The following is a 57,671-nucleotide window of genomic DNA, read 5'->3' on the forward strand; positions in this document are numbered from 1 at the left end:
CTGCGTAATAGTACTGAACTTGCACAGGCATCGGTGGTGGAGCCACAGGAGATGTTTGTTGTGGTTGTGCTTGTTGTTGGTTGCCCATTGGGTTCATCATACCGCCCATTTGTTGAGCAAGCACAAATCCCATTCCCATTCCCATTCCTGCACCAGCAGTACCACCTTCATTGGCAGCGGCAGCTTCTATAGCTTTTGCAGTTTTGAATTTAGCTAATTTATCAAGATCCAGCTTGTCAATTCTACTATACTCGAAGATTTCTTTTTTAAGATCTTCAGGCATGGAAACATTCTCAATAAAGAATTTTTCTAATGAGATCCCTACTGAGTTAAACTCAGGTTGCATCACATCTTTACATGTTTCCGATAATTCTGTAGTATTTGCAGCATATAATTCTATTGGAAAATTAGCTTCTCCTACAGTATCTGTAAAACGGGTTGAAATCAGACTTTTTAGATGTTCATTTATCTCAAAACTAGTAAAGTTAGCATCTGTACCTACAATATCAACAATAAACTTACCTGGATCATTGATTTTAAAAGCATACGTTCCGAAAGCTCTAATCTCTACTAAACCAAAACGATCATCATTTAAAGTGATAGGATTTTTAGTTCCCCATTTTTCATCCGTAAAAAGTCTGGTGTTTACGAAATATACCTCTGCTTTAAACGGGCTATTAAAACCATATTTCCAACCTTTTAATGTAGTAAGAATAGGAAGATTTTGAGTGTTTAAGGTATACGTTCCTGGCTCAAATACATCTGCGAGTTGACCTTCATTTACAAAAACTGCAGTTTGCCCTTCTCTTACAATAAGTTGAGCACCATTTTTTATTTCGTTTTGATATCTTTCGAAGCGATGAACAATCGTGTCCTGTGTATTGTCTAACCATTCTACGATATCTATAAATTCATTACTTAGCTTTTTCTTTATTTCGTCAAAAATTCCCATCGGTGAGTTGATTTAAAATTCGTGTTCTAAAACTACGAAATAGGATGGTTGTGTAAAAATTAATTTTCATTTAATTCCTGTTTAAAAACCCCAATATCATGGATATATCAGGGTTTTAATGCACAATTAAGGGGTAGTCGGATAATCAGATGGTAAAAATTCTGATGTTACCTAATTACTTATAAAGGAACTACTTCTGTATTTTGATTGTCAATATAAATATTCAAAGATTTGGTAATTGTATTAGCAGAGCTATCCAATCCTCCATAATCGCGAACTAAAAAAGAGAAAGATATACTTACAGCATTTCCATTGGTTACTAGTTTTCCAGCTACTATATTTCCTGTTAATGGATTCGTTTCATTTCCATCCCAATAAACTAGACTACTAAGAAAAGAGATAGATGTAGTTTCCCAAGGTGATGGGATTTCTGTAGAAAACTCTATATAGTCATGTGGGTATTGCCATGAAATTCGCTCTACACCACCGCTATCGGCTCCAGAAAAGATAAAATCATAGGTAGTATCAGATCGTAAATTTAGTTGTAAGCTTGTAAAATCGTCATCTTGTGTAAAGGTGCGATTAAAGCCATCTCCAGAAATATTAAAGGAAAATGTTGGAGCAGTGTTATCTGTTTCAGGAATTTCCGTTTCACAAGAAATCAGAACGGACATAATGACTATTGAAATTATTCTTTGGGTATTTTTTAAAAAGTCTGTTTTCATCACATTAAGTTTTGCTATTTAAACTTAGTGTAGATAAAAGTGTTTAGGTAAACATCGAGTTGAAATGTTGATATTCAGTTTTTTATAACCCCTTAGGAATTGCATCGATCAGTTTTTGAGTATATGATTTCTGAGGATTTTCATAAATGAAATCGGCATCTCCTTTTTCTTCAATTTTACCATTATTCATTACTAATAACTGATCCGACATATATTTAACTACGGCAAGATCATGGGAAATGAAGATATAAGTAAATCCAAATTTTTCTTTTAGTTCGTTTAACAAGTTTAATACTTGCGCCTGAACCGAAATATCTAAAGCACTCACAGATTCATCACAAATGATTAGTTTAGGTTGGAGTGCTATTGTTCTTGCAATTCCAATTCTCTGTCGTTGACCTCCACTAAATTCATGAGGGTATCTATTAAAATAAGATGGGTTCAATCCTACTCGTTCTAAAAGGCTCAGTACTTTTTCTTTTCGCTCCGTATCGTTATCGTACAGTTTATGAGCTTTCATAGGCTCCAGAATAGCTTTGCCAACGGTTAATCTAGGGTTTAGGGAAGCAAAAGGATCCTGAAATATTAATTGTATTTCCTTTCGTAAATTTCGAATTTGAGAAGATGAAACTTTAGTTAAATCCTGACCGCGATATAGAATTTCTCCTTGGTTAGCCTTTTGTAATTGTAATATTGTATTTCCCAAGGTAGATTTTCCACAGCCAGATTCTCCAACAAGTCCCAAGGTTTCTCCTTCGAATAACTGAAAGCTAACATCATCAACAGCTTTGAATTCTTTCTTACCAAATAACCCTATTTTGGTGAAAAAAGATTTTTCTACATTTTTTACTTCTAATAAAGGAGGTTTACTATATAGTTTTTTGTGTAGTTGTTCGCGATCTTCTTTACTAATTAACCGTATTTCCTTCTTCTCTTTACTAAGATAATCGCTTATGGTAGGTAATTCTTTAAATCGTACATCTAGCGACGGTCTGGCCGAAATCAAAGCTTTGGTATAGTCTTGTTGAGGATTCTTAAATATTTCTTGAGTTGCACCATATTCTACCATTTTTCCTTGGTATACAACTAATACGTTATCTGCTATTTCGGAAACTAATGACAAATCATGAGAAATAAACAGAATGCTCATTTCAAATTCCTTTTGGAGTTCTTTGAGTAACGCAATGATTTCTTTTTGTACAGTTACATCTAAAGCTGTAGTTGGTTCGTCTGCAATTAGTAATTTGGGCTTGCAGGCAATAGCCATGGCAATCATGATACGCTGTTTCTGACCGCCACTAAGTTCATGAGGATATGAATTATAGGCTCTGGAAATATCAGGAAGTTTTACTTTTTCGAATAAAGAAAGCACTTCGTTTTTTGCCTCAGATTTTGATATTTTGGTATGCTGTAAAAGAATTTCAATTACCTGTTTCCCACATTTCATAGAAGGATTTAAAGAACTCATAGGTTCTTGAAAAATCATAGCAATTTCATTACCACGAAGAGATCGAAGTTTTGATGGATCTAAATCTAGTAAGGATTCATTCTTGTATAAAATAGTGCCAGAAACAGAAGCAATTTTAGCAGGAAGTAAAGCCATAATGGCTAATGAGGTAACTGATTTTCCGCTTCCAGATTCCCCTACAACTCCTAAAATCTCATTAGGTTTGATATCAAACGAAAGATCATATAATACCTGAGTTTCATTTTTTTGATTAGAAAAAGAAACATTTAGATTTTTAATAGAGAGTATTGAGGAAGTATCCATAAATTCAAAGCTAAGTAAATTTAGTTAATTCTTAGAATTAAAAGCAAGTTGTTATGAAAGCAAACCAATACTGAAGCTGCAGTTTTTGGTGTGATATTTGCTATCTTTACGATTCAAAGAATACTATGAAGCTTACCAAACTATCCCTTAGAACAAGGATTTTTATTTCAATGACAGTGCTAGTTCTGTTGGCTTCGGTTTTGGTAGCCGCGATTACAGTATATCAATACAAAGAAGAGGCAGAAGAATACCATCGCGAACGACTAGAAAGAAAGGAAGAGCGGATAAAAATAGCTATCAATAATGCGTTGCTTAGTACTACATACCCTGTTCTTGAAGAGAATATTGCTTTAATTTTTAGAGAGAAAAAGAAGATAAACCAAATCTCATATGAACATGCATTACCAATAAATATTTATGATTTATCTGGTAAGTTATTAGTGAAATCAGAAGAAACTTTCGTTAATGATACCGTAGATCGAGTTTTAGACAAGCGTATTATCGATACTTTGGGAAACGGATATGAAAGAAGGTATTTAGGTGTTTCTGAAAAAAATGGAGAACATTTTCTATCCTCATATACATACATCAAAGACAATAAATCAAAACCTTTAGCCATACTTAATTTACCGTATTTGGAAGATGACAATTTCTTTTCTAGAGAATTATGGGAATCTTTAAAAAGACTTGGACAGGTATATTTATTGATGTTGTTGATTGCTATTATTTTAGCATACTTTCTCTCCAAATACATTACACGTTCTCTAAAAACAATTTCTGATACTATTGATCAAACACGATTGGATAAACGAAACAAACGAATACGTATTGGTGATTCAAGTGATGAGATTTATTCATTGGTAAATGCCTACAACAGTATGATTGATGAGTTAGAGGAAAGTGCTGCAATGTTGGCAAAGAGCGAGCGAGAGGCTGCTTGGAGAGAGATGGCAAAGCAAGTAGCGCACGAAATTAAAAACCCACTAACACCCATGCGTTTAACTGTACAGAGTTTTGAGCGAAAATTTAATCCAAGTGATCCTAATATTGAGCAAAAAGTAAAGGAATATAGTGATACGTTGATTCAACAGATAGATACTATGAGTTCTATAGCTTCTGCCTTTTCTAACTTTGCGCAAATGCCAGCACAGAAGAGTGAGACATTGAACGTGGTAAAGATTGTGGGGCTTGCGTTGGATATATTCAATGAAGGGTATATAGTTTTTCCTTCAGAAAAAGAAGAGATTATTGCGAAGTTTGATAGAACACAACTAATTCGAGTGGTTACAAACTTGGTAAAAAACGCCATTCAGGCAATATCCGAAGATCAAACACCTAAAATTATTGTAAATGTCTTTACAGAAAAAGACGATGTAGTAATTACAGTGGCGGATAATGGAGTTGGTATTTCTGAGGAACATAAAAAGAAAATCTTTGAGCCAAAATTTACTACTAAAAATAGTGGTATGGGATTGGGGCTAGGAATGGTAAAAAATATTGTGGAAACCTATAACGGAAGTATTACCTTTACCTCACAAGAAGGAAAAGGAACTGTTTTTAAGGTGAAGTTTCCAAAAATAAAGTCAGATCTATAAAAAACTAAACCTGTGAAAGAGTATAAGCTAGAATCATTGATTTATTATTCTAAACTAACTAGAGATAAAGAGCATATCCTAAAAGCATCTTCAAAGGATATTCAAGAAAAATTAGATGAGTATTCTAAAGATGGATGGAGATTGGTGTCTACTGATGTAGAAGATTTTGGGATAGGAATGTATTTTTACTTATACTTCGAGAGAGATCGAAAAAACTAAACAAACAATAGAAATATAATGTATACTAACATTCTCACATCTTATAATGAAGGTGTAACTACAATTACAATCAATCGACCATCAAAACTTAATGCATTAAACAAAGAGACCATTCAGGAATTGCACGATGCTTTTGATACTGCAAATAAAGATGCCAAAACCAAAGTAATTATTGTTACTGGAAGCGGTGAAAAAGCTTTTGTAGCTGGTGCTGATATTAGTGAATTCGCTAATTTTTCGGTAGAACAAGGAGGTCAATTGGCAGCTAAGGGACAAGAATTATTATTTGATTTTGTAGCTAATCTTTCTACACCTGTAATTGCCGCTGTTAATGGATTTGCTCTTGGTGGTGGATTAGAATTAGCAATGGCAGCACATTTTAGAGTTGCTAGTGATAATGCCAAAATGGGATTGCCAGAAGTATCACTTGGCGTGATACCAGGATATGGGGGGACTCAAAGATTACCACAATTAATTGGTAAAGGAAGAGCTATGGAAATGATTATGACAGCAGGGATGGTGGATGCGAATCAAGCATTAAATTATGGTTTAGTGAATCATGTAGTTTCTCAGGAAGAATTAATTCCTCTTGCCGAAAAACTAGCCAGTAAAATTATGAGAAATTCTTCGGTAGCGATAGGAGCAGCAATACATGCTGTAAATGCTGCTTATGAAGATGGTGTAAATGGTTTTACAACAGAAATTCAAGAGTTTGGAAAATGTTTTGGAACCTTGGACTTTAAAGAAGGAACAACGGCATTCTTGGAAAAGAGAAAAGCTGATTTTCCAGGTAAATAAAAGAGGTGATACATCATACCTTGTATTTCGTTTTCTCCGTTTTGTTTTTGGTTTTACCCAGTTATGGACAAGATGAAAATAATATACCTACAAATCCTCAAGATTCGATATCGAATCTTGAGGGTGTTAAAGCTAGAGGATATTCCAGTACTTACAAAAGATTCTCGATTAGAGCAGGAGCTGGTTTTCAAGACTCTTTTTATTCAGAAATAGGGATAGCGCGACATACATGTACCTATAGTGATGTTGGGTTTTTTGCGAATGATTATTACCTTTCTTTCGCTTGGAATTTATCTTCAAACGATGATATTTTTAGTTTAAAAACAGGTTATCAAATCAATATTATACCGTTGTTGGCTTTGGGACTAGAAACTAAATATCAAACAAATTTTAGTGAAAATGATCTTGTAATTACTCCAAAAATCGGTTTAGGTATTTTTGGTGACATCTATCTTTTTTATGGATATAATGTATCTACTAATAATTATCCTTTTCTGGATATTGGGAAGCATCAATTCTCTTTTGTTTTAAATATACACAAGAACTTTCTACGTTATTTATAAAAGTTCATTTCATCAATATATTCCCATACCTCTTTTGGTAGTAATGGTCTTATATTTTTAGCTTCTGGAATTGCTTTACGTATAAAAGTGGAAGATATCTCCATAATAGGAGCATTGATTCTATGAATTTTTGGGTGATCTTCGAATTGATGTTCTGTCACTCCTTCAGAAATTCGAGGGTACACATATAGATGATGATCCTCTAGAATCACCTCGTAATTTTTCCACTTATGAAAGCTTTTAAGATTATCCTCTCCCATAATCAAATGAAATATATCATTGGGATACTTTTCCTGAAGATGTGCAAGGGTATGAACCGTATAATTAGGCTGAGGTAATTTAAACTCAATATCACTGGGACGTAATTTTGGATACGATTCGGTGGCGCGATAGACCATCTCTAAACGATGATTATTATCTAATAGTGAGTTTTTCTTTTTAAATGGATTATGAGGAGTAACTACCATCCAAATTTCATCCAAATCAGAATATTCAGCCATATGATTAGCAATTGCTAAATGACCAATATGGATAGGATTAAATGTTCCGAAGTATAAACCTATTTGTTTCATGAAAAATGATAATTTTTCATTCCCTTGAAGAAGGGAATATATTCATTATAAGTTTTATCCTAAAATAAATTTTTTAACCAAATGCAGCACTTCTTCCTTGGCTTTTTCTAAATCATCATTAGTTACGATAGCGTCAAATTGAGGAGCAGTAGCCATTTCTGTAGAGGCTTTGGCCACACGCATATTGATTTTATCTTCTGATTCTGTTTTACGTTTTTTTAAACGAATTTTTAATTCTTCAATACTCGGAGGTTTTATAAAAATAGCCAATGTGCGATCCGGATAAATTCTTTTGATATCTAATCCACCAACAACATCAATATCAAAAATTACATGTTTTCCTTTGTCCCAAATTCGTTGTACTTCCGTTTTTAGTGTTCCGTAAAAATTGTCTCGATATACTTCTTCCCACTCTAAAAACTCATCTGCTTTAATCTTGTCTTTAAACTCTCTTAGCGATAAAAAATAATAATCTTTTCCATGTATTTCTCCTCCACGAGGTTCTCGAGAAGCGGCAGATATAGAGAAATCAAGATTTAATTCCTCTTTATGAAGTAAATATTTAACTAATGTAGTTTTACCACTACCAGAAGGAGCGGATAGTACGATAAGTTTTCCTTGTTTCATTTATATAAATTTTACCAATAGGGTAAAGAATTCGTTTATTTATCGATTTGTTGATTAGAATATGATAAACAAATACTTATAAAATATTGAGCAATTGTTCTTTAATCTTCTCTAATTCGTCTTTCATCTGTACCACCAATTGTTGCATTGGTGCATAATTAGATTTACTACCAATTGTATTGATTTCTCTTCCGATTTCTTGAGTTATGAAACCTAATTTCTTACCATTAGAATCTTTTGTATTTATGGTAGTTGTAAAATATTCCAGATGATTTGCTAGTCTTACCTTTTCTTCGGTGATATCAAATTTTTCTAAATAATATACAAGCTCTTGCTCAAATCGATTTTCATCTACTTGTTCCTTTAACTCGGATACCGCTTTATGTAATCGTTCTCTAACAGATTCCATGCGTTCAGGATCTATTTTGATTACTTTTTGTAATAGCTCTCCAATATTTTCGATCCTAATCTTGAAGTCTTTTTCTAGTGCTTTCCCTTCATCATTTCGATAACTCTCTATAGCATCTAGTGCATCGTTTAGACCTTTTGTTATAGCAACAAATTCTTCTTCATCAATCTCAGCACGTTCTGTTTTTAAAGCATCAGGCATGCGTACAGCCATTTTTATGATTTCTAGCCTATCACCTGGGTTATGAATAGATTCTAATTGCTTAACATAATCCATTAAAATATCTTTGTTGATTTTAGTGGAATTTTCTTCACCGGTTACCTCTACGTATAAGCTAAAATCTACTTTTCCTCTTACCAATGTTTTGGCGATGGTCTTGCGCATTTCTAACTCTTTTTCTCGGTATTGAGAAGGTATCCTAGCATTTAAATCTAGATTTTTACTGTTAAGAGATTTTACTTCTATTGTGATTTTCTTTGTGGGTAGTTGAAGGATCGACTTCCCAAAACCTGTCATGGATTTAATCATATGCTTATATCGGTACTCGGTTAAAAAATTACACGAAGATACGAACTAATTGTGAATGAAGAATTAGGAATATAAATAGATAAGTGTAAACACTATAAAATCTTATATTTTATGTAAAGAATCTTCGGAAACTTCCTTGTTCATGATGATTTTGTCAATATATTTTCCCTTTTCTAGGAAAAAATTAGGCATTCGTCCAACTTCTGTAAATCCTATTTTAGTATATAAAACTATTCCAGAAATATTAGAAGCGTATACTTCTAACCAAATCAAACGTAGGACTGGATTTTTGATAGCCCAATCCAAAACATTCTGCAAGAGTAATGTCCCAATTCCTTGATTTTGCCATTTAGTATGAATTCCCATACCAATCATAGCAGTATGTTCCATTTTTTTTCTCCAACTACCAGTAAGATCAATATTGCCTACCATATTATTATTTATCATTGCTACAAGAATAATGCTATTCTTTTCTGATAGATACTTTTTGATCATTTCTTTCTCCTGATCGGTGTCATTAGGATATTCGTTTTCGAATAACGGCAGGGTCTCTGTGTTTTTTAAATATTGTAGTTTGAGATGTAATAGTTCTTGAGCATCATCAGGTGTGGCTTGCCTAATGGTAATTTGATGATTGCTTTTAGTGGTATATGTTTTTGAAACGAAATTCAATTAAGCATTCGGATTTTTATCTCTAACTCTTTTGTAAAATTTGATCCCTAACATTAAAAGAACAGCTAATAATAATATTCCGATAACCCCATAAATCCAATTAACGGCATCTCTTACAATAACCAAAAATATTACTGCAAAAAGAATAATAGTCGCACCTTCATTCCATAATCTCATCTGGTTAGAGGACCATTTTACGATTCCATTTTGTAGTTGTTTAAAAATCTGATGACTTTTTAGGTGGTATAACCAAAGTAAAACAACGAACCCTAGTTTTACGTGCATCCAAGGATTATGTAAAATTCCGGGGCGTAATAGTAATAGCCAGATAGCAAAGACGGTTGCCAAAATAGCCGAAGGCCATGTAATAATGAACCAAAGGCGCTTGGCCATTAGTTTTAGTTGGTTGCCTAATATTTCTTTATCTGGAGAAGGTTTTTCGGACGCCTCGATTTGATAAATAAAGATTCGTGGAATATAAAAGAGCCCTGCGAACCAGGTAATCACAAAGATTAAGTGCAGGGCTTTTATGTAGTCATAGTATTCTTGCATGTATTACTCTACAAATAGATAATTAAGCTGCAAGGTATTGAATTCTGTATTAAAGCTTTTTATTTCTTCAGAAATTAATTTGTCAAATAGTGTCAATTGAGTTTCTATCTGTTTAGTTAATTCATTTTTTACAGCAATATCTTGTGCGGTCGGTCCAAAATCTCCCATTCCTACCAGAGAGTTTAGATGACCAAGTTTGTTAGTTAATTTTATTGGGAAATTTAATGGATCTTGACCACTTCTATTTTTAGTTTGGTATAGTGCTTTTTCAATTTCTCCAAATTGTTTTTGTAGATCTTTAGCTTTAGTTACCAAATCTTTTGTTTTCTCATCATCTTTATATTGTTTGGAGAATGATTTAAGCTGAGTGTTGATCTTTCTAATCTTTTTAATAGATTGATGTGCTTTATCCACGGTTTTATTTACATCTGTAATAAAATCAAACTGTTGTTGCATTTGCTGTGGTGTAGCTTCTGCTCTAGGATCTGCTAAAATGGTAAAGGGTTGCGAAGTCTCTTTTCCATTAACATTTAGGCTTACCTTATAGGTTCCGGGGACAGCTTTTGGACCGTCTAGACTTGCCCACCATAAGATCATCCCTTTCAACTTTTCTGCTCCTTTACCGCGCATATTCCAGTTAAATTGATTAGCTCCTTTTTCTAAATCTTTTAACTGGTGCTTTTTCTCTTTGGCACTAGTACTAAACGAAGCGATAGTATCTCCTTTGGTATTAAAATAAGTTAATGAAACCGTGTCTTTCTTCTTATCAAACTTTTTAAGGTTGAAATAAGTGATAACTCCACTAGGATGATTGGTTCCTTCGGTTTTAGAATCTTTGAAACTACCACCACGCATTCTATAGGTGTCTTTTGGTTTAAAAAGAGTGTAGTTTTCCGTTGCTATAGTGTTATTTAATTGATGAAGAACTGTTAAATCATCAATAATCCAAAGGCTTCTTCCTTGGGTAGCTACTACTAAGTTGTTTTCTTTTATAGCTAAATCAGTTATAGGAACAATAGGAAGGTTTAGTTGAAAAGATTTCCAGTTAGCGCCGTCATTGAATGAAATGTACATTCCAGTCTCTGTACCTGCATATAATAATCCTTTTCTTTTCGGATCTGCTCTTAGAACTCTGGTAAAATGTTCACTAGGAATTCCTGTTGTGATTTTTGTCCATGATTGTCCATAATTTGTTGTCTTATATAAATAAGGAGTAAAGTCACCAGATTTATATCGTGTACCTGCAATGTAGCAAGTGCCTTCATCAAAAGCACTAGGTTCAATACTATTGATCATCATCCATTCTGGCATTCCTTTCGGAGTTACGTTACTCCAATTCTTTCCTCCATCTTTACTTACATGAACTAATCCGTCATCACTACCTGTCCATAGCAACCCTTCTTTTAAAGGACTTTCTGCGGCAGCAAAAATAGTACAGTAGTATTCCACCGAAGTATTATCTTGTGTAATAGGACCTCCAGAAGACTTTAGTTTACTAGGGTCATTTCTTGTAAGGTCTGGACTGATAACTTCCCAGCTTTGCCCTTCGTTTTCAGTGACATGAACCTGATTAGAGAAGGTATACAATCTATTTGGATTGTGTTTTGAGAACATAATAGGGAAATTCCATTGAAAACGATATTTCATATCTTCTGCTCCATGTCCCATAGGGTTATCCGGCCATACACTGATGGATCGTACAGTTTCGGTTTTGTGATTTACTCTGGTAAGGAATCCATCATAGCTACCGCCATAAACGATATCATTATTCTTTGGATCTACAGCAATATGCGCGGATTCTCCACCAGCAGTGGACTCCCAATCATCTTCTGAAATGGACCATCCTGTACTTCTGTGATTAATTCGTATAGTGGAATTGTCTTGTTGTGCAGCGTATATTCGATATGGGAAACTATTATCTGTAGTTACTCTATAGAATTGTGAAGTTGGTTGATTATGATAAGTACTCCAGGTTTCTCCACCATCATAAGTAATCTGGGCACCACCATCATCACCTATGACCATTCGTTTAGGGTTTTCTGGGGCTATCCAAAGATCATGATGATCTCCATGAGGTGCTCTAAAACTACTGAAGTTTTTACCGCCATCTTTACTTTTATGATAAGAAACATTTACCACATATACTACATCTTTATCTTTAGGATCTGCATAAATCCTAGTGTAATACCAAGCACGCTGACGAAGACTACGATCGCTATTTAAAAGGTACCAGGTTTCACCACCGTCATCACTTCTATACACTCCACCCTTTTCTTTATTTTCTACAATGGCCCAAACTCTTTCGCTGTTCACTGGAGAAACAGTAACACCAATAATACCAAGAGTGTCTTTAGCAAAACCTTTATTTTTCGAAATTTCCTTCCATGTTTTACCGCTATCTGTACTTTTCCATAAGGCAGATCCATCTCCACCAGAACTTAAACTGTAAGGTGTTCTTCTGGCGTTCCAAGTAGAAGCATATAAGATTCTAGGGTTGTTAGGGTCTAAAGTTAAATCAACCGCACCAGCATTTTGATTCGAAAAAAGTACTTTGTTCCATGTTTTACCACCATCTATACTTTTGTAAACACCTCGATTTTGTGTTGGTTTGTAGATGTTTCCTAAAACACCCGCGTATACGATATCTGGATTGGTTGGATGAATAGCAATTCTAGGAATATGTCTACTTTTTGGCAAACCTGATTGAGTCCATGTTTTACCAGCATCAACACTTTTCCATACACCATATCCTGAAGACACATTTCCTCTAAGTGTTTTTTCGCCACCACCGACGTAGATTACATTTGGGTCACTTTTAGATACTGAAATAGAACCAACAGAACCTCCAAAAAAGCCATCAGATATATTTTCCCAGGTTCTTCCACCATCGGTAGTTTTCCAAACACCACCTCCAGTGGCGCCAAAATAAAATAAATTAGGTTTTCCAGGAACTCCTGTTACTGCAGCACTTCTACCTCCTCGAAAAGGTCCTACTAATCGATATTCTAAGGCGTTATAAAGTTCTTCTTTATACGTTTGTGCATTTACCAATGAAAAATTGCCTATTACAAAAAATGTAATAAGAGTGAGTTTGATGATTCTTGAGTACATTCAGTTGAGTTTATAGTTTACGCCTAGGTGTTGATTAACCACAGTGTAGATTTGATGGTCTACTAAAATCAGGAATAAAAGCGTATTGAAAAAGATTTTCACGTAACTTTAACCTTAGTCTACTGGTTAAGATGAAATCGTGTTACAAGAATAATAGACTATACGCCTTTTGGGAGAACTAGTGTTTTTCTAACTTCTCTGTTTAGATAATAACCGGTGAGTATAGTGGATAATACATCTGCGATTGGAAAAGCAATCCATACACCTAGAACACCAAGAAAAGGAGGTAGCATTAAGATAAGTGGGATTAGAAAAAAACCTTGTTTTGTTAAGCTCAACAATAAAGCAGGAACTACTTTTCCAATAGATTGGAAATAAGCGGAACCGATTAATTGTACGATGATTACAGGAGTAGCTAAAAACACAATTCTTAGGGCTGACGGCGTTCGCTGAAGAATTTCCTTGTTATTAGCAAGTGTTTCAGGATCCAAAGAAGTTTTAGTACTTACGAAAATAGAAATGAATTGGTGTGGAAACACCATTATTATTAGAAATATTACGATAGCTAATATTCCTCCATACGTAATAGATGTATTAATAGATTCTCGAACTCTCTGAAACTTTTCTGCACCATAATTGTATCCAGCAATAGGCATAAAACCCTGATTTACCCCGATAACTGGAAAAAGTGCAAACATCAATACTGTTCTTATGATACCGTAAGAAGCAATGTCTAATTCATCTCCATAATTTCCTAAAACGTTATTAAGTAAAATCCCTAATACCGCAATAGTACCTTGTCTGGCGAGGGTAACAAAACTAAGTCCACTAATTTCGTTTACAATAGATTTTTTTAGCTTAATACATTCTGCATTAAGAGGCAATTCACTTTTTACGATAAAAAACCACAAAATGAAACCAAAGCAAATCGCATAGCTTATAAAAGTAGCCCAAGCTGCACCTTCCATTCCGTATCCCATAATATTAATGAGAATGTAGTCTAGAAAAATATTACCAATAGCGGGTAATATCATTGCAACCATTGCAAATGTAGGTTTTCCTTCTGCTCGGATCACATTATTACCCATCATCGACATAGAAAGCATTACAATGCCATAGAGTACTATTCTGTAATAAATAAGTGCATAATCTTTAAAAGATTCTTCTGCGCCCAAAAAACCTATAAAAAAATCTTGAAAAATTAAACCAATTAAAGCTAATGAACCAGATATTAAAAAAGTTAAGGTGGTTTGATTTCCAAAGACACGTAGCGCTTTATCTCTGTCTCCAGACCCTAATGCTCTTGATAAGACTGAACTCCCCCCAATTCCAATAGCTAATCCAATAGCACCAATAAAAAAGGTAAAAGGAATAACCACTTGAACAGCAGAAATTGCAAGACCACCAATCCAGTTACCTAAAAAAGCAGTGTCTACAATCATATTTAAAGACATTACCAGTATTCCAATAGAGGCTGGTACTGCCTGCTGAATAAGAAGTTTTCCGATGGGTTTAGTTCCTAAAGCTTCAGAGCTTATTCTCGCCATTCTTTATACAGGAATTTTTTCTCCAATCCATTCGTTCACCCAGTTTCCAAGTACATCTGCCCAATCGTCTCGATCATTTAAACAAGGAATTGTGGTAAATTCTTTTCCGCCAACTTCATGGAAAATTTCTTCTCCTTCCATGGCGATTTCTTCTAATGTTTCCAGACAATCCGATACGAAAGCAGGAGTAACAATAGCCATTTTTTTAAGACCTTCTTTCCCCATTCTTTCTATGGTTCTATCTGTATACGGTTGTAACCAGGGATCAAAACCTAATCTGGATTGAAATGTAGTAGAGTAGGTGCCATTTTTTAATCCTAATTTTTTAGCAACCTGAACCGTAGTCATTTCACATTGATGACGATAACAGAATTCATGTTGTACAGACCCCTTCTTAAAACAACATTTGCCATCCATTTTACAATTTCCGTTGCTAATATCGCTTTTTCGGATATGTCTTTCTGGAACACCATGATAACTAAATAAAAGGTGGTCATATTCAACACCTTCTAAATGTTCTGAAATACTGTTTGATAGTACATCTATATATTCCTTTTTGTCATAAAAAGCAGGAATATCAGATATTTTCATATGAGGGAAATGTTCTTTTCTTAATTCTTCGGCAAGTACCAAAATTGTTTCTGTAGTCGCCATTGCAAATTGAGGATATAGTGGTACAATTAATACTTCATCGACACCTTTATCATGCAATTCTTGTAATCCTTTATGGATGCTCATGGAACCATATCGCATTGCCAATCCAACGGGGACATTGGTTCTTTCTGCTACTTTTTTCTGTAATCTTTCAGAAAGGACTATTAGAGGAGAACCCTCTTCCCACCATATTTTTTTGTAAGCAGCTGCGGATTTTTTAGGACGTGTATTTAGAATAATACCTTTTACCAATAATGTTCTAGCCCATAAATGAACGTCAATAACTCTAGGATCCATCAAAAATTCTCCAAGATATTTCTTTACATCCTTGGGATCTGTACTGTCAGGAGATCCTAAATTAACAAGAAGTACACCTTTGCTCATAGTTTATCTTTTTCGAAACGTAAAAATACAAACTATTCAATGGATAGATCATAAAATTATAATAAGACTTAATGATCTAATAATTGATAATAACAATTTTCTTAATAATTCTTGGAATTCGTTTTGGATTAGTTCTTAAAACAATGGAGAGACAAGTTAAAATGTTTTAAACTAAAAGTTCTCAGATAATATTTTCTTATTTTTATAAGATCAAAAAAGCATTGAAATGAAACGTATTATTGTAGACGTAGAAAATGAAAAGTTACCTTTTATTATAGAATTGTTAGAACATTTTGAATTTGTTTCTGTCTTAGCAGATCCAGATGTTGATGATAGAGGAATGTATGACTCTATTGTTTCTCTACAGAAAGGGGAAGGAATTCCAATGAAAGAATCTTAAAATTCTATATTTAGCTTAGATTCATCACGTACTTTTTGGGAGTGGTGCCAAATTTCTTTTTAAAAGCAGCTATAAAATGGCTTGCTGTGCTATATCCTACCTTTAGGCCAACTTCATTTACATTATGACTTCCAGTTGCTAATAACTGGCGAGCTACCTCCATTTTATAATCGAAAAGAAAGGTATATACTGGTTCACCATAGATTTGCTTAAAACCATCTTTGAGCTTACCCAATGGTAGCCCAATTTCTTTGGATAATTCTTGGAGAGTTGGCGGCTCAGCCATTCTGGAAATAATTATTTCTTTAGCCTGTTTTATTTTGAGCACATTTTCTTCATCCACTAGAAAAGGACACTGATCAATATCTGCATCTTCAGGTTTGTTGAAATAAAGGCTCAGTAATTCATACGATTTTCCTTTAAAATATAGGAGTTTAATAGAACGGTGTAGATTGTAATTTAGAATTTGATTTAAAATAACGGTCATAGAAGGAGAAATATCGGCATCCGTGTAGTATTTTTTATCACGATTACCTTCTCCTAAAAATGGAATATAATCTGCTTCTTTAGAGAAAAGAGAATGAAATTTTTTGATGGAAATTAATAGTGAAATGAGAGATGATTCTTTTTCCATTTCCAAGTTCATAGGTAAGTCTCTCTGAGGATTATATAATAAAAGAGATTTTTTATCTGGTAAGGGTATCGAATAGCTCCCGTTATTAAAGTTAAACTTGGTGTTACCTTTTACACAGAAGTGAAATTGAATGTAGCTGCTATTAATGTCTCGTATAATCCTTTGACTATCATTCGTTTCGTTTTGGAACTTAAGTATAAAGAAACCGTCCTCGATCATGGTTTCTTCCATTATGCCTGGAGCGTTATTTTTTAACTGTATTTCCATCTTCTATGTGGTATTTATTTAGAATAAATCTAAATTGATATTTTTGAAATCTATGGTAGCCATACAAAAATAAGTGTTTTTAAGTGATTTTGACTATTTAAAGAGATAAACAACGCATTTCGATACTTTAAAACCTTTAAGCGTTATTTTTTAAACTAGATGTAGGATATTTTTGCTACGGAAAAATTGAGACGGCCCAATGGAACCTCACCTACGTACAAAAGGATCACATTTTTATGCAATTGGTCTCAGCTATAAAAAGGCTGATGCTGAGGTGCGCGGTCATTTTAGTCTTAATGATGAGGCAAAGAGTCTAGTTCTTCAGGAAGCAAAGGAAGACGGTATCGAAGGTCTTTTGGTAATGTCTACTTGTAATCGTACAGAGCTGTATGGTTTTGCGCAACATCCTTTTCAGTTAATAAAGCTTTTATGTAAACATACTGTTGGAACTGTAGAAGAGTTTGAACAGGTTGCTTATGTTCATAAAAATAGCAAAGCTGTACATCATCTTTTTAGAGTAGGAACAGGTTTGGATAGCCAGATTTTAGGTGATTTTGAAATTATCGGACAATTAAAATCCGGATTTCGAACATCTAAAAAGATACAGATGATTAATCCTTTTTTGGAGCGTTTAACCAATGCGGTAATTCAGGCAAGTAAAAGGATTAAAAATGAAACTGAAATATCCAGTGGCGCTACTTCTGTGAGTTTTGCAGCAGTACAATATATTTTAGCTAGAGTTCCTTATGTCTCTGACAAAAACATATTACTTTTTGGAACAGGAAAAATAGGAAGAAACACTTGTGAAAATTTAGTAAAACATACTAAAAATGATCACATTGTATTGATAAATAGAACAAGGGACAAAGCCGAAAGAGTAGCAGGAAAATTTAATCTTATTGTAAAAGATTATGAAACACTCAAAGATGAGGTGAACAAAGCGGATGTTCTAATTGTGGCTACTGGAGCTCAGCAACCAACGATTACGAAGGAAATTATTAATACCAATAAGTCTTTATTGATTTTAGACTTATCAGTTCCAAAAAATGTTCATTCTAATGTGTCAGAATTCCCAAATGTTACTTTAGTGCATATGGATGATTTATCGAAAATCACAGATGATACCTTACAGCGAAGAAGAGTTCATATACCGAAAGCAGAGGTTATTATAGAAGAAGTAAAGTCTGAATTTGATAGTTGGTTAGAAACTAGAAAATTTGCTCCTACCATTAAAGCCTTAAGAAATAAACTAGCCTCATTTAAGGATGCTGAAATCAATTTACAGCGTAAAAAAATGGCAGATTTTAACGAAGAGCAAGCTACGATTATTAGTGATCGCATTATACAAAAAATAACGAATCATTTTGCTAGTCATCTCAAAGATGAAAACACTGCTTCTGAGGAAAGTATTGAATTGATTCAGAAAGTATTCCAAATACAAAATAAATAGTGACACATAAGAAAATCCGCATTGGAACAAGAGACAGTGAATTAGCACTTTGGCAAGCAAAAACAGTTCAGAATAAATTAGAAAAGCTTGGACACGAGACGATCTTGATTCCTGTGAAGTCTACTGGAGATATTATTTTGGATAAACCTTTATATGAATTAGGGATCACTGGCATTTTTACCAAAACATTGGATGTCGCTATGATTAATAACGATATTGATATTGCCGTACATTCTATGAAAGATGTTCCCACGGCCTTACCCAAAGGTATTGTAGAGGCTGCGATTTTGGAACGTGCAAATTCAAATGATATTTTAGTACATAAAGGTGTTGATTTTTTAAATACCAATGGAACAATTGCTACAGGAAGTTTGCGTAGAAAAGCACAATGGTTACATAAATATCCTAAACATTCTGTTGTAGATCTTAGAGGAAATGTAAATACCAGAATGCAAAAGCTACAAGATAATGACTGGAATGGAGCTATTTTTGCGGCAGCGGGATTAGAAAGAATTGACTTAAAACCTAAGGAATATATCGATCTAGATTGGATGATTCCCGCTCCTGCCCAAGGAGCTATGTTGGTAGTAGCCAAAGAAGATGATACTTATTGTCTAGAAGCGCTTGAAAAATTGGATCATGAGCATTCTAAAATATGTGTTCATGTAGAAAGAGAGTTCCTAAGAAAATTAGAAGGCGGTTGTACAGCACCAATTGGAGCTTTGGCAACTATAGAAGAAGATGAACTTCATTTTACTGGAGCATTATTTAGCTTAGATGGTAAGGAGAAGATTGAAGTTGCAGAGACTATTAAATTAGAGTATGTAAATGAATTTGGAATCCGTTGTGCCGAAAGGGTATTAGATAATGGAGGTAAGGAGTTAATGCAAAAAATTAAAGCAGTGTTACAATAATTGAAAGTAGAGCCTACCATATTATCCACAAAAAAATTATCCTATTCGCAAAAAGAATTGTTGTTAAACTCGGGAATCGGATTTGTGGAATATGATGCGATCGAGATTGAATTTTTGAATGTAACCATTGATCAACTCATACAAAATGCAATATTTACCAGCAAGAACGCGGTAAAAGTAATGCTAAATTCTGGAGTTACGATCCAACGATGCTTTTGTGTTGGAGATAATACGAAAAAGCTATTGCAGCAAGGAGGTATCGAGGTGATTGAAGCAGCCCAGAATGCGAAAGATCTTGCCGAAATTATTGTTAGGAATTATCAGCAAGAGAAATTTCACTTTTTTTGCGGAAACCTTAGAAGGGATGAACTACCATCTATTCTTTCTCAGAATAAAATAAGTTTAGAAGAAATAGTAGTCTATAAAACGCTAAAGAAGTCTACAAAAATTGATAGAGTTTTTGATGGAATACTTTTCTTTAGCCCTTCGGGAGTAGAAAGTTATACTTCTACGAATGAGATTAAAGAGAGTATGGTTTTTTGTATCGGAAGTACAACCGCCTCTGAGGCAAAAGCGCATACAGATAATATTATTATTGCCAATAAACCAACCGTAGAGAACGTGATTGTTCAGGCGGTCAAATACTTTGATAAAAGGATATGATAAAAAATGATTTATTTCTTAAAGCTTTAAAAGGAGAAACTGTGGAACGTCCACCTGTTTGGATGATGCGTCAGGCAGGAAGATATTTACCAGAGTTTATGGCTTTGAAGAAAAAATATGACTTCTTTACACGATGTAGAACACCAGAATTGGCTTCTGAAATTACTGTACAGCCTATTGATATTATTGGTCCTGATGCAGCAATACTATTTAGTGATATCTTGGTGATTCCACAAGCTATGAATATCGAAGTACAGATGAAAGATGGAATTGGTCCTTGGTTACCAAATCCCATTCGAACTCAGGCGGATGTTGATCAAGTGGTAGTTCCAGATGTCGATGAAGAGTTAGGATATGTAATGGACGCTATTACGCTTACGAAAGAGAAATTAGATAATAGAGTGCCCCTTATTGGTTTTGCGGGTTCTCCTTGGACGATACTATGTTATGCAGTGCAAGGACAAGGTTCTAAGAATTTTGACAAGGCGAAAGGATTTTGTTTTACTCAACCCGAAGCTGCTCATCAGTTACTGCAGAAAATTACAGATACTACGATTGCTTATTTGAAGAAAAAAGTGGCTACTGGGGTCAATGCAGTGCAAGTTTTTGATAGTTGGGGAGGTATGCTTTCACCTGTAGATTATCAGGAGTTTTCCTGGAAATATATTCAGCAGATAGTAGACGCTTTAAAAGATGAAACGGAAGTAATCGTTTTTGGAAAAGGTTGTTGGTTTGCTTTGGGTGAGATGGCAAAATCAGGTGCATCAGCATTGGGTGTAGATTGGACTTGTTCTGCAAGAAATGCAAGATATCTTACAGGAGGAAATATAACATTACAAGGTAATTTTGACCCTTCTAGACTGTTATCACCGCCGTCGGATATTAAGAAGATGGTCAAACAAATGATCGATGAGTTTGGTAAAGATAAATATGTTGTGAATCTAGGACATGGAATTTTACCAAATATTCCAGTGGATAATGCGAAGGCATTTGTAGACGCAGTAAAAGAGTACAAAGGGTAATAATGACAATAGTAAGCCTAATCAAACGTCTTAATATTAGGCAATTGTTTAAGGTAATAGGCTTGGGTTTACAAAAACCGTTGTATATTATTCCGACATTTATTGCTACAAAAAGAACCTTAGCTATCTGTGATTCTTTATACGAAGGTGAACATCATTTTCATGGAAAAGCAAATGCGTTTAGGCATTGCTTATGGAATGTACTTATATGCCAAAGAGTGTTGAAAGTTTCGGGAGATGCTACTAAATCTGAATATTGGGCAAAAAGAATAACTGATTTGCATGAAAAGTTAGCTCCAAATGAACCTTTGGAGCAAGCTATGGATTTACATAACAACGAGCTTGGCAGGATATATTTCAAAAAATTAAAGGATGCTACAGAAGGAGAAATTATTAGTTTTTTAGAATTAAAAATTAAAAATGCCAAAAAAGTGTTAGAGGTATCTAAATTGCATAACTATTCGAACGATTTGGTTTATATTGAGGAGGATTAAGGTATTATTATGAAAGTATAGTAGTCTACAGATGATGAAGAATAAACTTAAACTTTTTTACAAGAACTACTTGAGTCTCAAGAAAAGCTGGTCTCCACAACAAAATTTACTATACGGCTTTTTTACTTATGTTCTGGTTGGTTTTTGTTTGCTTTGTTTTCCGTTATTTCAAAAAGTATCTATACCTGTTCTTGATAACCTTTTCATGGCTACATCTGCAGTTTCTACAACAGGTTTAATTACAGTTGGTATTGCTGATAGTTATAATTTTTTTGGTCAATTCATTATATTGATTCTTTTTCAATTAGGAGGTATTGGTTATTTAACTTTTACAACATTTATGATTCTTTCAACTACCAGAAAGATAACGCATTGGCATAAAACACTATTAACTTCCGAGTTTACCTTACCTCAAACAATAAGGGTAAAAGACTTCTTAAAATCTGTTATTTTCTTTACTTTTTTTATGGAGATTTTGGGAAGTATTCTGTTTTTTATTGCTTTTAAAATAGAAGGAATGTCTACAGGAATAGCATTGTGGAATGCAGTTTTTCATAGTGTAAGTGCTTTTTGTACAGCTGGGTTTAGTCTGTTTAATACTGGATTTACGGAATATGTTGATAATACTTTTATGAATGCTATTATTGCTTTTTTAGCTATTTCGGGATCTTTGGGTTTTATTGTGGCCACAGATTTTACTCTTAGACTAAAAAAAAAGTCACATAGAATTAGTTTTACTACTAAAATAGTATTGATAGGTTTCATTATCTTATTAAGTTTTGGTTTTGTGTTTTTCTATTTTTTTGAGCCAGAGATATATGGACTTCCAATAAAAGAGAGAGTATTAGCATCTTTCTTTCAAGTTATGAGTGCTATGACTACAGTTGGTTTTAATACAGTTGATTTTGGGGCTTTTGTCTTACCAATGTTGTTGGTTACTACGATATTGATGTATATTGGAGCTTCTCCTTCAGGAACAGCCGGAGGAATGAAAATAACTACATTAACAGCGGTTTTTTCAATAATGAAAAGTAGACTGAAAGGAAGAAAAAGGATCACCTTTTTAGGACGAACAATTCCTTTTGAAAGATTGTACATAGCAACTTCATCCTTTATTTTTTATACAACCTTAATATTTCTCGGAACATTTATTTTATCTTTTACAGAATCTTTTAGTTTTGAACAAATATTGTTTGAAGTTGCATCAGCGCTTGGAACAGTCGGATTAAGTACTGGGATTACCTCAGAACTAAGTGAAATAGGGAAATTGATCATTATAATTTTAATGTTTATAGGTCGATTGGGAGTTCTTACTTTTGGATTAGCAATATGGTCTAAAAGTGTTGTAAATGGAGAAGATCAGGTGCCAGAGGAAGATATTGCTGTGTAAATTTTGAAACAAATTTGTTTAAAACACTACTTATAAGGAGTTAACCAATTTGTAGTATCATGATTAAAAATATAATAAACGGTATTAAAGCGTATTTCGGCAGTTTTGGATTGATTTCTAAATTAGGCTTATGGAAGTATTTTGCGATCCCGATTTTGATCAGTTTTCTAACAGGAATCTTGTTTTTTGCGCTTTCGTGGTTTTTGTCTGATCCGCTAGGAGGATTTATTGCAAAAGCATGGGTATGGGATTGGGGTTCTGAAACTTTTGCAGTTATTAGTAAATATTTTGGCATTTTGTTGATATTAGCTTTAGGACTGGTCTTATACAAACATATTGTAATGGCATTATCAGCACCTTTTATGAGTCCTGTTTCTGAAAAGGTGGAAGCACATATTTTAGGAGATCAGCATAAACATCATGCGCACCGTAATACTTCGTTTAGAGAACAGTTGATACGAGGTATACGTATTAATGTTAGAAATTTATTTAGAGAACTATTGTTTATTATTCCACTGCTTATTCTTAGTTTAATTCCAGTGGTAGGAATAATAGCAACGATTTTAATATTTGCAGTTCAGGCTTATTATATTGGTTTTGGCAATATGGATTACACAATGGAGCGTCATTTTAAATACAAAGATAGTATTGAATTTGTTCGTAAAAACAGAGGCACTGCTATTGGAAATGGAATTGTATTTATGTTAATGTTGTTCATCCCAATAGTAGGATTTATCATCACATTACCTATATCTGTAGTGGCTGCTTCTACAGAAACAGTGACAATATTAGATAAAAAAGGTTTGATTCTTAAGGAATCTTTTGAAGAAGTTTCAAAAATTGAAGCATAAAAAAATAAATGAAACAAGTTATAACAGATTTGATATACATCAGAATTAGTAATGATGAGTTTCATTTGGCTTTTAGAATAATATAAAAATACATGAAAGAAAAATTTTATCAGTATATCCAGGATTTACAAGATACTATTACTACAACACTTGAGAAAATAGATGGAGAGGCAACTTTTAAAGAGGATATCTGGAAAAGAGAAGAAGGTGGTGGTGGAAGAACTCGAGTGATTGAGAATGGAGCGGTCTTTGCAAAAGGAGGAGTAAATATTTCGGGAGTTCATGGTAAACTGCCAAAAGCAATGCAAAGTTACTTTAATGTAGGAGATGTCGATTTTTTTGCTTGTGGTTTATCACTGGTTTTACATCCAAATAGCCCAATGGTACCTACAGTTCATGCAAATTGGAGATATTTTGAAATGTATGATGAAGAAGGTACCATAGTAGATAGTTGGTTTGGTGGGGGACAAGATCTTACTCCGTATTATTTGTTTGATGAAGATGCCAAACATTTTCATCAGGTTTGTAAATCAGCATGCGATAAACATGATTTAGATTTTTACCCATTATATAAAAAGAAGTGCGATGAATACTTCTACAATGCGCACAGAGGTGAAGGAAGAGGAGTGGGAGGCTTGTTTTTTGATTATTGTAAAAAAACGGATAATATAAATATGTCTCAATGGTATGAGTTTGTAACTGAGGTTGGAAACAGTTTTCTAGAGGCTTATGTTCCTATTGTAGAGAAAAGAAAGGAAATATCCTACACAACTGACCAAAAAGATTGGCAAGAGATTCGCAGAGGAAGATACGTAGAGTTTAATTTGGTGCATGATAAGGGAACATTATTTGGATTAAAAACAAATGGAAGAATAGAAAGTATATTAATGAGCTTACCACCTCAGGTACAGTGGAAATATGATCATCATCCTGCTAAAGGAAGCGAAGAGGCGCGTTTACTGGAAGTGTTAAAAAATCCTATTGAGTGGGTGTAATCTTACGAAAAAGGAGGTGAAAAACGGTAATTATTAAAAATTCACTCGTTAAAGTGCTTAAAAATTAGGATAAAGTGTTGATTATAAGGATTTTTTTATTACCTTGCGTCAACTAATGTGGCTTAATGTATAATTATTAACCGATTAATACCCAAATTTGTATGAAAAAAATTCTACTATTGTTATTAACTGTCATCTGTATTACGGGATGTGAATATTTTTCCGGCGGTGGTAGTTCGAAACCCAAATTTGCTAAATTTTCAAAAAATACCATAACGTTTCGTAAGAATACTATTATGCTTACGAAAGGGTACGAGAAAACAACTCCTGAGGAATTTAAAGTAAGACTAGATTCACTACAAGATAGTCCTAAGTTTAAAAAGATTGCTTTAGAAGAATTAAAGAAGATCGAAGATAAAAATGTTGATTTCCAATTATTCGTTGATGAAAGAAATGTAGAAAATTACGTTTTTATCTACGCTTGCGATTATTATCAATTAGATGAGCACAGAGCGGCTACAGTAGTAGAAGCTTTAAGCAGACAACTAAAAGATGAGGCTCAGAGTCAAGACGTACGCTACAAAAGAATACACGGAAGATTTTTCTTTACCCCAACTTCAAAAATCGTGAAGTTAAAGTATCTGAAAGGATATAAAATGGAAAAGAAATATCAAGCAGAATATATTGTTGCTTCCAGATCAGGAGGAATTGGATTACTTATTAGTAACCTTGAAAACGTAGATTTTGAAAGTTCTATTAAACGACTTGCTTCAAAATAAGAAGAAGAAGAATTTAATTGGGTTTTAATACAACTTATAAAAAAGGTATTGATTTTTATCAGTACCTTTTTTAATTATTAGAGAATTACTAAAATTCAAACATGTGAAAAGATTTATTTTATTAATGATATGTATTGGTTTTATGAGTTGTGCTAAAGAAGTAGAACCAACTCCTGATAATATCAATAAAATATTTGCTTCGCAGGATTTTACATTTGAGTTCCATCAATCTGGTGAGTCCAAAAAATCTATAAGTTTTAGAAATGACTATCTGGTTTATAAAAGTGATGCACCCACATTTAGGAGAGAGATTACCTATGATGAGGTACTACTAATAAATGATTTTATACAGAATATTGTAAATCTGCACCAAAATGATGTAGACGAAGCATCTTCATTCTACGTAGTTAAAAATACTGCTTATACCACTACCATTTTTCCTAAACAGGAGGATTTATATTTCGAAGCACTATTAAAAACACTAAAACTAGTTAAGTAATAACTTTCTGCATTACTTTGTTTTCATAGCTATGCATTTCCATATCAAAGAATGCATTACCAATGACAACGAACTGTTGTTTTTCGTAAAAGGAAATAGCTCTATTATTTTTTATATACACCCAAAGCCAGTACTCATTCTGGCCTTTGTTCTTCAGTTCTGTTTCAACAGACGCAATCAATCCGTTGCCTATTCCTTTTCCGAAGAACCAATCTAGAACATATAACTTCCCTAATTCTGGAGGAACGATATTTCTTATTGGGCATGTACTATCATATACAATTTCTGCTACTCCCACTGGATTATCTTTATAAGTAGCAACGATCATTGAGTTCTCTTTTTCAATAGTATTTTTAATTGCTTCCACAGAGAATTTTTGTGATACAAAATTGGCAAACTCGTGGGTGATTCCTTCTACAGCATAGGTTTTCATATATACTTGCTTAAAAAGAATAGAAAGTTGTAATGCATCTTCTTTTTTAGCTTTTCTGAAAAGTATTTCAGACTTCATATTAGGATAAGATTTTATGAATTGGAGTATTATTCTTCGATTTCATCATCGATAGCCTTAAACTGCTTTATAGCTGTATTAGGTTCGATAATGTTGTATCCTTTCCAGAAATCAGGATTGTATTTGGATAAATAGGTAGATTGTACGTTTTTATTTTCTTTACTGCTTTTATATTCGCTTTCGGTAATTGTTTTAGCATCAAATACAATAACTTCATATTTGTTTTTCGCGTAGCTAATTACATCTAGATCTAACGATACCTGATTTTGCTTGTTTCTCCCTTTTACATACTTATTTTTTTCGATAATACTTAAAGGCCTATCAACTCCGAATTTGTTTTCTGTTACTTTTTCGATAAACTGTACATCATACTTGCCATCACTTCCTTTTTTAAAGATGGTGGTACCACTGTATCCATTTTCCTGAAAACTAAGTCCAAGTAGGTTAAAGCTTCTTAATCGTTTTACGTTTTGATAATCAATTCGGATTATTGCAAAATCTTCGGTATTTACATATAAAGTACCTTTAAAATCACCTCTTCTTTTGGGAGTAAACTTAATAACATATACTCCAACATCATCCAAGATGGTATAATCCACGCGTTCGAACTCGTATCGCCCCGAATTTTTAATCACATTTAGCTTGGTATCAGATTGATAAAAAGTCTGATTAAAAAGGTTTTTAAGGTTCATTTTTCTGGATTTGAAAAACAAATTTTCCTTTGGATTGTCAATGCCATCAGCAATATCCTTTGCGTCTTGATTGTTTTTTAAAATAGAATCTACCTGAACCTTTTGGCTAAACAATCCAGATCTAATTTTGATATATGAATTGGGTTTTACATTGTCTTTAAAAATTTTCTCCATCTTTTTGAAAATCCCCTCTATAGAACCATTATTATTTTTGTCATACAAGCGGGCTCCTTTAATTACTCTTAGTTTTTGTTTGTCTTCATTTCCATAAAAATCACATAATGCTTCCGCATAAAAAACAGAGTTCTTTGGAATCACTTTGGAGATACTATCTATCAATTTTTCATCAATTTCTTCAATCGTAGATTTTTTGAACTCAAGATCCATTTTTTTGATGAAGTTGGTATTGGTTTCTCTAAAGAAGAGTCGTTTTTTAGATAAGTCAGAGCGATAATTGTCTTCCATATTATCGTCTACATTATCAATGATATCATCAATATCCAGGTTTTTGTTGGATATAAATACACTTTTAAGCTCTATAGCTTTTGGTTCTATATAAATGATACTATCAGTGATGCTTTGCACAGATACACCTACAGTTGCATATCCCATGGAAGAAATGTAAATAGAGTCTATTTTTTTAGATTGAATATCATCCAGCGTAATATTGAAGCTTCCTTCTTCATTGGTAACCACACCTTCATTTTTTCCAATCTGTATGGTTGCATAAGGGATTGGTTGATTGGTTTTTTTATCGACTACTTTAGAGCGTATCGTTTGCCCAGTTGCGGTAAAAAAAATGAACCCTAAACCAATAAGTAATAATGTAATCTTATTCTTTTTCATAAATCAGTAGATTCGTAAAATTACAGGATAAAAGTCTAACTTCTATTGTATCTATTACATAGTTACAACTAAAAACTATACCAATATGGTAATTTATTCTTAAAATAAGACGAATATCTTATTGGTTCAAAGGTCTGGATAGTATAGAAAGCAACTAAAGTTGATTTACTTCTAGGACTCTCCTTCGATAGCCGTAAATTGTTTGATCGCTGTATTGGGTTCTATGATATTATAACCTTTCCAAAATTCTGGATCATATTTAGACATATATTGCGGTTTAATGCTTTTATTTTCTTTACTGTTTTGATATTCAGCTTCTGTAATAGGTTTGGTGTCGAAAACAACTACTTCGTATTTGCTAATCTCACCAGCACCAATATCTAAACCTAAGGATAGTTCGTTTTGTTTGCGTCTTCCTTTTACAAACTTATTTTTTTCGATGATCTTTAGTGGTCGATCGATTCCGAATACATTTCCTCTCGTTTTTTCTATATAACGCACACCATATTTACCATCTTCACCTTTTGTAAAAATTGTTTTTCCTTTATACATAGTATCGTGAAAACTGATTCCCAATAACCCAAAATTTCTTAAGTTTTTTACATTTTCATAATCCACTCTCATGATCGCAAAATCTTCGGTGTTTACGTACATGGTGCCTTTAAAATCAGCTCCTCGTTTTGGTTCAAAATTGATAATATATACGCTGCTGTCATCCATGGTAGTATAATCGATTAACTCGAATCGATATCTTCCGGATTTATCAATAAAATTCAGCTGAGAGTCTTCCTGAAAGAACATGCTAGATAATAAACTTTTTAAGGAAGATTTTCTGTAGTTTAAGAAGTAATTTTCTTCATTTTTATTAGGTTTTTCGATCTCTTCTTTAACTTCTGCAGCTTCTTCGTTAGCATCAAAAATAGAATCCATTTGTACTTTTGTACCTAGAATCCAACCTGATTTAATCTTTAGGTAGGAATTAGGCTTTACATTTTTTTTCAGGATATCTTCGAGTTTATCCGAGAGCGCTTCCATAGAACCATCATTACTCTTGTCATATAACTCTGCTCCTTTAATGATATTCAGTTTTTGTTTATCATAATCACCATATAAGTCACATAATGCTTCCGTATAATACGCAGATTTTCTAGGAATGATAGAGATAACGCTATCGATAAATTTCTTATTAAATTCTTTAATCGTAGATTTTTTAAATTTCACATTGATTTTATGTAAATCACTAAAATCGGATTGTCGGTAGAATAGTTTTTTATGAGATAAATCAGTGCTGTAGTTTTGTGCTAGATTATCTTTTACATTATCGATAATCTCATCGATAGTTAGGTTTTTATTAGAGATAAAAACACCGCTAAGTTCAATAGCTTTAGGTTCTATATATATAATGCTATCAGAAATTGCATTTAATGCAATTCCAACTTTTTGATATCCCATAGAAGAGATATAGATAGAATCTATTTGAGCAAGTTTTTCATCTAACGTGATGCTGAATTTTCCTTCTTCGTTTGTAATGACACCTCTATTTTTTGCTAATTCTATAGTAGCGTATGGAATGGGCTCATTAGTCTTTTTATCAACTACGGTAGAACTTATGGTTTGTGCCGATAGCATAAAACCTGATAATAAGGAAATAGAAAATACTGTAAGTTTTTTGATATTCATGATTTGATGATTTCGTTTTTTGATCTATATGTATAGACGCTGAAATGTCTATAAGGGTTGCTTGGTTTATTACTATATGAAGAAGACGAATGGTAGAATTAATTGTTACAGAATGCGATATAAAAAGAAAATCACAATAGAAACAGAAGTTTCATATCGTGATTTTCAGCATTTAACTAACTAAAATCTTATAAGATCTATTCTTCTACTCCTAATAGATTATCATTAGAGTTTCGATCTATTAATTTATTATATGGATCAATCCCTGCTTTTTCTGGTTTTTGATCTGTTGTAATCGTAAAGGTATTTTCGCCAGGTTGTAACCACTTTCTTTCTAGATAGTATGGGTTTTTAAGAGGAACGTCTTGTTCATCGATAATATCCTCTCCAAACAGACCAATTTCGATATAATTGGTTTTATCATCGGTACGTTCTTCTTTTCCTTCATCATCGTAGTAGATTTTTTTAGAATCCACAGTAAAGGTAGTTTCGTATTTTCCGTTATCTAGTTTTTTTGTCTGCGCTTTTTTAACACGGTTTTCATACAACACAATCTTTTTAAAACCATCTTCTACAGAATATTTAAGAGAATCTGGTGCTACTTTATAGATCGCATCATATAAATTTTTTGAGGTAGGATAAACTCCTTTTTCATAATTTTTATATTCATTTAAGAACCCTTTTAAGGCGGTATTGATTTTTTCTTCACCAATGATATCTTGCAACTCATACATCACCATAGATCCTTTTCGATACCAGATATAACCTCCCGTTTCCACATTGATTAAAGATCTTTCAGGTTTAAAACTAAAGGCACGACTTCGTAAGTACGTATCCAAAGAGTACTTAAGAAAGTTTTTTATACCGTTTTCTCCATATTCCTTTTTCATGGTCATTAAAGAAGAATATTCTGCTAAGGTTTCTGAAATAATATTAGCTCCAGAAGTTTTACTAGGAGTAACAATATGTCCCCACCATTGATGTGCAACCTCATGAGCTGTAACACGAAATGCATAGTTAAAATCTTCTGCTTTTTCGAAATCTGCTACAAATCCAAAATCTTCAGAATATGGAATCGTAGTTACAAATGATTGTGCAAACGTAGAATGTGCTGGAAACTCTACAACTCTAATAACAGAATTCGGATATTCATAAAAGTTTCTAGAACAATATTCTAAAGCTACTTTAGTTCCATCTATAAAATGTTGTAGATTCTTTTTGTGTTTTGGAGAATGATAAATCTCTATATCCACCTTTTTACCGCTAGGAGCCGTCCACGTAGATTTTTCTACATCGTATCTTGCAGAGACTACATTAAAGAAAAGATCTGTTTGGGATTCTAGTTTATAATGAAAGTAAGCTCTTTCGCCTTCTTTCCATTCTTTTACTAATTTACCAGGCGCAATAGCAATCTGATCAGAAGAAGTACTTACGATAGCTTCAAAATTGATATAATTCGCATCTTCGTTAAATAAATTCTTCTTAAGCGCTGTAGAATCAGTTCTCGGTGGAAATAAGTAATCTAATTTTTCTAAGTCATATTTTTTACGAACTCCATTATCCGAAAGAGTTCGATCATAATGAAAACTAGGAAAAATAGAATTGTTTAAAAATGTACCATTGTTTAGCACCTGCGTTTCCATACTATTAGAGAATCCCTTGGTTTCTGCAGACATAGCAATAGATAACTCTGCTGTTCCTTTGGGTTGCAGTGTATTAGGTAATTTATAGAAATACATTCTATTAACAGTATCAGAAATAACAGGCTTGATGTTTTCGCCATTATAGGTGATTTCCTCAAGTTGTGTATGTAATGCAGGATATTGTACATTTAATAACAGGGTGTCAATAGGAGTGCTATAGTTGTTGATTAAGCTAAACTCTCCGATTGCTTTTAATCCTCTTTCATTAGGATATACATCTATATAAGCTTTTAGATCTGTTACTTGTGGATGTGCCTGATTGATCAATCGACCATATTTTTTCTCCGCATTGGCAGCAATTTCATTAAAATAATCACCATCTTCGATACGATTCAGTACCTTCAGGTTATAGTAGCTGTAACCCGCCACCGATGAGAATGAAATTATTACTAAAAGGAAAGCACCTACCAGTTTAAAGTTAAGCCTTCTTTTAGCGAGTATAAATCGCTCTTTTGCCGAAGAGAAAAACCCTCGATTCCAGAATAAGGTTCCTACTACTAATAGAATACCCATCATTAAAATCCAGTACATGCTAAGTGTAAAAGCACCATGCATATAATGACCAAATCCATTAAGGTCACTTAAGAAGAAGGGTGTGGTTCCCGAAAATATAAGTAAAGGATTACTACTTTTAAACGCTAATGCCACTAAAAGAGGAAGTCCGATATATATTAGAATAATGATAAAATGACCTAAAAACTTATTGTTTACCAAAACATGCACAAAAAAGCACAAGAAAATGGTAGCAATAAAATTCGGAAGGATTAATGCAAAATTGTACAAGGCAGCCATTCCTAATTCATACCCAAAATAACCATTAAAAGTTTGGAATAAAATACCAATGATAATATTTACCAACGCCAATACTACAGCTACTCCCACTAAAGATAGCACTTTAGAAAAGTATAAACTGGTATTGTTTATTGGCAGCGCATCATAAAATACAAAGGTTTTGTTTTTTCTAGTTCTATGAACAGCTTCACCGGAATAGATAATTAAAATTACTACAGATAAAAGAGAGATTCCTCCAGAGATAAAGGTCACTATAAATCTCGTTAACGGAGAGTTGGGTGTACCGTAGGTTTCATTGGCATTAAAAATGGTAATCAAGGATATGATAATACCAATAATGATTAATATGATAAAAACGGGGTCTCTTACGATCGATAAAAACTCAATTTTACTAAGTGATAAAAGATTTCCTCGTTCTGTTTTTTTATCAAATATCTGAGAAATACCACCGACAAAAGATGGTGCTTCCTGATCATTTTTACTTTTCTTTTCTTTCTTACCAGAAATTAAGAACTTTTTATAGTCGAATTTGAATAAGGTCAACAGGAAAAATAATAATCCAAGACCAAGCCACATCATCCTATTAAGTAGAAACTTACCATAGATTGGTAATTGGTTTGTATTTAGTTCATTGATAGACCAATATTTTTTCACATAAGAAAATACTCTACCACCAAAAGGGTCTAAATAAACCGTTAACCACTGATTATCTAAATTGGATAATAAATTTCCAGAGATACTATAAAGCAAGAATAAAAAGATACCTCCTAGATAAATGATTGGCATTTTTTTGAAAAAAGCCATTAAACAGAAGAATAGAGATCCAATTAAAAATGCATTTATTTCTAAAATAAATATAAATGGTAGTATGTAGGACGCCAAGTTAAAAGAGTCGTAGCTACCATAATCTGGTCGATCCAAATACATTCCTGTTGTAAAGCCGATAATGGCTCCAATAACAATAAATAAGTTTAGGAAAGTTACTATGGCAAAACTTCCAAAAAACCTTCCTAAAACGTACGATTTTTGAGTAATCGGAAAGGTAAAATACGTTTGTGCAGTTTTATGATCCTGATCTCTAAAAATAGGAACTCCCATAATTGCCGCATAAAAGAAAATGGAAATAACAGAAATAGGAGCAATAACATCGATAATATTATTAGGACTATTAACAAACTGAGCAGTAATTGATTTCTGAAATACCGCTACTAAAAGTGCCATAGCTAAACCTAAACCAGCATAAATCCAAGTAGCTGGTCTACGAAAGCGATATTGTAATTCGAATAAAAATATTTCTTTCATAATTATACAGGTTGCTTTTGATTTTTATTGATACTAAAGAAGTAAAATTCTTCTAAGCCATTTTCCATTTGCTCAAAACCTTCTTCAGGAGTTGTTTCACTATAGATATTGATAAAAAACTGACCACCTCTTAGGTAATTCGAGAGTACAGTATAGTTGTTTTGGTAATGCTCTAATTGAGATTTTTCAATTTGTTTTTTAAATATTTTACCGTTAAGTGTAGCAGACAATTCTTGAGGGTTTCCTTGCGCAAGGATGGTTCCTTCATTAAACACTGCCATATGCTTACATAGATTGGTAACATCGTCTACAATATGAGTGGACAGAATTACAACCGCATTTTCTCCTAGTTCACTTAATAAATTATGAAAACGATTACGTTCTAAAGGGTCTAAGCCAGCAGTAGGTTCATCAACGATGATAAGTTTTGGATTTCCCAGTAATGCCTGTGCAATACCAAAACGTTGTCGCATTCCACCAGAGAAATCGCCAAGATTACGATCTCTAAACTTATATAGATTTACTTTGTTTAATAGATCAGCAACATATCCTTTTCGTTCAGCACTGTTGGTAATTCCTTTTACTTTTGCTATATGATTAAGCATCATTTCTGCAGAAACCTTTGGATATACACCAAAATCCTGTGGTAAATATCCTAATATCTTTCTTAATTCTTCTGGCTGTTTAAATACATCAATTCCATCGAAATTAATAGATCCAGTATCTGCCAATTGCAACGTAGCAATGGTTCTCATTAATGTTGATTTACCAGCACCGTTAGGTCCTAATAAGCCAAACATTCCTTTTTCTAAGGTAAGATTTACATCATTAAGAGCTTTGGTTCCATTTGGATATGTTTTGCTTAAATTTTTTATCGTGAGCATAAGTAATTATCGTTTATTAAGTTTAATAATTCGTACAAATTTCTGTACTGTATTATTGTATAAGTTATTGTTTGTAATTATTTATTATTTAATGTCTTAGCAAGTTTATCACGGAATTCTTTATCCGTTAAAATCTTGAGTTCAAATTGATTCATGCTTGCTCGAAGCTTTTTGCTTTCCATAATCCCTAAATCATTTAGAAAATACGCTAACTCTGTAGTATTACCTTTTTTGTCAGTAGCGTATAGCGCTTTGGTAAGAACAAATGCTGTAGATCCTCCTTTCATACCAGCATGGGTAAACCATTTTTGATTTCCTGCACTTTCCATTAGCCCTTCCATCACTTCATCCAAATACTCATAAGTTTTTGAATCAAAATATGACTTAGAATTTAACTTTTGCATTAATTGAGCGTATTCATTTACTGTGGATGCAGGTAAATTATCAGACCAGATTCTTTGAATATTCAATCCCCGATCTTCTCTATCAGCTTTATAAATAGTATCTTTTACTAGTTTTGAATGGATAGTATTGGTAATTTCTCTGTACTCTTCGATGCTTAGGTCTCTAAGTTTGTTTTCTAAATCTTTTCCCTTGCTATTAGGAAACTTTTCTTTCCCAACAAATAAGGAAGATGCGAGATAGTATATGTCTGTATGATCAGTTATACCTAAGCTATCTATTCTTTGATTAATTTTTTCCAAGCCTAACTTTCTACTTAACCATTCGGTATTAGCATTCGAGCTATATCGAATCATTCCTTTCGCAATTTCTCTAATGGATATACCGTTATCAGTAATTTTTGATTTCACGGATGTTAACCATTGTGGGTGTGCACCACCATCGGTATTAGGGATGTAAAACTTATCTAGTTCTTCGATTGCAATAGCTTCGTCTGGATTTAATGTTCCACTTGCGGATTGGATGGCATATTCGATAGCGAGAATTATTTTAACAGTACTTGCCAAAGGCATCTCCTTATCAACATTTTTTTCAGCGATTATAGAATCATTACGTATAAGTTTTATTGCAGCTTTATCCGGATTTTTCTTTATAAAGTCCAAAACGAAATGTTCATTCGGTTGAGTATAGTATATACCCGCTGCACCAAGTAATGTGACAATACCAATGATAATTCCTACAACAATTATGATTTTCTTTATCATTTTTCTTTTTTTAAAATGGACTTCAATGAAATTAGTAGGGAATGTGAATAGATTGTTACAAATTAGGTTCAATTTTATGAAAATCTTGAGTGAGGAATTAAGGGATAAGTTGGTATATTTACCATTCTTATTAATTACTAGCACATTGTAATGCATCAACTACGCAGAAATAGAAGATTACGAACTACAGAAGCTATTAGATCTTTAGTTCGAGAACATACTATAACACCCAATGATTTTTTAGTGCCACTATTTGTGGTTGAAGGAACGAATGTAAAACAAGAGATACTTTCGATGCCTGGATATTATCGATATAGCTTGGATTTATTAAAGAATGAAGTCAAAGAGTTATGGGTAATGGGACTAAAAGCGGTTTTACTCTTTGTAAAAGTACCCGATAATTTAAAAGATAATCAAGGAACCGAAGCAATCAATGCAGATGGTCTTATGCAGCGTGCTATAAAAACAGTAAAAGAAGTAGCTCCCGAAATGTTGGTAATGACCGATGTAGCTTTGGATCCGTACTCTTCTTACGGACACGATGGTATTGTAGAAGATGGGTATATTGTAAATGACCCTACTTGCGAAGTCTTAGCCAAAATGTCTTTATCTCATGCACAAGCAGGTGCGGATTTTGTGGCACCCAGTGATATGATGGATGGAAGAATACTAGCTATCCGAGAATTGCTAGAATCCGAAGGTTATAAAAATACAGGCATCATGAGTTATAGTGCTAAATATGCCTCAGCTTTTTACGGTCCATTTAGAGACGCATTAGATTCGGCACCAGGTTTTGGAGATAAAAAAACATACCAAATGGATTTTGCTAATCGAGATGAGGCAATAAAAGAAACATTGATGGATATCGATGAAGGTGCCGATATTGTGATGGTAAAACCCGGATTAGCTTATCTGGATATTTTGCGAGATGTAAGTGATGCTGTGGATGTGCCAGTAGCCGTGTATCAAGTTAGCGGAGAGTATGCCATGCTAAAAGCCGCAGCAGAAAAAGGATGGTTGGATCACGATGCTATTATGATGGAACAATTAATAGCATTTAAAAGAGCAGGAGCTAATATCATTGCTAGTTATTTTGCAAAAGATGTAGTTCGACTTTTAGGATAGTTTTAAAGAAAAATTTTATGGTAAGCAGAGATCGATTGTATCAGACTTTTGGAGAACTTTTGTATGTAATTGCAATGAGTGATGGTGTCATTCAAAAAGAAGAAGTCAATGTATTAGAAGAAATTTTAAAAGCGCATCCAAAAGGACAAGATATAAAATGGTCTTTTGATTATGAAAACAGGAATGATAGTGATATCGAAACCTTATATAAAAAAATAATTGAAGTTTTTTCGGATAACGGTCCGGATGAAGAGTACGATTTTATGATCTATGCCTTAACCAGAATTGCTGAAGCTAAAGATGGAATAGAAGCTAACGAACAAAAAGTAATCACTAATTTCTCTAAAGACCTTTTAGAGAGATTTAAAAAAGATATAGATAATTTATTTAACACCTAAGATCACACAAATGAAAAACATTGTTATTGCACTCTTAAGCGTTGTATGTATCGCTACAAGTTGTCAGTCAGAAAAAAAGCAGGAAAAAGAAAAAATTGTAATCGGAGGGAAGAAAGAAACAGCGTCTCCTGAGTTTGAATTAGGTGAGAAATTATTCAAAGGAAAAGGAAATTGTTACTCTTGCCATAGAATGGATAAAAAATCTGTTGGTCCAAGTGTAACTGCTATTATGAAGATTTACAAAGAACAGAACGGAGATGTAGTTGGATTTTTGAGACAAAAGAAAGATCCTATTGTAGATCCTGAGAATTATGCTGTAATGAAAACCAATTTCACTAGACTGGAAAAGTTTACCGATGAGGAATTAGAAGCAATTGCTTTGTATATGAATGAAGTGAGTTCTAAGTAATGAAGCATGTATTTTTTGTTTTAGTTTTTATAACATTTCCTGGCATGGCACAACAGCTTACTCCTAAATCTGCATTTTTAGAAAAATGGGAGAACTCTAAAGCATATCTCGTAGCAATGGCAGAATCAATGCCTGATGATAAGTATGCCTTTAGACCTTCAGAGAGAGAAATGGACTTTAAATCTCAGTTACTACATATCTGTGGTAATATGACATGGTTAAGCACAACCTATTTTTCTGAAGAGGAATTTGATAGACAAAAATTTAACGAAAGTGCACCAGATACCAAAAATGAATTGATACAGTTTGTAAAAGATTCTTTCGATAAGGCACATGCTCGGATAGAACAGACATCAGAGGAGACTTTAGCAGATAAAGTTGATTTTTTTGCAGGACCTAAATCAAAGCTTCAAATATTAAATTTGTTACAGGATCATGTTACCCATCATAGAGGGCAGCTTATCGTATATCTTAATCTAAATGAAATCAAACCTCCTAAATATGTGGGTTGGTAGCAATAAGTATTCTTACTTTTTATTTTTACAAATGAATACCAAATCCGTACTTTAGCAAAACCAACTAATAAATAATTATGGCATTACTAATCGTATACGGAGTTGTATCTATTTTCTTTTCTTTCTTGTGTTCTATTTTAGAGGCAGTATTATTAAGTATTACTCCAACCTTTATAAACGTTAAGAAAAAGGAAGGTAAAGCATATGCAACCGCTTTAGAAAAATTAAAAAAAGACGTTGATCGACCGTTGATCGCTATTTTAACACTTAATACCATTGCGCATACGGTTGGTGCAATTCTAGTAGGTGTTCAGGCAAAAGTAGCATATGCAGAAATTTATGGATCAAAGACCACAACAATTTTGGGCATGGAAATGACTGAAGATCTTATGGTAGGAGTGGTATCATCGATCATGACCATATTAATTTTAGTGGCTTCGGAGATTATACCAAAGACTATTGGAGCTACCTATTGGAAACAACTTGCTAATTTTACTGCGAAAGCCTTAAACATACTAATTTGGCCATTAAAATGGACAGGTATTCTGTGGATTTTACAATTAACCACAAAATTAATAGGTGGTAAAGGACATCATGGATCTGTATTAAGTAGAGAAGATTTTACAGCAATGGCTGATATTGCAGAAGAAGAAGGTGTTTTTGAAGAGTCTGAATCTAGAGTCATTAAAAACTTGCTAACGTTTAAAGAAGTATTGACCAAAGATGTAATGACGCCTAGAACGGTTATTAAAACTGCTTCAGAAAACACAACGGTGGAACAATTTTTTAATGAAAATCAAAATCTACGATTTTCTAGAATTCCTGTATATAAGGATAAAGCTGATAATATAACAGGTCAGGTACTTAAAGACGAAATTTTCAAAGAAATGGCTAATCAAAATGGTCATAAGCTTTTAGGAGAGATAAAAAGACCTATAATCTTTACAACCAGAAATCTACCTATTCCTGATTTGTTTAACGAATTGATTCAAACCAAAAATCATATTGCTTTGGTAGTAGATGAGTATGGTTCTGTGAGTGGATTGGTAACCATGGAAGATGTTATCGAAACACTATTAGGTCTAGAGATTGTAGATGAAAGTGATAATGAGACTGATATGCAGATTTTAGCACGTAAAAACTGGGAAATCAGAGCAAGAAAATTGGGTATTTTAACTGAAAAACAAGGAGAGTGATTGCCACTGCCTTCATAGAAACTCCGTTAGGCATTGCTTCTATTACAGGCGATGAAAAGGGGGTTTCTGAAATTTCAATTACAAATAATACCGAAGAAGAACATTCTAATACTATTCCAGAAACACTTAAGGAAGCTGTGACACAGCTGCAGGATTATTTTGAAGGGAAAAGAGATCACTTTGATATAAAACTTAATCCATCAGGAACTGATTTTCAGAAAAAAGTATGGAAAGAGCTAACCAAAATTCCGTTTGGTAAAACGGTTACTTATTTAGATATCGCCAAAAATTTAGGAGATCCAAAATGCATTAGAGCTGCTGCTTCTGCAAATGGAAAAAACCCACTTTGGATAGTGATTCCTTGTCACCGTGTAATTGGCAGTGATGGCTCTCTTACAGGTTATGCTGGTGGATTATGGCGTAAAAAATGGTTGTTAGATCATGAAAGTCCCATAAAACAACAAACTCTTTTTTAATGTTAAGCTTCAAATACTATTTTTTCTTTTTCTTATTAGGAGTAAGTTTCCAAATGGTAGGCCAAGATGGTTTAGACAAGGAATTAAAAAAAACATACGATCTAGAGAAGAAATCTATAGAAAAGTTAATAAAAGAAGGAGATAGTCTCTTTAACGCTGAACAAATCCAAGCGTCTAAAGATTCCTACGACAGAGCTTTTACTTTGATTCAGAATAGTTATGAAGTAGATAGTTTACAACTGTCCATTAAACGAGTTGAATACTTTTTTACCACCAAGACCAGAGAATATATAAGGTCATTACAAGTTCTGGATTTTTTAGAGAAGAATTGCAAAGAAACCAATGATGTAGATTGTCTGATATATATAAAGAGTAGGTTAGGGACTATTCATAATCGAATAGGTGAATACATAAAGGCTTTAGAGTATTTTGGAGAAGGTTTGGAACTTTCGCATAAGGAAAATAATACGAGATTCTTGTGGGAGCTTTCTTTAAATAGAGGAGTGCTATTTCTGGATATCGGAGATCAGGAGCAGGCTAAAATGGATTTTAAAAAAGCATTATCCTATGTTGATTCGGCAGATACGAAGAAAAGAAAACCCACTACCTATCTAAATTTATCAGCTTCATATCCAGATCATCAGGTAGATTCGATTTTATATTATTCTAGAATGGCATCATTAGGTTGTGAAAAGGAAAAAGTAAACTCACGACATTGTATCATGGTGTATAATAATATCGCTTGGTCGTATTATTTGAAGAACATGCCCAAAGAAGCTTTAGAAGTAATTAGAACCAATATATCATGGGATAATGATAATCTTACTTATAAAGATGGAGATGATTTATATCCTGGATTAATGCACACTATGGGTGCTATTCAAACAGGCCTAGGAAATTATGAAAAGGCTTTGGAGTACTTTCTAATTTCACAAAAATATTTTGAAAGAAAAAAGGATGTTTCGGATCTTATTACAGTAAAAGAAGATCTTTCCAAGCTATATGAAAAAAGAGGAAATATTAAAGCTAGTCTTAAGACATTGCGAGAGATTAGAGATTTAGAATCTCTCCAGCTAAAGGTAAAAGTGAGTAAAGAGGTAGCAAAAAATGAAAGCAAGAATTTACTTCTCGAAAAAGAAGAGGTTATTTCAGGTTTAGAGGAGAAAAACTCTGAGATTGAAAAAGAAGTAAGTAAATCAAAATGGTTGAGTTATTTATTAGGAATACTTTTATGCATCACTGTTTTGGTCTTTATGTTTAGGGCATACCGAAGTAAAATAAAGTATTATCAGATCAATGAAAAATTAGCATTAACAAGACTTACTTCGTTGAGATCTTCTATGAATCCGCATTTCTTGTTTAATACCTTTAGTACACTACAGAATTATATTTTGAAAAAAGACAATCTAAAGGCGAATGAATATATGACGGAGCTTTCTGGATTGATTAGAAATGTACTAAACAGCTCAGATAGTGTCTATATTAATTTTAATAAGGAAGTTGAGGTAATTAGGTCATATGTTAGTTTGCAACGAGGTCGATTTCAAGAAGGTTTTGATGCAGTATTTGATGTGGATCCTATTTTAGAAGCTCAGGATCCTAAAATTCCTTCAATGGTGATCCAGCCATATATAGAAAATGCAATTATTCATGGGTTTTCTCACTCTCCTTTTAAAGGGAAATTAAATATAAAACTTAAAAAGGAAAACAATACGGTAGTATGTAACGTTAGAGATAATGGTATTGGTAGAGAAGCCTCAGAAAAGCTGAAAAATAAAAAAAATGAAACGTCTCATTTGTCAATTGCTACCGAGAATACTTATGAGAGGCTTGAAATCTTAAACGAAATAGTAGCTGCCAAAGCGAATATAATCATAAATGATCTGAAAAATGATGAAGGGTTGCCAGCAGGAACCGAAGTGATTATTACATTGCCAATTATTAAAGAAAGTTAGCAGATGGAAAATGTTTTGAAATGTTTTATAATTGATGATGAAAAAAAGGATAGAGAAAATATAAGTCTACTACTAAAAAACTACTGTCCACAAGTAGAAATAATAGGCGAAGCTTGGGATAAGAATTCTATTATTGAAGGACTATCGAATGAAAATCCAGATTTGGTATTCCTCGATGTGCAATTAGGCTCGATTACCATTTTTGATATTTTGGAAGAGCTGGAAACTATTGATTTCAAAATTATTTTTGTGTCTGCCTATAATCAATACGCCGTAGAAGGGTATAAGTATAATGCTATAGGATATTTGCTAAAACCTATAGAACCAAGACTTTTAGTAGAAAACATTAATAAGACAATTCAGTTACAGGAAAAAGTAGAGAGTAAGGAAGAAGTAATTGCCAATTTTAAAGAATTATATTCTAAAATTCATGAAGTTCCAAAAATCTCTATTACTGATTCAAGAGGAACGCATGTAATTAAGATTCCCAGCGTTTTATATTGTATAAGTAATGGAAACTATACAACCTTGATCCGAAAGAACGAAAAAGAAATTGTTATTTCTAAAAATTTAAAATACATAGAATCCAAGCTAGAACCTTTTGGTTTTTTTAGAATTCATAGATCCTATTTGATCAATTTAGATCAGGTTAATACTTTGGTTAAGGATCAGGGCGGATATGTAGTAATGTCGGATGAAAAATCACTACCTATAGCAAGAGACTCCAAAAAAGAACTTTATCAAAGGCTAAATGTGATTTAATTTAGTGTTAGACAGTCTCTTTTTCCTTAATTTGATAAGTAGAATTATAGCTTTTTTCCCACAATAAATGTTATGAATGCATAATATTTTTGGTAGTCCATGTGCAACTTATACATTCAAACATACACTTTATACACTCAGAACTACCAAAAAAATAGTATCGATTTTTATTAGAGAATTATCTTCTAACTTTGATAAGAACAACGTCGGTATATAGCTTTGATGAGAATAATATTGTAAACACACTATGGTTACGTCTGCCGAAACCCCAATTTTCGGTTTGTAGTAAAGTTACAACTTAAGATTGTTATAAATAGAAATATTAAACTGATGTTTCTTTTTGCTTACATATATTGCACAAACTCAACGCTGGTATCTAACAAAGTTAAGTGTAACAGCAATATAGCTTAATCGAATTAAACTAACGTTGAAATAAATGCCTGGATATCTTTCAGGCATTTTTTTATACCTACTTTATTTTCATCTGATTATATTTATTGTTTTTAGGGACCTGATAAAATAGCTGTAGAATCTTTTTAATTAGTATCAATGCGTTGATAATGGGTTATTTCATACCTTAGACATTCAAATAACGATCTGCATGAAAATTATTAAAATATTATTCAAAGGTTTAGTTGCAATTATTTTACTGTGCGTCATACTACTTTACATATTTGATTATGATTATATTCTTAAAGGAGTTAGAGTTGTGTACATGACAGGACACACAACTGCTTATATCGACGACTACACATATTTTGATAACCATGTTATAAAAAAATCCGATACACCTATTCCCTGGAAATTACATCCCGATTATAACAAAGCTACTCCAACAGAAACATTAAATAGAGTAAATAAAGAAATGGGGACCGTAGCTTTTATGATCATCAAGAATGATGAAATATGGTACGAAAACTATGCGGATGGCTATGGTACAACCTCTAAGACCAATTCATTTTCGATGGCCAAGAGTATTACAACAGCTCTCTTAGGAAAGGCTATTATGGATGGATATATTAAAAGTATAGATCAACCCATAGGCGATTTTTTGCCTGCTTTTTCAGAAGGATTAGCAGCTAACGTAACCGTTGGTGATCTTTCTTCTATGTCTTCTGGATTAAATTGGACAGAGCATTATACGAGTCCTTTCTCAATTACAGCCAGAGCGTATTATGATCCAGAACTAAGAGAAGTTATGAATGGCCTAGAAATTATTGATGAACCCGGAAAAGAGTTTGTGTATTTAAGCGGTAATACTCAATTATTGGGGATGGTCATTGAAAAGGCTACACAAAAAACGCTGTCCGATTATCTGAGTGAAAGTTTTTGGAAACCTATGGGTATGGAAGAAGATGCACTTTGGCAAGTAGATAGTGAAGAGAGTGGAATGGAAAAATCATATTGTTGTATTGCAAGTAATGCAAGAGATTTTGCGCGTTTTGGGGTTCTTTTTAAGAATGATGGAAACTTTGATGGTAAGGAAATATTACCTAAAGAATTTGTGAAGTTGGCTACTCAAAAGCGGTTTGAAAATGATGATATGTACGGTTATGGATTTTGGTTGTCAGATCATTTAGATAAAGAGATTTTTGTAATGCGCGGTATTTTAGGTCAATATGTAATTACTATTCCAGAGGATGATGTTATTATTGTAAGATTAGGTCATCATCGTGGATTACCAGAAGGTTCTTTTAGTGAAGATTTTTTTATCTACATAGAAGAAGCTTATCAAATGTTAGAAAATGCTTCATAAGATTAATTTAGAACATATATTGTTTCTGGATATAGAAACAGTTCCCGAGCAAAAAAACTTTGATCAGTTGACAGATGAAATGAAGTATCTGTGGGCTGATAAAACAAAATATCAACGAAAAGAAGAATTCTCTCCAGAAGAGTTTTATGATCGAGCAGGTATTTGGGCAGAGTTTGGAAAAATTGTTTGTATTTCTGTAGGGTATTTTAAGTTTAAAGGCGAAACAAGATCCTTTAGAACAACTTCTTTTTATGGAGAAGAAAAACAGCTACTAGTTGATTTTAAAAACTTGATAGAATCTCACTTTAATACTCCACATCACTTGTTATGTGCGCATAATGGAAAAGAATTCGATTTTCCATACATTACCAGAAGGATGATTATCCATAATATAAGTTTGCCTTATAAGCTTAATTTATTTGGTAAAAAACCATGGGAAGTTCCTCATTTAGACACCATGGATTTATGGAAATTTGGAGATTATAAACATTATACTTCTCTTAAGTTGCTAACAAATATATTAGGCATTCCTTCTCCAAAAGATGATATCGATGGCAGTCAGGTAAGAAATGTGTATTACGAAGAAAATGATATCGATCGTATACTAATTTATTGTGAAAAAGATACTGTGGCGGTAGCTCAGATATTACTTCGACTTCGACAAGAAGAACTTCTCGAGGATAGCGAAATTATATCTGTTTAATGTAATATTTTAAGTCCAATACTTGTGCTAATTTAAGGCTGCTAAAACAGATTTGCTTACCAATTTCCCATTAGGTTTGGAGGTTTCTTGTTGCACCAAACCAACATTTTTAGAAATCCATTGTTTTACTATAAATGTCCGTTTCATTCCCATGCTCATAGTAACTTCGTTGGTATAGCTAATCAGATAACATTCAAAGGATCCTGCTGAGGTTGTAATGATTTCTTTTGATTGCACTTCTCTATTTAGTAAGTTCACTTTCATGTCAATACTCATAACACCTGCATCGATCGACATAGATACATATCCATCTTCTAGCTGTTGACCAACAGTTAATGAATTAGGAATATCAATACCTTTTCCTTCAATCGTATAATCCATATTCTGATATTGTTTGTATAGCTGAGGGGAAATAATAGTTTCAGGATCAATAGAAGTAACACCATCTTTACATTCAATAGAAAATTGAGTATCGGTTATTGTTTTTTTCTTTTTTGCATCGATCATAGACATTTGAATGCTAATGGTTGATCCTGAACTTGTAGAATTTATATCTACTATTTTATAATTTGTTTTAGAAGTTAGCTTGTCTTTGTGATTAAAATGATGCAAAGTAATTTCTGTTCCTTTTTTTGAAGGATAGTAAGGACTACAATTGTTTTGAGCGATACAGTTTGTTAAAGCCAAAAAAGCAATGATGAATGATAAAGTTTTCATATGTAGGGAATATATTTGTTAATCTTTTATTTATCATTAGTGTACTTATATGGGATTTGGTAAACATATTGCAAAAAAAATCGCTCTTTAGAGCGATGATTACGTAGTAGATTACTATAAAGAGGTATTAATTTCTCCCATTTTCATCAGGGTATAATGTATACACAGGATCACTTTGCCAATATTCTTTAGTATCGATATCCATAGCTGTTAAGGAACCTTTAAAAGCTGCTCCAGTATCGATATTCCATATACAAGTAGCGTTTACAGGAGTTGTTTTGTTTATTCTTGTCACGGGTGTGTGACCAATATAGATCTCATCAAAAAGCAGCAGTCTTTTTGGGTAATTTAAATCTGTTTTTTTTAGTTTAGGATCTATGGCAAGAGCGGTTTCCCAAAGCGTTCGATCCCAATAAAATAATTTGTCAAAATATTCATGATGAGGACCATGCAAATTTGTAAATCCTGCATGCAAAAATAATCGATTGTGATTATCAATATGATAATTCAATAGCCTTTCATAAAATCTAAGGTGTGCTGTTTTCTCTTCTTTAGGTAATTGGCTATAGGAATCAATAGTCGCCTGACCTCCATGTTGCATCCATTTTGGATTATAGGTGTTCTTAGTTAACCAAGTATAGCAGAGTTCATCATGATTGCCTTTAATAAAAATGCAATTATGAGTTTCCTGTAAATTCATAAGAAAAGATATTAATTGAGCGCTGTCACTCCATCCATCTACATAATCTCCTAGAAAGATTATGGTGTCATCTTTGGTGATGTTAGCTTTTTCAATTAGTTGTTGAAGCGCTTTTAAAGCTCCATGAATATCTCCAATAACAATAGTCCTACTCATGTTTAATATTTAAAAAGCCAAGATACTGTTTTACATTTTTTTGAGAGGTAAGAACAGGTTTATATAAGAATGTTTTTACGAAAATCGAAAGAATATAGCCTAGTGATTGGATTGTTTTAATTATATCTTACTTTTCTCAAAATCCGCATACTTTCTTTGTACATAGAATATACATCAGAATTGTATGCTTTAAGATATGGTTTTGCTTCTTCCAATTTGTCTTTGGCTTCAGAGAATTTATTTAAATAACAAATAAGATAGGTAGCAGGAAGATTTATCATATCCGCTTTATCATTCTTGTTAAGAGGTATTTTATTTCTTAATTTTTCAATCAAGGCATTATTACTGTTGTACAAATGATAAAGTGTTTTTTTGTCAAATTGTGGAGGTTTAAAGAGTAGCTTATTATCAATATCGTAACTTCCATTCGCTTTAAAGGTAATGACTACTTCTTCCAGAGGATAATATTCATAAGTATCTTGTAGTCCCATATATACATACTCCACAATTTTAAACTGATCTTCTGATAAAGTTATAGATACTTCATCTAATTCTGAATAAAAGAGTTTTACATGTTCATTAATAAGCTCTATATCTACTCGAGAATAATAGGTTTTACCATTTTTGCGTTTTTCTTTCGCTGCCCAGCATACCACAAAATACTCTTTAAAAACTTTATAAGCAGGGCTATAGTCTTTACGGGAGTTCATAAAATCAAAAACACCGTCAAGAGTCAGTTCGATATTATTTTGAGCATGACTTTCAATAGCACTAACAATTTCAGAGTTTACATCTTTGATTTCGATATCAAAAACTTTGGGCATACTAATGCTTCCATCTCTAAAAAAGACGCTACCACCATAGTATTTCCATATGTTTTTTCGAAGCGCACATAATTTTCCTCCTTGCGGTCTTATGGTTACCAAACCTACGACTTTGTCAGATGGTAAATGAGGAAAAGGAATATTCTCATAAGAAACTATGGGAGGGTTCTGTAAATATGCATTAACCAAATTTTGGATTTTACTATCATCAAAGAAATCTACACCTTCAATTTCATTATCCTCATCTTCTACGCCAATAACGATATAAGAATTGTTTTTAGGATTGGAATTGGATAAGGCACAAATATGTTTTAAAAACTTTGCTTTGCCTTCTTTTTCACCAATATTAAGTTTACGTTTTTTGTCATAAAAACTGTTTTCGTCATTATGAGCAAGTAGGTTTTTGATAAGAAGGCGTTTATTAATCATTCCATTCACAAATAGCAGTCCACACGTTTCCCTGTTAAACTTAGTTATTTTTATTGGGTCTGCAATAGGATGATAATAAACAAATTATCAATTTTTGTTCACAATAACACTATTAGCTTGTGCTGTTGGGAGTACAACGAGATCCGAAATATTCACATGATAAGGTCTAGTTACCACAAAGGCAATAATATCGGCAATATCCTCTGGTCTTAGAGGATCAAAACCTTTATATACTCCATCTGCTCTGGTATCATCTCCTTTAAATCTAACATTGCTAAATTCTGTTTCTACTAATCCAGGATGTATTGCGCCAACTCTAATTCCGTGAACATTGAGATCGATTAGCATTCCTTTGTTGATAGCATCAACAGCGTGTTTACTTGCGCAATATACATTTCCGTTAGGGTATACTTCTTTACCAGCAATGGATCCAATGTTAATGATATGACCAGACTTTTTAGCAATCATTTTTGGGATTATTGCTTTAGAAACATACAATAATCCTTTTACATTAATGTCTAGCATAGCATCCCAATCTTCTATATCTCCCGTTTGTACAGGGTCTAGTCCATGAGCATTTCCAGCATTATTGATTAAAATATCAATAGATTCAAATTCTTTGGGAAGTTCTGAAATGTTTTTAAATACGTTTTCTTTTTCTCTTACATCGAAACACAGCGTATGTACCTTTACTACAGTTTCTAATTCACTTTTTAACTGATCCAAACGCTCTTGTCTTCTTCCGCATAATATTAAATTTATTTGATGTTTAGCAAGTTCAAAAGCGGTTGATCTTCCTATACCACTAGTTGCTCCTGTTATCAATGCCGTTTTCATATATCGAATTATTTTGTTTAATTTCTTTTTTTGCAACATCCATCTTCCTCCTTCGTCTTTTTAGAACATCATCGCGAAAGCCGATGAAAACTGTTACGTCCGTTTTTCAGTAAAAGATCTAAATATACTGTAAAATTTGGGCGTAAGCGTATTTTAGGAGGATACATTTAACCTATAATTAACAAGAACAAGAAAAATATTTTAACAATTTGCATTGCTGAAACATGAATGTTAAATTCACGCCTTTAAAAAAAAGAATAGATGGAAGAAAATAGTTCTATTGATATTGCTTCAATCAATGAGAAGATACAAAGAGAATCTGCCTTTGTCGATCTACTTACTTTAGAAATGAATAAAGTAATTGTAGGTCAAAAACATATGGTGGAACGATTACTTATAGGATTACTAGGACAAGGACATATTTTGTTAGAAGGGGTTCCCGGATTAGCAAAAACACTAGCTATTAATACCTTGTCTAAAGCGGTACAAGGAAGCTTTAGTCGTATACAGTTTACTCCAGACTTATTACCCGCAGATGTGGTAGGAACCCTTATTTATAATATGAAAGAGAATGATTTCTCTATAAAGAAAGGACCTATTTTTGCAAATTTTGTTTTGGCAGATGAGATCAACCGTGCTCCAGCAAAAGTTCAAAGTGCGCTGCTAGAAGCGATGCAGGAGAAACAGGTTACAATCGGAGATGAAACCTTTGTACTGGATAAACCATTTTTAGTAATGGCAACACAAAACCCTGTAGAACAAGAGGGTACTTATCCATTACCAGAAGCACAGGTAGACCGTTTTATGCTAAAAACAGTTATTGATTATCCTAAGTTAGAAGAAGAGCAATTAATAGTTAGGGCCAATCTAAAAGGTAGTTTCGAAAAAGTAAATCCTGTGGTGTCCATAGATCAAATTCTTAGTGCGCAGAAAGCAGTAAGAGAAGTTTATATGGATGAAAAAATAGAAAAATATATACTCGATATTATTTTTGCTACTCGTTATCCTGAAAAATATGGTTTAGAAGATCTAAAGCCTCTTATCAACTTTGGAGCTTCTCCAAGGGGAAGTATCAATTTAGCAACGGCTGCAAAATGTTTCGCTTTTATAAAAAGAAGAGGATATGTAATTCCTGAAGATGTTAGAGCGGTAGTACACGATGTATTACGTCATCGTATTGGAATAACTTACGAAGCAGAAGCAGAAAATGTTACTTCGGAAGATATTATCAATAAAATTGTAAACGAGATCGAAGTACCATAGGATTGTCATTCCTGCGAAGGCAGGAATCTCATAATTATTAGATAAGAAGTATGATTTGATAGATTCCGCATTTGGTGCGGAATGACAAAATAAAAAATGGATACTAAAGAGTTACTAAAAAAAGTTCGGAAAATTGAGATCAAGACAAGACGCTTGAGCGATCACATTTTTGGAGGAGAATACCATTCTACCTTCAAGGGGCGAGGTATGACTTTTAGCGAAGTGCGTCAGTATCAATTTGGAGATGACGTTCGAAATATTGATTGGAATGTAACTGCAAGATATAATGAGCCTTACATCAAAGTCTTCGAAGAAGAACGAGAGTTGACCATGATGTTGATGGTAGATGTTTCTGGGTCTCAATTATTTGGTACAAAACAGCAATTCAAAAAAGAAATTATTACCGAAATAGCGGCTACCTTAGCCTTTTCTGCTACTCAGAATAATGATAAAATTGGATTGATTCTTTTTACCGATGAAATAGAACTTTTTATTCCACCAAAGAAAGGTAGATCTCATGTACTGCGAATTATTAGAGAGCTATTAGAATACGAACCAAAGAGTACAAAAACGGATATCACTGAAGCATTAAAGTTTTTGTCGAATGTGATGAAAAAGAAAGCAATAGTATTTGTACTCTCTGATTTTATAACAGACGGTTACCAGCAAACGTTAAAGATAGTTGGTGGCAAACATGATGTAACAGGAATTAGGGTATATGATCAACGAGAAGAAGAAATTCCAAACCTGGGAATGGTTCAAATGGAGGATGAAGAAACTGGAGAATTACTGATGGTAAACACAGGTTCTAAAAAAGTACGAATGAACTACGCCAACTACTATCGTGATCGTGTAGATTATTTTAAAGATAGCTTTACCAGAAGTGGTGCTGGATCATTGAGTAGTAGAGTAGACGAAAGCTACGTAAAAAAATTATTAGGATATTTTAAACGAAGAGGATAGGCGATAATTAAGAATGAAGAATTATAAATTACTAATTATAGATAACAATATCAGTTTTCCATTTTTTGGAAAAACTTCCAAAACGTTATTGCTACTGTTTTTTATGGTCTTGGGAGGATTTCAAATCAATGCCCAAGTAGTTACTAGCATTGATTCCACGTCTATTTTAATTGGAGAAGAGATAAGATATAAAATGCAGGTTGAATCTGATTCTTCGGAAATTGTAATTTTTCCAGAAGGGCAGACCTTCTCTCCGCTAGAAGTAATAGAATCTTATAAAACGGATACGACCAAAAATGGTAAAAAGTTTAATCTGATTAAAGAATATGCATTAACCCAATTCGATTCGGGATTTTATACCATTCCAAGGCAAAAAGTAATGATAGGAGATCGAGTATTTTTTACGGATTCCCTAAAAGTACAAGTTCGCGATGTATTGGTAGATACGACCAAACAGAAGATGTATGAAATCAAACCTTTGGTAGAGGTAGATGCTTCTTTTTTTAATTGGAAAAAATATATATGGTGGATTTTGATCCCATTAATTATTGCTGGGTTAGTAGTCTTTTTTGTACTACGAAGAAAAAAGAAAAAAGAGGCACAAGAAGATGAATTACCACCTTATGAAAGAGCAATTCTTGCATTACGAAGAATAGATGAATCCCATCTTTTAGAACAAGACTCTCATAAGGAGTATTATTCGCAATTAAGTGATACTGCTCGTAAATATATAGACGAAGAAGTTTATGATCATGCGATGGAAAGTACTACCGATGAGTTAATTGCTCGTCTGGATGAAGAAATCAAAAAAGGGTCGTTAAATCTAGATAAACAAACTATCAAAGAGCTTAAGACCGTTCTTAAAACGGCAGATATGGCTAAGTTTGCTAAATCCAAACCTGATATCGGTACGGCAAAGGCAGATAGAAATGTGATAGAAAGAGTTATTAATGAAACTAAAGATGCGATTCCGGAACCTACAGAAGAAGAATTATTAGCCGATGAAGAGTACCGAAAAGCTACTGCCGAGAAAAGATTAAGAAAGAGAATCATATTCGGAAGTATTGCTGGTTTTGGTGTTATTGTAATCACTTTAATGATATTTATCTTCGTAAAAGGGTATGATGTCGTAAAGGATTCATTACTTGGTCATCCTACAAAAGAATTGGCAGAAACCGAATGGATCAGCAGTGCATATGGCGCTCCTCCAGTTACCATTTCTACGCCAAAAGTGTTGATCAGAAATAATTTCCAACTAACAGAAGAGCAAAAACAGATTTTAAAAGGAAATGAAACCTTCGTATACGGAAGTTTAATAGGAAACTTCTTTATTTCTGTTTCAACGATACAATATAATCAGAAAACCGAGGTGGATCTTAATAAGGTGGTAGAAGGAGTCGTAGGCAATTTTGAGTCTCAAGGGGCAAAAAATATTACGGTGAAAGATGAAGAATATGAAACTTTAGCCGGAGCCAAAGGAATAAAAGTATACGGTAGTTTGGAGGTAATGAATTCCTTGACTAAAAAAGAGCAAAAAAGCGATTATTTAATGCTCAATTTTGCAGAAAATGGAGGCTTTCAACAAATAATGGTCGTTTTTAATAAAGAAGACCGTTATGCCAAGGATGTGGCTCAACGTATTATAAATTCAGTAGAACTTAGAAATGCCAAATAAAAATGTTTGAAAATTTTACATTTGAAAATCCACAGTTTTTTTGGTTGTTTTTAATACTACCACTAGCAATTGCTTGGTATATATGGAAAAGGAATAAGCAGCAAGCCGAGTTAAAAATATCCAGCATAAAAGGATTTAAGGCATCTGGTAGCTTACTTGCAAAATTAAGACCCTTATTGTTACTGTTAAGATTGATAGCAATGACATTAATTATCATAGCGCTAGCAAGACCTCGAACGGTTGATGTATCAACCAAAACAAAAACTACTAGAGGTATCGATATTGTAATGGCAATTGATGTTTCTGCGAGTATGTTGGCCAGAGATTTACGACCTAATCGTTTAGAAGCACTAAAAGATGTAGCAGCCGAATTTATTCAGGGAAGACCTAATGATAGAATTGGATTGGTAATGTATGCCGCAGAGAGCTTTACAAAAACGCCTATTACCAGTGATAAGTCTATTGTGCTTAGTGCAATGAAAGAAATCGAATACAACAATTTGTTGGAAAACGGTACTGCTATTGGAATGGGATTAGCAACCTCAGTTAATCGATTAAAAGATAGCAAAGCCAAGAGTAAAGTAATCATACTGCTAACCGATGGATCTAATAATGCGGGTTTTATTGACCCTAAAATTGCTTCAGAATTAGCGGTGGAATATGGAATTAAGACCTATACGATCGGTCTAGGAACAAACGGAATGGCATTAGCACCTGTAGCGATTAGACCTAATGGAACTTTTCAATACGGAAACGTAAAAGTAGAGATAGATGAAGAGCTTCTTAAAGAAATAGCTAAGGTTACAAAAGGAAAATACTTCAGGGCGACAGATAATAAGAAACTGGAGCAGATATATGAAGAGATTGATAAGTTAGAAAAGACAGATGTAGAAGAGTTTAAGTTTTATAATTACGAAGAAAAGTTTAGACCCTTAGTACTATTAGCGGGAATCTTATTACTGTTTGAATTTCTTTTGAGATTCACTGTATTTAGAAGTTTTGTATAAAATTTAGAAGTTTGAAAAAAGGAGTTATAATTCAGGGAAGTTCTAGAAGTAATGGAGATACACATACGGTAGTTTCTTATTTGGAGAATGTAACTGGATTTGATGTAATAGACCTTAATCAAAGAGATATCAACTATTTTGATTATGAGTTTCAGAATAAAGACGATTTTGAAATTATATTTAAAAATATGGTTCAGAATTATCAAACGATTGTATTGGCAACACCGGTATATTGGTACACGATGAGTGGCGTTATGAAGGTTTTCTTAGATCGAATTTCGGATTACCTTTATAAAGAGAAGGATTTTGGGCGTATGCTTAGAGGAAAAGAAATGGCTATGATTAGTTGTAGTAATGATGATGATAGAGTCGAAGAATTTAGTATGCCGTTTTCGAGAAGTGCTGCTTACTTGGGAATGGAATATGTAGGAGATGTGCATGCTTGGATAAAGAATAACGAGCTTTCTTCCGAGGTAAAAGAAAAAATAAATGCATTTGCATTAAAAATTAAAGGTTAATAAAAGCAGGTTGAAGAGAAGTGAAATGTAATTTTATTATTGTAGATATAGAAATCAATCAACTAAAAACCATAAACTAAGAACTATTTAAGATGTACTTATTAGAAGAGAAAATATATTTCTGGTTGTTATTGGTGATCCCGATACTAATTGTAATATTTATCGGTGTTTTGATATGGAAGAAAACAACACAGAAGCGATTTGCAGATAAGGAACTATTAAAAAAATTGAGTCCAAATCAATCTGTTTTTAAATCTATATTGAAAATAGTTGTAATCAGTTTGGCTTTTGCTTGTTTTGTGGTGGCCTTGGTAAATCCGAAAATCGGAACGAAACTCGAAACAGTAAAACGAGAAGGTGTGGATGTGGTGTTTGCCATAGATGTTTCTAAAAGTATGCTTGCCGAGGATATTGCTCCAAATCGAATAGAAAAATCAAAGCAATTAGTAACTCAGATCATTAATAATTTGGCAAGTGATCGAGTAGGTATTATTGCATATGCTGCAAGTGCGTTTCCGCAGTTGCCAATTACAACCGATTATGGTTCTGCAAAGATGTTTTTGCAGTCTATGAATACAGATATGTTATCTTCTCAGGGTACCGCAATTAATGAAGCTATCGAATTAGCAAAGACATATTATAACGACGAAGAACAAACGAATCGGGTTTTATTTATCATTAGTGATGGAGAAGATCATGAAGGAAATGTCGGTTCTATCGCCGAAGATGCTGCTAAAGAAGGAATTAAAATATATACTATCGGTGTTGGAACAACAAAAGGAGGTCCGATTCCGATAAAACGTAATGGAATCGTTCAGACCTACAAGAAAAATAACCAAGGAGAAACCGTTATTACTAAATTGAATACCACAATTCTACAAGAAATTGCGGAAGAGGCAAACGGAGTATACATCGATGGTACGAATACCAATGAGGTGATAGAAAATGTAACGGAGTTGTTACAGGGAATGGATAAGAAGGAGTTCGAGGCAAAGCAATTTGCAGACTTCAAGGATCAATTTCAGTGGTTTTTGGGAGCTGGATTATTGTTATTATTTTTAGATGTTTTCTTGTTAGAAAGAAAAACATCATGGGTTAAAAGATTAAACCTTTTTAATGAGGAGTAGTTAAAAAATTAGAATACTATGAGAAATTTACTTATCATATTATTATGTTTTCAAGTAGGAATTTCTTTTTCTCAGGAAGAAGATAGAGCAGAGATCATCGCTGAGGCGGATAGATATGTTGCAAATGGAAATGAAGTATTACAAAAAGATGGTAATTTTCCAAAGGCTGAAGGAGAATATAGAAAGGCAATTTCTAAGAACCCTGTAGATCCGGTTGCCAAATATAATTTGGCTAATGCTTACTATAATACCGAAAAATATGATGAAGCAAATAATCGTTATGTAGAGGCTGCAAAAACTGCAACTACCAAAGAAGAGAAACATAAGGCGTTTCATAACCAGGGAAATACCTTTATGGAGCAAAAGAAATACAAGGAAGCTGTGGAAGCTTATAAAAATGCATTGAGAAACAATCCTAAAGATGATGAAACTCGATATAACCTTGCATTAGCAAAGAAGATGTTAGAAAAGCAGCAGAACGAGGATAAAGGAGGAGACGGAGATAAGGATAATAAAGATCAGAATAAAGACGAGAATAAGGACCAGGAAAACAAGGATAAAAAAGACGGAGAGAATAAAGAAGATAAGAAAGAAGGAGGCGACGAGAAAGATCAAAAAGGAGATGAAGGAGAAGATAAAAAAGATGAGAAAGGAAAGGATGAAGAAGATAAGCAGGATGATCCTAATGAAGAGGGAAAAGAGAAGAAAAAAGATAATAAAGAAGGCGAAGGAAAACCTGAAGAAAAGAAGCAACAACCTCAGCAAGTGCAGGGACAATTATCTCCTCAGCAGGTAAAAAGCCTTTTGGAGGCGATGAATAATGAAGAAAGAAAAGTGCAGGATAAGATAAATGCCAAAAAGGCGAAAGGAGCAAAAACAAAAACAGAAAAAGATTGGTAAACTGATGAATATAAGATTAATTTTTGTAGCATTATTTTTAGCAGTTTCCCAGCTAGGTGTGGCTCAGGTGAAGTTCGAGGCCAAAGTGAGCAAGAAAAAGTTGGGTATAAATGAGAGATTGCGCGTAGATTTCGAAATGAATCAGGATGGAGATAATTTTACTCAACCTAGTTTCAAGGGATTTACCGTTGTAGGAGGACCAAATCAGTCTATCAGTAACTCTTGGATTAATGGGAAAAGATCGTATGCCAAGACATTTAGCTATTTTTTATCACCAACCAAAAGAGGAAACTTTACCATAGGACAAGCAACCATAGAAATAGATGGTCAAATTTATAAAACGCTACCTGTAAAGGTTCAGGTAACTGCAGCCGTAGAAAAACCAAAAGACGGTAATAATGCGGATTACGTAGCAAGTGAAAATTTACATCTGGTTGCTGAGGTTTCTAAGACAAATCCATATCTAAATGAAGCGATTACTGTAGTGTATAAGCTTTATGTAAGTCCAAGAATTCAAATAAGTAATTTAAGAGAAATTGATAATCCAAAGTATAGTGATTTTTGGAGTCAAGCCATAAAAATAGGACAATTAAGAGTTGAGCGAGGAGAGTATAAAGGAGAGCCCTATAATTTTGTAGTATGCGGAAAAACAGTGTTGTACCCGCAAAAAACAGGAAAACTAGAGATAGAACCTCTTACCTTATCAATTGCTGTTGATGTTCCTACAAACCGAAGAGATATTTTTGGAGGTAAATTATACTCTACGGTTAACAAAACAGTGGCTGCAGGAACCAGAACTATTAATGTAAAGCCACTTCCGATAGAAGGAAAACCAGATGATTTTTCTGGAGCTGTAGGTTCGTTTGATTTTAAGATAACACCTAATAGAACAGAATTAGATGCAACTGAATCTTTGGAAACCAAAATTCAGGTGTCTGGTAATGGGAATCTTAAATTATTCGATTTACCGAAGTTAAGTGTACCTAATGGTTTAGAACAATATGAACCAGAACATAATGAGAGAGTAAGAACGAATATTACAGGAATGTCCGGTAGTATATCAGACTCATATACATTAGTACCACAGTTCAAAGGAACCTATCCAATTCCACCTGTTTCTTTTTCATATTTTGATTTAAAAACAGAAACTTATAAGCGAATTACTTCTCCAGAGATTGTAATTAATGTGAAGAATGGTCCTGATAGTGGAAGCATTGTAACCAACTCTGAATCTTCAGGAACTACTAAAAAATTGGTAACGCAAACAGGTAGCCAATTTAGATTTTTAAAGTTGGACGCTGATCTGGAACCGATTCAAAAAGAATATTTCTTTAAATCTACTGGATTTTGGATAATGCTAACAGCATCTTTATTAGCAATTCCATTGTTTATGTTCTTTGGTAAAAAGAGAGAAGAGCGATTGAGTGATGTTAGTGGAAACAGAGTTCGAAAAGCTGATAAATTGGCAAGAAAATATCTTTCTGAAGCGAAAAAGAACCTAGGAAATCAAAAGGATTTTTATATCGCAATGGAACTAGCTCTGCATAACTATCTAAAAGCAAAGCTGAATATACAAACTAGCGAGATGAGTAAAGATCGTATCCAACTATTATTAAAAGAAAGAGATGTAGAGGACGCTACCTCAAT

55 protein-coding genes (2 of these 55 cut by a window edge) are annotated in these 57,671 nt (G+C 33.3%); 33 read left to right on the top strand and 22 right to left on the bottom strand.

The window, feature by feature from the left end; translation table 11 throughout:
- The 3 genes from ACWNT5_RS21070 to ACWNT5_RS21080 form a co-directional block, all read right to left on the bottom strand.
- Nucleotides 1-952: the 5' portion of an SPFH domain-containing protein gene (locus ACWNT5_RS21070; RefSeq protein ID WP_456518489.1), read on the bottom strand. The gene continues 185 nt to the left of window position 1, outside the view; the window shows 952 of its 1,137 coding nt (coding positions 1-952); the start codon lies at nt 950-952; its stop codon lies off the left edge, out of view.
- Nucleotides 953-1,131: 179 nt separating this feature from the next.
- Nucleotides 1,132-1,677 (bottom strand): hypothetical protein, encoded by a 546-nt coding sequence (locus tag ACWNT5_RS21075; protein ID WP_456518490.1) that lies wholly within the window; start codon nt 1,675-1,677, stop codon nt 1,132-1,134.
- Nucleotides 1,678-1,759: 82 nt separating this feature from the next.
- Nucleotides 1,760-3,448 carry an ABC transporter ATP-binding protein gene (locus ACWNT5_RS21080; RefSeq protein ID WP_456518491.1) on the bottom strand — a complete coding sequence of 563 codons (1,689 nt, stop codon included), beginning with the start codon at nt 3,446-3,448 and terminating at the stop codon, nt 1,760-1,762.
- 125 nt (nt 3,449-3,573) lie between these two features.
- On the opposite strand from ACWNT5_RS21080, the gene ACWNT5_RS21085 reads away from it, so the two are divergent.
- Genes ACWNT5_RS21085 through ACWNT5_RS21100 form a run of 4 tightly spaced genes read left to right on the top strand, consistent with a single transcriptional unit; the run spans nt 3,574 to nt 6,623 of the window.
- Entirely contained in the window at nt 3,574-5,043 is a 1,470-nt protein-coding gene (locus ACWNT5_RS21085) for a sensor histidine kinase (RefSeq protein ID WP_456518492.1), read from the top strand.
- Nucleotides 5,044-5,055: 12 nt separating this feature from the next.
- Nucleotides 5,056-5,262: a DUF4177 domain-containing protein gene (locus ACWNT5_RS21090; RefSeq protein ID WP_456518493.1), complete on the top strand. Its 207-nt coding sequence runs from the start codon at nt 5,056-5,058 to the stop codon at nt 5,260-5,262.
- A gap of 15 nt (nt 5,263-5,277) precedes the next feature.
- A complete protein-coding gene (locus ACWNT5_RS21095) occupies nt 5,278-6,060 on the top strand; it encodes an enoyl-CoA hydratase/isomerase family protein (protein WP_456518528.1) in 783 nt (260 codons plus the stop codon).
- Between the two features lie 5 nt (nt 6,061-6,065).
- Entirely contained in the window at nt 6,066-6,623 is a 558-nt protein-coding gene (locus tag ACWNT5_RS21100) for a hypothetical protein (RefSeq protein WP_456518494.1), read from the top strand.
- On the opposite strand, the gene nadD is transcribed toward ACWNT5_RS21100, so the two are convergent.
- The 8 genes from nadD to hemH all read right to left on the bottom strand — a co-directional run bounded on the left by nadD (nt 6,614) and on the right by hemH (nt 15,679).
- Nucleotides 6,614-7,195, bottom strand: a complete 582-nt coding sequence (nadD, locus tag ACWNT5_RS21105) for a nicotinate (nicotinamide) nucleotide adenylyltransferase (protein WP_456518495.1) — start codon at nt 7,193-7,195, stop codon at nt 6,614-6,616. The two genes, ACWNT5_RS21100 and nadD, sit on opposite strands and share 10 nt — an antisense overlap.
- A 54-nt stretch (nt 7,196-7,249) precedes the next feature.
- Nucleotides 7,250-7,822 (bottom strand): guanylate kinase, encoded by a 573-nt coding sequence (gmk, locus tag ACWNT5_RS21110; protein WP_299608875.1) that lies wholly within the window; start codon nt 7,820-7,822, stop codon nt 7,250-7,252.
- Between the two features lie 76 nt (nt 7,823-7,898).
- Nucleotides 7,899-8,759 carry a YicC/YloC family endoribonuclease gene (locus ACWNT5_RS21115; RefSeq protein ID WP_299900612.1) on the bottom strand — a complete coding sequence of 287 codons (861 nt, stop codon included), beginning with the start codon at nt 8,757-8,759 and terminating at the stop codon, nt 7,899-7,901.
- A gap of 102 nt (nt 8,760-8,861) precedes the next feature.
- Entirely contained in the window at nt 8,862-9,431 is a 570-nt protein-coding gene (locus ACWNT5_RS21120) for an N-acetyltransferase family protein (protein ID WP_456518496.1), read from the bottom strand.
- The gene (locus ACWNT5_RS21125; protein ID WP_456518497.1) at nt 9,432-9,983 is read right to left on the bottom strand and encodes a CopD family protein; all 552 of its coding nucleotides are present in this window, start codon (nt 9,981-9,983) and stop codon (nt 9,432-9,434) included.
- Between the two features lie 3 nt (nt 9,984-9,986).
- Complete coding sequence (locus ACWNT5_RS21130; RefSeq protein ID WP_456518498.1) at nt 9,987-13,094, bottom strand: VPS10 domain-containing protein; 3,108 nt, start codon at nt 13,092-13,094, stop codon at nt 9,987-9,989.
- Between the two features lie 158 nt (nt 13,095-13,252).
- Nucleotides 13,253-14,641, bottom strand: a complete 1,389-nt coding sequence (locus ACWNT5_RS21135; protein ID WP_456518499.1) for an MATE family efflux transporter — start codon at nt 14,639-14,641, stop codon at nt 13,253-13,255.
- Between the two features lie 3 nt (nt 14,642-14,644).
- The gene (hemH, locus tag ACWNT5_RS21140; RefSeq protein ID WP_456518500.1) at nt 14,645-15,679 is read right to left on the bottom strand and encodes a ferrochelatase; all 1,035 of its coding nucleotides are present in this window, start codon (nt 15,677-15,679) and stop codon (nt 14,645-14,647) included.
- 226 nt (nt 15,680-15,905) lie between these two features.
- On the opposite strand from hemH, the gene ACWNT5_RS21145 reads away from it, so the two are divergent.
- Nucleotides 15,906-16,079, top strand: a complete 174-nt coding sequence (locus tag ACWNT5_RS21145) for a hypothetical protein (RefSeq protein ID WP_343910768.1) — start codon at nt 15,906-15,908, stop codon at nt 16,077-16,079.
- A gap of 10 nt (nt 16,080-16,089) precedes the next feature.
- Here ACWNT5_RS21145 and ACWNT5_RS21150 read toward each other — a convergent pair whose 3' ends face one another.
- Complete coding sequence (locus ACWNT5_RS21150) at nt 16,090-16,980, bottom strand: helix-turn-helix domain-containing protein (RefSeq protein WP_456518501.1); 891 nt, start codon at nt 16,978-16,980, stop codon at nt 16,090-16,092.
- A gap of 199 nt (nt 16,981-17,179) precedes the next feature.
- Here ACWNT5_RS21150 and hemA point away from each other — a divergent pair, with 199 nt between their 5' ends.
- The 10 genes from hemA to ACWNT5_RS21200 all read left to right on the top strand — a co-directional run bounded on the left by hemA (nt 17,180) and on the right by ACWNT5_RS21200 (nt 26,037).
- Complete coding sequence (gene hemA / locus ACWNT5_RS21155) at nt 17,180-18,430, top strand: glutamyl-tRNA reductase (protein WP_456518502.1); 1,251 nt, start codon at nt 17,180-17,182, stop codon at nt 18,428-18,430.
- Nucleotides 18,430-19,344, top strand: coding sequence for a hydroxymethylbilane synthase (gene hemC / locus ACWNT5_RS21160; RefSeq protein ID WP_456518503.1), 915 nt, complete (start codon nt 18,430-18,432; stop codon nt 19,342-19,344). Before hemA ends, hemC begins: the two co-directional genes overlap by 1 nt.
- A complete protein-coding gene (locus tag ACWNT5_RS21165) occupies nt 19,345-20,007 on the top strand; it encodes a uroporphyrinogen-III synthase (RefSeq protein WP_456518504.1) in 663 nt (220 codons plus the stop codon).
- Nucleotides 20,004-21,029: a uroporphyrinogen decarboxylase gene (gene hemE / locus ACWNT5_RS21170; RefSeq protein WP_299608846.1), complete on the top strand. Its 1,026-nt coding sequence runs from the start codon at nt 20,004-20,006 to the stop codon at nt 21,027-21,029. Before ACWNT5_RS21165 ends, hemE begins: the two co-directional genes overlap by 4 nt.
- A gap of 2 nt (nt 21,030-21,031) precedes the next feature.
- Nucleotides 21,032-21,523: a DUF6973 domain-containing protein gene (locus ACWNT5_RS21175; RefSeq protein ID WP_299608844.1), complete on the top strand. Its 492-nt coding sequence runs from the start codon at nt 21,032-21,034 to the stop codon at nt 21,521-21,523.
- Nucleotides 21,524-21,557: 34 nt separating this feature from the next.
- Nucleotides 21,558-22,913, top strand: coding sequence for a TrkH family potassium uptake protein (locus tag ACWNT5_RS21180; protein ID WP_299609188.1), 1,356 nt, complete (start codon nt 21,558-21,560; stop codon nt 22,911-22,913).
- Between the two features lie 59 nt (nt 22,914-22,972).
- Nucleotides 22,973-23,764 (top strand): EI24 domain-containing protein, encoded by a 792-nt coding sequence (locus ACWNT5_RS21185; RefSeq protein ID WP_299608841.1) that lies wholly within the window; start codon nt 22,973-22,975, stop codon nt 23,762-23,764.
- 92 nt (nt 23,765-23,856) lie between these two features.
- Nucleotides 23,857-24,759: an oxygen-dependent coproporphyrinogen oxidase gene (hemF, locus tag ACWNT5_RS21190; RefSeq protein WP_456518505.1), complete on the top strand. Its 903-nt coding sequence runs from the start codon at nt 23,857-23,859 to the stop codon at nt 24,757-24,759.
- Nucleotides 24,760-24,920: 161 nt separating this feature from the next.
- Nucleotides 24,921-25,538, top strand: a complete 618-nt coding sequence (locus ACWNT5_RS21195) for a hypothetical protein (RefSeq protein WP_299608834.1) — start codon at nt 24,921-24,923, stop codon at nt 25,536-25,538.
- A gap of 103 nt (nt 25,539-25,641) precedes the next feature.
- A complete protein-coding gene (locus tag ACWNT5_RS21200) occupies nt 25,642-26,037 on the top strand; it encodes a hypothetical protein (protein ID WP_299900649.1) in 396 nt (131 codons plus the stop codon).
- Here ACWNT5_RS21200 and ACWNT5_RS21205 read toward each other — a convergent pair.
- From ACWNT5_RS21205 to ACWNT5_RS21230, 6 genes are all read right to left on the bottom strand, one after another.
- A complete protein-coding gene (locus ACWNT5_RS21205) occupies nt 26,030-26,548 on the bottom strand; it encodes a GNAT family N-acetyltransferase (RefSeq protein WP_456518506.1) in 519 nt (172 codons plus the stop codon). The genes ACWNT5_RS21200 and ACWNT5_RS21205 overlap by 8 nt on opposite strands.
- Nucleotides 26,549-26,577: 29 nt before the next feature.
- Nucleotides 26,578-28,086, bottom strand: a complete 1,509-nt coding sequence (locus ACWNT5_RS21210; protein WP_456518507.1) for a carboxypeptidase-like regulatory domain-containing protein — start codon at nt 28,084-28,086, stop codon at nt 26,578-26,580.
- 171 nt (nt 28,087-28,257) lie between these two features.
- The gene (locus ACWNT5_RS21215) at nt 28,258-29,766 is read right to left on the bottom strand and encodes a carboxypeptidase-like regulatory domain-containing protein (RefSeq protein WP_456518508.1); all 1,509 of its coding nucleotides are present in this window, start codon (nt 29,764-29,766) and stop codon (nt 28,258-28,260) included.
- A 197-nt stretch (nt 29,767-29,963) separates the two neighbouring features.
- Nucleotides 29,964-33,563, bottom strand: a complete 3,600-nt coding sequence (locus tag ACWNT5_RS21220; RefSeq protein WP_456518509.1) for a M1 family aminopeptidase — start codon at nt 33,561-33,563, stop codon at nt 29,964-29,966.
- A gap of 2 nt (nt 33,564-33,565) precedes the next feature.
- Complete coding sequence (locus ACWNT5_RS21225) at nt 33,566-34,447, bottom strand: ABC transporter ATP-binding protein (protein WP_299608820.1); 882 nt, start codon at nt 34,445-34,447, stop codon at nt 33,566-33,568.
- Between the two features lie 77 nt (nt 34,448-34,524).
- Nucleotides 34,525-35,613: a serine hydrolase gene (locus ACWNT5_RS21230; protein ID WP_456518510.1), complete on the bottom strand. Its 1,089-nt coding sequence runs from the start codon at nt 35,611-35,613 to the stop codon at nt 34,525-34,527.
- 150 nt (nt 35,614-35,763) lie between these two features.
- Between ACWNT5_RS21230 and hemB the strand changes: the two genes are divergently transcribed.
- From hemB to ACWNT5_RS21280, 10 genes are all read left to right on the top strand, one after another.
- A complete protein-coding gene (hemB, locus tag ACWNT5_RS21235) occupies nt 35,764-36,738 on the top strand; it encodes a porphobilinogen synthase (RefSeq protein ID WP_456518511.1) in 975 nt (324 codons plus the stop codon).
- A gap of 17 nt (nt 36,739-36,755) precedes the next feature.
- Nucleotides 36,756-37,136, top strand: a complete 381-nt coding sequence (locus ACWNT5_RS21240; RefSeq protein ID WP_299608811.1) for a tellurite resistance TerB family protein — start codon at nt 36,756-36,758, stop codon at nt 37,134-37,136.
- Between the two features lie 10 nt (nt 37,137-37,146).
- A complete protein-coding gene (locus ACWNT5_RS21245) occupies nt 37,147-37,545 on the top strand; it encodes a c-type cytochrome (protein WP_299900663.1) in 399 nt (132 codons plus the stop codon).
- Between the two features lie 44 nt (nt 37,546-37,589).
- Nucleotides 37,590-38,060 (top strand): DinB family protein, encoded by a 471-nt coding sequence (locus tag ACWNT5_RS21250; protein ID WP_456518512.1) that lies wholly within the window; start codon nt 37,590-37,592, stop codon nt 38,058-38,060.
- 77 nt (nt 38,061-38,137) lie between these two features.
- On the top strand, nt 38,138-39,256 hold the full coding sequence (locus ACWNT5_RS21255; protein ID WP_299608804.1) for a CNNM domain-containing protein: 1,119 nt from the start codon (nt 38,138-38,140) through the stop codon (nt 39,254-39,256).
- A complete protein-coding gene (locus ACWNT5_RS21260) occupies nt 39,256-39,732 on the top strand; it encodes a methylated-DNA--[protein]-cysteine S-methyltransferase (RefSeq protein ID WP_299609186.1) in 477 nt (158 codons plus the stop codon). Before ACWNT5_RS21255 ends, ACWNT5_RS21260 begins: the two co-directional genes overlap by 1 nt.
- The gene (locus tag ACWNT5_RS21265) at nt 39,732-41,687 is read left to right on the top strand and encodes a tetratricopeptide repeat-containing sensor histidine kinase (RefSeq protein ID WP_456518513.1); all 1,956 of its coding nucleotides are present in this window, start codon (nt 39,732-39,734) and stop codon (nt 41,685-41,687) included. Before ACWNT5_RS21260 ends, ACWNT5_RS21265 begins: the two co-directional genes overlap by 1 nt.
- Before the next feature lie 3 nt (nt 41,688-41,690).
- Entirely contained in the window at nt 41,691-42,449 is a 759-nt protein-coding gene (locus ACWNT5_RS21270) for a LytR/AlgR family response regulator transcription factor (protein ID WP_299900669.1), read from the top strand.
- Nucleotides 42,450-43,050: 601 nt separating this feature from the next.
- The gene (locus tag ACWNT5_RS21275; protein WP_299608795.1) at nt 43,051-44,205 is read left to right on the top strand and encodes a serine hydrolase domain-containing protein; all 1,155 of its coding nucleotides are present in this window, start codon (nt 43,051-43,053) and stop codon (nt 44,203-44,205) included.
- Complete coding sequence (locus ACWNT5_RS21280) at nt 44,195-44,908, top strand: 3'-5' exonuclease (RefSeq protein ID WP_456518514.1); 714 nt, start codon at nt 44,195-44,197, stop codon at nt 44,906-44,908. The genes ACWNT5_RS21275 and ACWNT5_RS21280 overlap by 11 nt, the downstream gene beginning before the upstream one ends.
- Before the next feature lie 27 nt (nt 44,909-44,935).
- On the opposite strand, the gene ACWNT5_RS21285 is transcribed toward ACWNT5_RS21280, so the two are convergent.
- The 4 genes from ACWNT5_RS21285 to ACWNT5_RS21300 all read right to left on the bottom strand — a co-directional run bounded on the left by ACWNT5_RS21285 (nt 44,936) and on the right by ACWNT5_RS21300 (nt 48,571).
- Nucleotides 44,936-45,625 carry a TapB family protein gene (locus tag ACWNT5_RS21285; RefSeq protein ID WP_456518515.1) on the bottom strand — a complete coding sequence of 230 codons (690 nt, stop codon included), beginning with the start codon at nt 45,623-45,625 and terminating at the stop codon, nt 44,936-44,938.
- A 127-nt stretch (nt 45,626-45,752) separates the two neighbouring features.
- Nucleotides 45,753-46,481 carry a metallophosphoesterase gene (locus tag ACWNT5_RS21290; protein WP_456518516.1) on the bottom strand — a complete coding sequence of 243 codons (729 nt, stop codon included), beginning with the start codon at nt 46,479-46,481 and terminating at the stop codon, nt 45,753-45,755.
- A gap of 116 nt (nt 46,482-46,597) precedes the next feature.
- The gene (locus ACWNT5_RS21295) at nt 46,598-47,734 is read right to left on the bottom strand and encodes an ATP-binding protein (protein ID WP_299608783.1); all 1,137 of its coding nucleotides are present in this window, start codon (nt 47,732-47,734) and stop codon (nt 46,598-46,600) included.
- Nucleotides 47,735-47,821: 87 nt separating this feature from the next.
- A complete protein-coding gene (locus ACWNT5_RS21300; RefSeq protein ID WP_299608780.1) occupies nt 47,822-48,571 on the bottom strand; it encodes an SDR family NAD(P)-dependent oxidoreductase in 750 nt (249 codons plus the stop codon).
- 261 nt (nt 48,572-48,832) lie between these two features.
- Between ACWNT5_RS21300 and ACWNT5_RS21305 the strand changes: the two genes are divergently transcribed.
- From ACWNT5_RS21305 to ACWNT5_RS21340, 8 genes are all read left to right on the top strand, one after another.
- Nucleotides 48,833-49,834 (top strand): AAA family ATPase, encoded by a 1,002-nt coding sequence (locus ACWNT5_RS21305; RefSeq protein WP_299608777.1) that lies wholly within the window; start codon nt 48,833-48,835, stop codon nt 49,832-49,834.
- A 96-nt stretch (nt 49,835-49,930) separates the two neighbouring features.
- Nucleotides 49,931-50,797, top strand: a complete 867-nt coding sequence (locus ACWNT5_RS21310) for a DUF58 domain-containing protein (RefSeq protein WP_299608774.1) — start codon at nt 49,931-49,933, stop codon at nt 50,795-50,797.
- 13 nt (nt 50,798-50,810) lie between these two features.
- A complete protein-coding gene (locus tag ACWNT5_RS21315) occupies nt 50,811-52,472 on the top strand; it encodes a DUF4381 domain-containing protein (protein ID WP_456518517.1) in 1,662 nt (553 codons plus the stop codon).
- Nucleotides 52,473-52,474: 2 nt separating this feature from the next.
- Nucleotides 52,475-53,479 (top strand): vWA domain-containing protein, encoded by a 1,005-nt coding sequence (locus ACWNT5_RS21320; protein WP_343910835.1) that lies wholly within the window; start codon nt 52,475-52,477, stop codon nt 53,477-53,479.
- Between the two features lie 11 nt (nt 53,480-53,490).
- Nucleotides 53,491-53,997 carry a flavodoxin family protein gene (locus tag ACWNT5_RS21325; protein ID WP_456518518.1) on the top strand — a complete coding sequence of 169 codons (507 nt, stop codon included), beginning with the start codon at nt 53,491-53,493 and terminating at the stop codon, nt 53,995-53,997.
- A 92-nt stretch (nt 53,998-54,089) separates the two neighbouring features.
- Nucleotides 54,090-55,124: a vWA domain-containing protein gene (locus ACWNT5_RS21330; protein ID WP_456518519.1), complete on the top strand. Its 1,035-nt coding sequence runs from the start codon at nt 54,090-54,092 to the stop codon at nt 55,122-55,124.
- 18 nt (nt 55,125-55,142) lie between these two features.
- Nucleotides 55,143-56,024: a tetratricopeptide repeat protein gene (locus tag ACWNT5_RS21335; RefSeq protein WP_456518520.1), complete on the top strand. Its 882-nt coding sequence runs from the start codon at nt 55,143-55,145 to the stop codon at nt 56,022-56,024.
- Nucleotides 56,025-56,028: 4 nt separating this feature from the next.
- On the top strand, nt 56,029-57,671 hold the 5' portion of the coding sequence (locus tag ACWNT5_RS21340; protein ID WP_456518521.1) for a BatD family protein. The gene runs 124 nt beyond the window's last position; the window shows 1,643 of its 1,767 coding nt (coding positions 1-1,643); its start codon is at nt 56,029-56,031; its stop codon lies beyond the right edge, outside the window.

The sequence above is a fragment of the Aquimarina sp. 433 genome (genome assembly GCF_054054605.1).

Bases quoted from the DNA above. Each gene is read 5' to 3' on its own strand.
- ACWNT5_RS21075 (WP_456518490.1), bottom strand. From the start codon at position 1,677: ATGAAAACAGACTTTTTAAAAAATACCCAAAGAATAATTTCAATAGTC.
- ACWNT5_RS21080 (WP_456518491.1), bottom strand. From the start codon at position 3,448: ATGGATACTTCCTCAATACTCTCTATTAAAAATCTAAATGTTTCTTTT.
- ACWNT5_RS21085 (WP_456518492.1), top strand. From the start codon at position 3,574: ATGAAGCTTACCAAACTATCCCTTAGAACAAGGATTTTTATTTCAATG.
- nadD (WP_456518495.1), bottom strand. From the start codon at position 7,195: ATGAAACAAATAGGTTTATACTTCGGAACATTTAATCCTATCCATATT.
- gmk (WP_299608875.1), bottom strand. From the start codon at position 7,822: ATGAAACAAGGAAAACTTATCGTACTATCCGCTCCTTCTGGTAGTGGT.
- ACWNT5_RS21115 (WP_299900612.1), bottom strand. From the start codon at position 8,759: ATGATTAAATCCATGACAGGTTTTGGGAAGTCGATCCTTCAACTACCC.
- ACWNT5_RS21125 (WP_456518497.1), bottom strand. From the start codon at position 9,983: ATGCAAGAATACTATGACTACATAAAAGCCCTGCACTTAATCTTTGTG.
- ACWNT5_RS21130 (WP_456518498.1), bottom strand. From the start codon at position 13,094: ATGTACTCAAGAATCATCAAACTCACTCTTATTACATTTTTTGTAATA.
- ACWNT5_RS21135 (WP_456518499.1), bottom strand. From the start codon at position 14,641: ATGGCGAGAATAAGCTCTGAAGCTTTAGGAACTAAACCCATCGGAAAA.
- hemH (WP_456518500.1), bottom strand. From the start codon at position 15,679: ATGAGCAAAGGTGTACTTCTTGTTAATTTAGGATCTCCTGACAGTACA.
- ACWNT5_RS21145 (WP_343910768.1), top strand. From the start codon at position 15,906: ATGAAACGTATTATTGTAGACGTAGAAAATGAAAAGTTACCTTTTATT.
- ACWNT5_RS21150 (WP_456518501.1), bottom strand. From the start codon at position 16,980: ATGGAAATACAGTTAAAAAATAACGCTCCAGGCATAATGGAAGAAACC.
- hemA (WP_456518502.1), top strand. From the start codon at position 17,180: ATGGAACCTCACCTACGTACAAAAGGATCACATTTTTATGCAATTGGT.
- hemE (WP_299608846.1), top strand. From the start codon at position 20,004: ATGATAAAAAATGATTTATTTCTTAAAGCTTTAAAAGGAGAAACTGTG.
- ACWNT5_RS21175 (WP_299608844.1), top strand. From the start codon at position 21,032: ATGACAATAGTAAGCCTAATCAAACGTCTTAATATTAGGCAATTGTTT.
- ACWNT5_RS21180 (WP_299609188.1), top strand. From the start codon at position 21,558: ATGAAGAATAAACTTAAACTTTTTTACAAGAACTACTTGAGTCTCAAG.
- ACWNT5_RS21185 (WP_299608841.1), top strand. From the start codon at position 22,973: ATGATTAAAAATATAATAAACGGTATTAAAGCGTATTTCGGCAGTTTT.
- hemF (WP_456518505.1), top strand. From the start codon at position 23,857: ATGAAAGAAAAATTTTATCAGTATATCCAGGATTTACAAGATACTATT.
- ACWNT5_RS21195 (WP_299608834.1), top strand. From the start codon at position 24,921: ATGAAAAAAATTCTACTATTGTTATTAACTGTCATCTGTATTACGGGA.
- ACWNT5_RS21205 (WP_456518506.1), bottom strand. From the start codon at position 26,548: ATGAAGTCTGAAATACTTTTCAGAAAAGCTAAAAAAGAAGATGCATTA.
- ACWNT5_RS21210 (WP_456518507.1), bottom strand. From the start codon at position 28,086: ATGAAAAAGAATAAGATTACATTATTACTTATTGGTTTAGGGTTCATT.
- ACWNT5_RS21215 (WP_456518508.1), bottom strand. From the start codon at position 29,766: ATGAATATCAAAAAACTTACAGTATTTTCTATTTCCTTATTATCAGGT.
- ACWNT5_RS21220 (WP_456518509.1), bottom strand. From the start codon at position 33,563: ATGAAAGAAATATTTTTATTCGAATTACAATATCGCTTTCGTAGACCA.
- ACWNT5_RS21225 (WP_299608820.1), bottom strand. From the start codon at position 34,447: ATGCTCACGATAAAAAATTTAAGCAAAACATATCCAAATGGAACCAAA.
- ACWNT5_RS21230 (WP_456518510.1), bottom strand. From the start codon at position 35,613: ATGATAAAGAAAATCATAATTGTTGTAGGAATTATCATTGGTATTGTC.
- hemB (WP_456518511.1), top strand. From the start codon at position 35,764: ATGCATCAACTACGCAGAAATAGAAGATTACGAACTACAGAAGCTATT.
- ACWNT5_RS21240 (WP_299608811.1), top strand. From the start codon at position 36,756: ATGGTAAGCAGAGATCGATTGTATCAGACTTTTGGAGAACTTTTGTAT.
- ACWNT5_RS21245 (WP_299900663.1), top strand. From the start codon at position 37,147: ATGAAAAACATTGTTATTGCACTCTTAAGCGTTGTATGTATCGCTACA.
- ACWNT5_RS21250 (WP_456518512.1), top strand. From the start codon at position 37,590: ATGGCACAACAGCTTACTCCTAAATCTGCATTTTTAGAAAAATGGGAG.
- ACWNT5_RS21255 (WP_299608804.1), top strand. From the start codon at position 38,138: ATGGCATTACTAATCGTATACGGAGTTGTATCTATTTTCTTTTCTTTC.
- ACWNT5_RS21265 (WP_456518513.1), top strand. From the start codon at position 39,732: ATGTTAAGCTTCAAATACTATTTTTTCTTTTTCTTATTAGGAGTAAGT.
- ACWNT5_RS21270 (WP_299900669.1), top strand. From the start codon at position 41,691: ATGGAAAATGTTTTGAAATGTTTTATAATTGATGATGAAAAAAAGGAT.
- ACWNT5_RS21275 (WP_299608795.1), top strand. From the start codon at position 43,051: ATGAAAATTATTAAAATATTATTCAAAGGTTTAGTTGCAATTATTTTA.
- ACWNT5_RS21280 (WP_456518514.1), top strand. From the start codon at position 44,195: ATGCTTCATAAGATTAATTTAGAACATATATTGTTTCTGGATATAGAA.
- ACWNT5_RS21285 (WP_456518515.1), bottom strand. From the start codon at position 45,625: ATGAAAACTTTATCATTCATCATTGCTTTTTTGGCTTTAACAAACTGT.
- ACWNT5_RS21290 (WP_456518516.1), bottom strand. From the start codon at position 46,481: ATGAGTAGGACTATTGTTATTGGAGATATTCATGGAGCTTTAAAAGCG.
- ACWNT5_RS21295 (WP_299608783.1), bottom strand. From the start codon at position 47,734: ATGATTAATAAACGCCTTCTTATCAAAAACCTACTTGCTCATAATGAC.
- ACWNT5_RS21300 (WP_299608780.1), bottom strand. From the start codon at position 48,571: ATGAAAACGGCATTGATAACAGGAGCAACTAGTGGTATAGGAAGATCA.
- ACWNT5_RS21305 (WP_299608777.1), top strand. From the start codon at position 48,833: ATGGAAGAAAATAGTTCTATTGATATTGCTTCAATCAATGAGAAGATA.
- ACWNT5_RS21310 (WP_299608774.1), top strand. From the start codon at position 49,931: ATGGATACTAAAGAGTTACTAAAAAAAGTTCGGAAAATTGAGATCAAG.
- ACWNT5_RS21315 (WP_456518517.1), top strand. From the start codon at position 50,811: ATGAAGAATTATAAATTACTAATTATAGATAACAATATCAGTTTTCCA.
- ACWNT5_RS21320 (WP_343910835.1), top strand. From the start codon at position 52,475: ATGTTTGAAAATTTTACATTTGAAAATCCACAGTTTTTTTGGTTGTTT.
- ACWNT5_RS21330 (WP_456518519.1), top strand. From the start codon at position 54,090: ATGTACTTATTAGAAGAGAAAATATATTTCTGGTTGTTATTGGTGATC.
- ACWNT5_RS21335 (WP_456518520.1), top strand. From the start codon at position 55,143: ATGAGAAATTTACTTATCATATTATTATGTTTTCAAGTAGGAATTTCT.